General features: G+C 60.7%; 46 protein-coding genes and 1 pseudogene (2 of these 47 cut by a window edge). 15 read left to right on the top strand and 32 right to left on the bottom strand.

Going from position 1 to position 57,671, the window contains the following annotated elements:
- Positions 1–26 carry the 5' end (the start) of a bifunctional lysylphosphatidylglycerol flippase/synthetase MprF gene (gene mprF / locus C1930_RS14355; protein WP_108756843.1) on the bottom strand. 2,536 nt of this gene lie to the left of the window's left edge, so only the first 26 of its 2,562 coding nucleotides appear in the window; it begins with the start codon at positions 24–26; its stop codon lies off the left edge, out of view.
- Positions 27–216: 190 nt separating this feature from the next.
- Between mprF and C1930_RS14350 the strand changes: the two genes are divergently transcribed.
- On the top strand, positions 217–564 hold the full coding sequence (locus C1930_RS14350) for a RidA family protein (RefSeq protein WP_108750666.1): 348 nt from the start codon (positions 217–219) through the stop codon (positions 562–564).
- Positions 565–675: 111 nt separating this feature from the next.
- Here the strand turns inward: C1930_RS14350 and C1930_RS14345 are convergent, their stop codons facing one another.
- From C1930_RS14345 to C1930_RS14305, 9 genes are all read right to left on the bottom strand, one after another.
- A complete protein-coding gene (locus C1930_RS14345) occupies positions 676–1,035 on the bottom strand; it encodes a hypothetical protein (RefSeq protein WP_108772025.1) in 360 nt (119 codons plus the stop codon).
- Positions 1,036–1,524: 489 nt separating this feature from the next.
- Positions 1,525–1,938 (bottom strand): Rnf electron transport complex subunit RnfB, encoded by a 414-nt coding sequence (rnfB, locus tag C1930_RS14340; RefSeq protein ID WP_108756841.1) that lies wholly within the window; start codon positions 1,936–1,938, stop codon positions 1,525–1,527.
- A gap of 23 nt (positions 1,939–1,961) precedes the next feature.
- Positions 1,962–2,552 carry an HAD family hydrolase gene (locus C1930_RS14335; protein ID WP_108750664.1) on the bottom strand — a complete coding sequence of 197 codons (591 nt, stop codon included), beginning with the start codon at positions 2,550–2,552 and terminating at the stop codon, positions 1,962–1,964.
- 75 nt (positions 2,553–2,627) lie between these two features.
- The gene (gene metG / locus C1930_RS14330) at positions 2,628–4,709 is read right to left on the bottom strand and encodes a methionine--tRNA ligase (RefSeq protein WP_108772024.1); all 2,082 of its coding nucleotides are present in this window, start codon (positions 4,707–4,709) and stop codon (positions 2,628–2,630) included.
- Between the two features lie 102 nt (positions 4,710–4,811).
- Entirely contained in the window at positions 4,812–5,261 is a 450-nt protein-coding gene (locus C1930_RS14325) for a DUF2147 domain-containing protein (protein WP_108750662.1), read from the bottom strand.
- Between the two features lie 592 nt (positions 5,262–5,853).
- Positions 5,854–6,255, bottom strand: a complete 402-nt coding sequence (locus C1930_RS14320; RefSeq protein WP_108772607.1) for a VOC family protein — start codon at positions 6,253–6,255, stop codon at positions 5,854–5,856.
- A complete protein-coding gene (locus C1930_RS14315) occupies positions 6,252–8,159 on the bottom strand; it encodes a DUF885 family protein (RefSeq protein WP_108772023.1) in 1,908 nt (635 codons plus the stop codon). Before C1930_RS14315 ends, C1930_RS14320 begins: the two co-directional genes overlap by 4 nt.
- Before the next feature lie 94 nt (positions 8,160–8,253).
- Positions 8,254–9,051 carry a queuosine precursor transporter gene (locus C1930_RS14310; protein ID WP_108753763.1) on the bottom strand — a complete coding sequence of 266 codons (798 nt, stop codon included), beginning with the start codon at positions 9,049–9,051 and terminating at the stop codon, positions 8,254–8,256.
- Positions 9,048–9,731 carry a DUF502 domain-containing protein gene (locus C1930_RS14305; RefSeq protein ID WP_108750658.1) on the bottom strand — a complete coding sequence of 228 codons (684 nt, stop codon included), beginning with the start codon at positions 9,729–9,731 and terminating at the stop codon, positions 9,048–9,050. The genes C1930_RS14310 and C1930_RS14305 overlap by 4 nt, the downstream gene beginning before the upstream one ends.
- 74 nt (positions 9,732–9,805) lie before the next feature.
- Between C1930_RS14305 and C1930_RS14300 the strand changes: the two genes are divergently transcribed.
- Complete coding sequence (locus tag C1930_RS14300) at positions 9,806–11,083, top strand: hypothetical protein (RefSeq protein WP_108772022.1); 1,278 nt, start codon at positions 9,806–9,808, stop codon at positions 11,081–11,083.
- Between the two features lie 22 nt (positions 11,084–11,105).
- Here the strand turns inward: C1930_RS14300 and C1930_RS14295 are convergent.
- Positions 11,106–11,429: pseudogene (locus C1930_RS14295) on the bottom strand (DUF4442 domain-containing protein); the annotation flags it as partial.
- Positions 11,430–11,732: 303 nt separating this feature from the next.
- On the opposite strand from C1930_RS14295, the gene C1930_RS14290 reads away from it, so the two are divergent.
- Positions 11,733–12,794, top strand: coding sequence for a PIN domain-containing protein (locus C1930_RS14290; RefSeq protein WP_108772020.1), 1,062 nt, complete (start codon positions 11,733–11,735; stop codon positions 12,792–12,794).
- Positions 12,795–13,051: 257 nt separating this feature from the next.
- Here the strand turns inward: C1930_RS14290 and C1930_RS14285 are convergent, their stop codons facing one another.
- From C1930_RS14285 to C1930_RS14250, 9 genes are all read right to left on the bottom strand, one after another.
- Positions 13,052–13,258, bottom strand: a complete 207-nt coding sequence (locus tag C1930_RS14285; RefSeq protein ID WP_234412670.1) for a hypothetical protein — start codon at positions 13,256–13,258, stop codon at positions 13,052–13,054.
- A gap of 163 nt (positions 13,259–13,421) precedes the next feature.
- Positions 13,422–14,048, bottom strand: coding sequence for a hypothetical protein (locus C1930_RS20330; protein WP_159093618.1), 627 nt, complete (start codon positions 14,046–14,048; stop codon positions 13,422–13,424).
- A gap of 34 nt (positions 14,049–14,082) precedes the next feature.
- Positions 14,083–16,581: a fimbria/pilus outer membrane usher protein gene (locus tag C1930_RS14275; RefSeq protein WP_108772018.1), complete on the bottom strand. Its 2,499-nt coding sequence runs from the start codon at positions 16,579–16,581 to the stop codon at positions 14,083–14,085.
- A gap of 119 nt (positions 16,582–16,700) precedes the next feature.
- Complete coding sequence (locus C1930_RS14270) at positions 16,701–17,381, bottom strand: hypothetical protein (RefSeq protein WP_108772017.1); 681 nt, start codon at positions 17,379–17,381, stop codon at positions 16,701–16,703.
- A 44-nt stretch (positions 17,382–17,425) separates the two neighbouring features.
- On the bottom strand, positions 17,426–18,118 hold the full coding sequence (locus C1930_RS14265) for a DUF1120 domain-containing protein (RefSeq protein ID WP_159093617.1): 693 nt from the start codon (positions 18,116–18,118) through the stop codon (positions 17,426–17,428).
- A gap of 258 nt (positions 18,119–18,376) precedes the next feature.
- A complete protein-coding gene (locus C1930_RS14260) occupies positions 18,377–19,204 on the bottom strand; it encodes a fimbria/pilus chaperone family protein (RefSeq protein WP_199912365.1) in 828 nt (275 codons plus the stop codon).
- Between the two features lie 167 nt (positions 19,205–19,371).
- Entirely contained in the window at positions 19,372–19,512 is a 141-nt protein-coding gene (locus tag C1930_RS20325) for a hypothetical protein (protein WP_159093616.1), read from the bottom strand.
- A 1,102-nt stretch (positions 19,513–20,614) separates the two neighbouring features.
- Positions 20,615–21,169: a cyclin-dependent kinase inhibitor 3 family protein gene (locus C1930_RS14255; RefSeq protein ID WP_108772015.1), complete on the bottom strand. Its 555-nt coding sequence runs from the start codon at positions 21,167–21,169 to the stop codon at positions 20,615–20,617.
- An 80-nt stretch (positions 21,170–21,249) separates the two neighbouring features.
- Complete coding sequence (locus C1930_RS14250; RefSeq protein WP_234412669.1) at positions 21,250–21,786, bottom strand: NIF family HAD-type phosphatase; 537 nt, start codon at positions 21,784–21,786, stop codon at positions 21,250–21,252.
- A gap of 893 nt (positions 21,787–22,679) precedes the next feature.
- Between C1930_RS14250 and C1930_RS14245 the strand changes: the two genes are divergently transcribed.
- Both C1930_RS14245 and C1930_RS14240 read left to right on the top strand, forming a co-directional pair.
- Complete coding sequence (locus C1930_RS14245) at positions 22,680–22,955, top strand: helix-turn-helix transcriptional regulator (RefSeq protein ID WP_108772605.1); 276 nt, start codon at positions 22,680–22,682, stop codon at positions 22,953–22,955.
- Positions 22,956–23,068: 113 nt separating this feature from the next.
- Entirely contained in the window at positions 23,069–23,272 is a 204-nt protein-coding gene (locus C1930_RS14240) for a hypothetical protein (RefSeq protein WP_108772013.1), read from the top strand.
- 123 nt (positions 23,273–23,395) lie between these two features.
- On the opposite strand, the gene C1930_RS14235 is transcribed toward C1930_RS14240, so the two are convergent.
- The 6 genes from C1930_RS14235 to C1930_RS14210 all read right to left on the bottom strand — a co-directional run bounded on the left by C1930_RS14235 (position 23,396) and on the right by C1930_RS14210 (position 28,550).
- Positions 23,396–23,698: a hypothetical protein gene (locus C1930_RS14235; RefSeq protein ID WP_108772012.1), complete on the bottom strand. Its 303-nt coding sequence runs from the start codon at positions 23,696–23,698 to the stop codon at positions 23,396–23,398.
- A 126-nt stretch (positions 23,699–23,824) separates the two neighbouring features.
- On the bottom strand, positions 23,825–24,991 hold the full coding sequence (gene ampC, locus C1930_RS14230; RefSeq protein WP_159093615.1) for a class C beta-lactamase: 1,167 nt from the start codon (positions 24,989–24,991) through the stop codon (positions 23,825–23,827).
- Between the two features lie 416 nt (positions 24,992–25,407).
- Positions 25,408–26,193 carry a YaiO family outer membrane beta-barrel protein gene (locus C1930_RS14225; protein WP_108772010.1) on the bottom strand — a complete coding sequence of 262 codons (786 nt, stop codon included), beginning with the start codon at positions 26,191–26,193 and terminating at the stop codon, positions 25,408–25,410.
- A 17-nt stretch (positions 26,194–26,210) separates the two neighbouring features.
- The gene (locus C1930_RS14220; protein WP_108772009.1) at positions 26,211–26,807 is read right to left on the bottom strand and encodes an acetyltransferase; all 597 of its coding nucleotides are present in this window, start codon (positions 26,805–26,807) and stop codon (positions 26,211–26,213) included.
- Positions 26,794–27,933 (bottom strand): glycosyltransferase family 2 protein, encoded by a 1,140-nt coding sequence (locus C1930_RS14215; RefSeq protein ID WP_108772008.1) that lies wholly within the window; start codon positions 27,931–27,933, stop codon positions 26,794–26,796. Before C1930_RS14215 ends, C1930_RS14220 begins: the two co-directional genes overlap by 14 nt.
- On the bottom strand, positions 27,930–28,550 hold the full coding sequence (locus C1930_RS14210) for a PIG-L deacetylase family protein (RefSeq protein ID WP_108772007.1): 621 nt from the start codon (positions 28,548–28,550) through the stop codon (positions 27,930–27,932). The genes C1930_RS14215 and C1930_RS14210 overlap by 4 nt, the downstream gene beginning before the upstream one ends.
- 937 nt (positions 28,551–29,487) lie before the next feature.
- Between C1930_RS14210 and C1930_RS14205 the strand changes: the two genes are divergently transcribed.
- Positions 29,488–30,114 carry a response regulator transcription factor gene (locus C1930_RS14205; protein WP_159093614.1) on the top strand — a complete coding sequence of 209 codons (627 nt, stop codon included), beginning with the start codon at positions 29,488–29,490 and terminating at the stop codon, positions 30,112–30,114.
- A gap of 98 nt (positions 30,115–30,212) precedes the next feature.
- Here the strand turns inward: C1930_RS14205 and C1930_RS14200 are convergent, their stop codons facing one another.
- Positions 30,213–32,471: a transporter substrate-binding domain-containing protein gene (locus tag C1930_RS14200; RefSeq protein ID WP_199912364.1), complete on the bottom strand. Its 2,259-nt coding sequence runs from the start codon at positions 32,469–32,471 to the stop codon at positions 30,213–30,215.
- Between the two features lie 1,009 nt (positions 32,472–33,480).
- On the opposite strand from C1930_RS14200, the gene C1930_RS14195 reads away from it, so the two are divergent.
- Positions 33,481–35,547, top strand: a complete 2,067-nt coding sequence (locus C1930_RS14195) for a reprolysin-like metallopeptidase (protein ID WP_159093612.1) — start codon at positions 33,481–33,483, stop codon at positions 35,545–35,547.
- A 727-nt stretch (positions 35,548–36,274) separates the two neighbouring features.
- Here C1930_RS14195 and C1930_RS14190 read toward each other — a convergent pair.
- On the bottom strand, positions 36,275–37,201 hold the full coding sequence (locus C1930_RS14190; protein WP_108772003.1) for a PhzF family phenazine biosynthesis protein: 927 nt from the start codon (positions 37,199–37,201) through the stop codon (positions 36,275–36,277).
- A 601-nt stretch (positions 37,202–37,802) separates the two neighbouring features.
- On the opposite strand from C1930_RS14190, the gene C1930_RS14185 reads away from it, so the two are divergent.
- The 4 genes from C1930_RS14185 (at position 37,803) to C1930_RS14170 (ending at position 45,981) form a co-directional block, all read left to right on the top strand.
- Positions 37,803–40,898, top strand: a complete 3,096-nt coding sequence (locus tag C1930_RS14185; RefSeq protein WP_108772002.1) for an Ig-like domain-containing protein — start codon at positions 37,803–37,805, stop codon at positions 40,896–40,898.
- Between the two features lie 213 nt (positions 40,899–41,111).
- The gene (locus C1930_RS14180) at positions 41,112–43,313 is read left to right on the top strand and encodes a type I secretion system permease/ATPase (RefSeq protein ID WP_108772001.1); all 2,202 of its coding nucleotides are present in this window, start codon (positions 41,112–41,114) and stop codon (positions 43,311–43,313) included.
- A complete protein-coding gene (locus tag C1930_RS14175) occupies positions 43,310–44,557 on the top strand; it encodes an HlyD family type I secretion periplasmic adaptor subunit (RefSeq protein ID WP_108772000.1) in 1,248 nt (415 codons plus the stop codon). Before C1930_RS14180 ends, C1930_RS14175 begins: the two co-directional genes overlap by 4 nt.
- A complete protein-coding gene (locus tag C1930_RS14170; RefSeq protein ID WP_199912363.1) occupies positions 44,557–45,981 on the top strand; it encodes a TolC family protein in 1,425 nt (474 codons plus the stop codon). The genes C1930_RS14175 and C1930_RS14170 overlap by 1 nt, the downstream gene beginning before the upstream one ends.
- Before the next feature lie 703 nt (positions 45,982–46,684).
- Here the strand turns inward: C1930_RS14170 and C1930_RS14165 are convergent.
- Positions 46,685–47,368, bottom strand: coding sequence for a response regulator transcription factor (locus C1930_RS14165; protein WP_108771998.1), 684 nt, complete (start codon positions 47,366–47,368; stop codon positions 46,685–46,687).
- A gap of 273 nt (positions 47,369–47,641) precedes the next feature.
- On the opposite strand from C1930_RS14165, the gene C1930_RS14160 reads away from it, so the two are divergent.
- The 4 genes from C1930_RS14160 to C1930_RS14145 all read left to right on the top strand — a co-directional run bounded on the left by C1930_RS14160 (position 47,642) and on the right by C1930_RS14145 (position 52,952).
- The gene (locus C1930_RS14160; RefSeq protein WP_108771997.1) at positions 47,642–48,181 is read left to right on the top strand and encodes a fimbrial protein; all 540 of its coding nucleotides are present in this window, start codon (positions 47,642–47,644) and stop codon (positions 48,179–48,181) included.
- Positions 48,182–48,315: 134 nt separating this feature from the next.
- The gene (locus tag C1930_RS14155) at positions 48,316–49,068 is read left to right on the top strand and encodes a fimbria/pilus periplasmic chaperone (protein ID WP_199912362.1); all 753 of its coding nucleotides are present in this window, start codon (positions 48,316–48,318) and stop codon (positions 49,066–49,068) included.
- A 144-nt stretch (positions 49,069–49,212) separates the two neighbouring features.
- Complete coding sequence (locus tag C1930_RS14150) at positions 49,213–51,900, top strand: fimbria/pilus outer membrane usher protein (RefSeq protein ID WP_108771995.1); 2,688 nt, start codon at positions 49,213–49,215, stop codon at positions 51,898–51,900.
- A complete protein-coding gene (locus C1930_RS14145; protein WP_108771994.1) occupies positions 51,897–52,952 on the top strand; it encodes a fimbrial protein in 1,056 nt (351 codons plus the stop codon). The genes C1930_RS14150 and C1930_RS14145 overlap by 4 nt, the downstream gene beginning before the upstream one ends.
- A gap of 614 nt (positions 52,953–53,566) precedes the next feature.
- Here C1930_RS14145 and C1930_RS14140 read toward each other — a convergent pair.
- The 3 genes from C1930_RS14140 to C1930_RS20320 all read right to left on the bottom strand — a co-directional run.
- Complete coding sequence (locus tag C1930_RS14140) at positions 53,567–54,073, bottom strand: hypothetical protein (RefSeq protein ID WP_159093611.1); 507 nt, start codon at positions 54,071–54,073, stop codon at positions 53,567–53,569.
- Positions 54,066–54,836 (bottom strand): hypothetical protein, encoded by a 771-nt coding sequence (locus tag C1930_RS14135; RefSeq protein WP_159093610.1) that lies wholly within the window; start codon positions 54,834–54,836, stop codon positions 54,066–54,068. Before C1930_RS14135 ends, C1930_RS14140 begins: the two co-directional genes overlap by 8 nt.
- 1,277 nt (positions 54,837–56,113) lie before the next feature.
- Positions 56,114–57,671, bottom strand: partial view of a hypothetical protein gene (locus C1930_RS20320; RefSeq protein ID WP_159093609.1) — the 3' portion only. The gene runs 446 nt beyond the window's last position; the window shows 1,558 of its 2,004 coding nt (coding positions 447–2,004); its start codon lies beyond the right edge, outside the window; the stop codon is at positions 56,114–56,116.

The raw sequence follows: 57,671 nt of genomic DNA, 5'->3' as shown, positions 1-57,671 counted from the left end.
GGCGTGGAATCGGTGGGGGCGGTCATCGGCGCAAGGGTGCGTCAGTGGGGGCGAGGGCGGTGTCAACGCAGCGTGGCGCATCGTGCGCCTGTCGCCGCCGTTTGACCAGCGCCGGACTGTGCGCAGGCTGGCCGGATGCAGTGGCCGCGCCGGGCACACACTTCGCACGCCGGGTGGGTGAGAATGCAGGTCTGTCCACCCGCAGGAGCCACGCCCATGATGGAGCGTTACGACGTCGGACCGCGTATGTCCGAAATGACCGTGCACAACAAGGTCGCCTACCTTTCCGGCCAGATTCCGGAAGACACCAGCCAGGACATCACGGGGCAGACCCGGCAGGTGCTGGCCGAGATCGACAAGCTGCTGGCACTGGTGGCCAGCGACCGCCAGCACGTGCTGCGTGCGGAAGTGTTCCTGGCCGACATCGCCGATTTCGACGGCATGAACAAGGCGTGGGATGAGTGGGTGGTTGAAGGCGCAACCCCGGCCCGCGCCACGTTCGAGGCCAAGCTGGCGCACGCCGAGTGGAAGGTCGAGATCGTGATCACGGCGGCCGTGCCGTAACGCTGTTCAGGGTCAGCGCCCTTTTCTGCGAAAAGGGATCTGACCCCGTCCGTGCCGTAATCCTGCTGGGGTCAGATCCCTTTCCGCAGGAAAGGGCTCTGACCCCTTCAACTAGCGTGGCTGCAGCTGCGCACTGGCCTGCGCGCACAGGCCGATAGAGGCCAGCATCAGGCCTTCCATCACACGGTCGCCGACGTGTTCCTGCACCTCGCCGTTCTGGCGGGTGCGTTCGGCGGCCAGCATGATTTCCTGCACCACGCGCAGCCCGGCCAGGGCGCAGTCGGCGTCGGCCAGGGCGCGTTGCCGGCCCGGTTGTTGGGCGTGCTCGGGCCAGGGTTGGCCATCGGCGGCGCTGCCGTGGCCGATGGCGCGCAGGGTCGCCGCCAGGGTGTTGGGGTTGCAGGTGTCTGCCGCATCGCCAGGGGCGGGCGCGGTGCGCGCGTGCAGGTGGGAAATGTCGGGTGTCTTCATGGCAGTGCTCCGTGCAAGGCATTCGGTAGCCGCCACGTGAGGGTGGCGGACGGAGACGTGGCTCGAAAACCGGGACGCAAGACGAAACCGGTGGGCGCGAAGACCCCCACGCTCCGCCCGCCATAGCCGGCAGACGGATTGCCAGCCGGCGCCACGCAATGTGACGCCGGCTGGCAAGCGTGAACAACGTCTTACGTCGCGGGTTTTCGAGACCCGGCCACTCGTTATCAGTGGCACGCCATCTATAGCCGTGCTGCGGCCGAATGCCCATCAGAATCGTTGCATTCCACTTCGCAGCAGGACGCTTGCGGCAGTGTTGCATCGGGTTGATGGTTGCCATGCCGCTGCGCCGCAAGCGCCTCGACCGAGCGGGCAATCTGCGACAAGTGTCGTGCTTGCGCGGACGTGGGGCGCGGCGGTGTGGGTCGATTGCGACTAGCTTCGCGGAATGGGGTCAGAGCCCTTTTCTACGAAAAGGGATCTGACCCCTTACAAAAGCTGCAGATCGATGCAGTCCACCGGGCACGGCGGAATGCACAGCTCGCAGCCGGTGCACAGGTCGGCAATGACGGTGTGCATGTACTTGGCGCCGCCGACGATCGCATCCACCGGGCAGGCCTGGATGCATTTGGTGCAGCCGATGCAGTCCGCTTCCACGATCACCGCCACCTGCGGTGGCTTGTGCGCGCCGCGCGTGCGGTCGAACGGCACGGCAGCTACGCCCAGCACCTGTGCCAGTGCGCGCGCCCCGGCATCGCCGCCAGGCGGGCAGCGGTCCACGCCGGCGTCGCCACGGGCCATGGCCTGCGCGTACGGGCGGCAGCCATCAAAGCCGCATTGGCCACATTGGGTCTGCGGCAACAGGCGGTCCAGGCGTTCGGTCAAGGGCGGGATCAGGCTCATGCGTGGCGAAGGCTGCGCGTTGGTTATTTCAGGGGCTTGCCGCGGTACCAGCGCTCGTGGGCGAGGGCCAGCATGGGGCGGTCTTCGTAGCTGTCGCCGTAGGCGTGGATGCGCACATAGCGTGACAGGTCGAAGCGGCGGCGGATGTGGTCGACCTTGCGCGGGCCACAGTCGCCGTCGGCGTAGCGCCCGGTCAAACGGCCGTCCTGGCTTTCCAGCCGGTTGCAGATCAACTGCAGGCCCCACTGTTCGCACCACGGCCGCAGGTACAGATCCAGCGAACCGGACACCACCACCACGGTGTGCTGCTGTTCCTTGTGCCAGCGGATCTGTTCCAGCATTTCCGGCCGCATCACCTCGGGCAGCACCTCGCGGGCGAAGCCGGCGGCCAGCGTGGCGATGTCATCGGCGTGGCGTTCGCTGAAGGTCAGGCGGGTCACCCGCGCGCGGATGCGTTCGGCGGAAATGATGCGCAGGCGGTAGGCCAGCAACCATGGGCCCACCTTCCACCACGCACGCGCCAGCTGTTCGGGCGTGGCCACGCGGCGCACGAAGCGGCCATAGGTATCGCAGGTGGTGATGGTGTGGTCGAAATCGAACAGCGCCAGCTCCATCCTGCTCTCTCCCATGGCGGTGCCTTCCGTGGCGGTGTGCGGATCGGGCGCGGCGCGGGCCGCGCCCGGGGTGCCTCAGCGGACCGGCATGCCGGGCTGCGCGCCGCTGTCGGCGTCCAGCAGTGCCAGCGCGCCGCCGTCGAAACCGGCCGACAGGATCATGCCTTCGCTCAGGCCGAAGCGCATCTTGCGCGGGGCCAGGTTGGCAATGAACACCACGCTGCGGCCGACCAGCGCTTCCGGTTCGCCGTAGCTGGCGCGGATGCCGGAGAAGATCTGGCGCTTGCCCAGGTCGCCGGCGTCCAGCTCGAAGCGCAGCAGCTTGTCCGAGCCTTCCACGAATTCGCACACCAGCACCTTGCCGATGCGCAGGTCGAGCTTGGCGAAATCGTCGATGCCGATGTAGGCCGGCGCGTCGGCGCTGTTGGCTTCGTCCTTGGCCGGGGCCGGGGCGGCCGGCTTGGCGGCCTCGGGCTTGGCGGCGGGGGCGGCAGCGGCGGCCGGCTGCAGGGTGTCCTTGGAGGCGTCGATCATGGCGTCAATCTTCTTCGGGTCGATACGGGTGAACAGCGGGGTGTACTCGGCAATGCGGTGGCCCAGCAGCGGCTGTGCCAGCGCGGTCCAGTCGTTGACCGGTGCGGCCAGGAACGCTTCGGCCTGGGCGGCGGTGGTCGGCAGCACCGGCTTCAGCGCAGTCACCAGCACGCGGAACAGGTTCAGGCCCTGGCTGCAGACCGCCTGCAGCTGCGCATCGGCGCCTTCCTGCTTGGCGATCACCCAGGGCTTCACATCGTCGATGTAGCGGTTGGCTTCGTCGGCCAGGGCCATGGTCAAGCGGATGGCCGCGGCCGGATCGTTGCGCTCGTAGGCTTCGCGGATCGGTGCCAGGCCATCGACGAAACGCTGGTACTGCGCCGCGTCGGGCAGCTGGGTGGCCAGCAGGCCGTCGAAGCGCTTGCTGATGAAGCCGGCGCAGCGGCTGGCCAGGTTGACGAACTTGCCAACCAGATCGGCGTTGACGCGGGCGATGAAGTCGCCCAGGTTCAGGTCCAGGTCGTCCACGCCGCCGCTGGTCTTGGCCGCGTAGTAGTAGCGCAGCGCTTCCGGTTCCAGGCCGGCGTCCAGGAAGGTGCGCGCCATCACGAAGGTGCCGCGCGACTTGCTCATCTTGGCGCCGTCCACGGTCAGGTAACCGTTCACGTGCAGGCGGGTGGGCGCGCGGTGGCCGGTGCCATGCAGCACGGCCGGCCAGAACAGGCCGTGGAAGTTGACGATGTCCTTGCCGATGAAGTGGTGCAGTTCGGTGCTGGTGCCGGCGCGCAGGTGCGCGTCGAAGTCTTCGCCCAGCTTGCCGCACAGGGTCTGGAAGCTGGACAGGTAGCCGATCGGCGCATCCAGCCAGACGTAGAAGTATTTGCCCGGCTGGCCGGGAATCTGGAAACCGAAGTACGGCGCATCGCGCGAGATGTCCCACGCGCGCAGGCCGCCTTCGGCGTTCAGCCACTCACCCAGCTTGGCCTTCACGCCCGGCAGGGCGACGTCGCCGGCCAGCCATTCGCGCAGGAACGCATCGAAGTGGCCGACCTCGAAGAAGAAGTGTTCCGAATCGCGCATCTCCGGGGTGGCCCCGGAAATGACCGAACGCGGTTCCTTCAGGTCGGTGGGCGCGTAGGTGGCGCCGCACACTTCGCAGTTGTCGCCGTACTGGTCGGCGCTGCCGCAGTTGGGGCAGATGCCCTTCACGTAGCGGTCGGGCAGGAACATGCCCTTGGCCGGGTCGTAGAACTGCGCCACCGAGCGACGGCTGATGTGGCCGGCCGCTTCCAGCTTCAGGTAGAACTGTTCGGTCAGCGCCTTGTTGGCCGCCGAGTTGGTCGAATCGTAGTGGTCGAAGGCCACGCCGAAGGCGGCAAAGTCACGTTCGTGGCTGGCCTGGATGTTGGCGATGAAGGTTTCCGGGGTGACCCCGGCCTTCTCGGCGGCCAGCATGATCGGCGTGCCATGGGTGTCGTCGGCGCAGACGAACCAGGCCTTGCCGCCGCTCATTCGCCGCGCGCGCACCCAGATGTCAGCCTGGATGTAGCCGACCAGATGGCCCAGGTGCAGCGGGCCGTTGGCGTAGGGCAGGGCGGTGGTGACGAGCGCGGTACGGGTCATGGTCGCGGGGTGCAGCCGAGGGGAACCGCAGATTATCGCACGCCCGCAACGTCGTGACCCGGCCGGGGCCGGGTCACGGAGTGTTGCGCGGGGTGGGGCGGGTTACTCGCGCACCCAGGTCTGCGCGCGGCAGATGAATGCGATGCAGCCGGACACGTCCAGCTTGCCGCCGCCGGGCTGCAGTTCGATCTTGGACTTGTAGGTCTTGCCGTTGGCCGGGTCCAGGATGGTGCCGCCGGACCACTTGCTGTGGCTGCCCTTGTCCTGCGACAGGTTCCACAGGATGGTCATGCCCTTCACCGGCTTGTTCTTGTTGGCGCCTTCGCAGCCATCGCAGACCGGGTTCGGGCCCTTGTCCGAATGCAGGATGTCGACCACCTTGCCAGACAGCGTGCCGTTGGCGGCCTGGGTGATCTCGACGATCGACTTCACCTTGCCGGTCTTGTCGTCGATGGTCTTCCAGCGGCCGGCGGCACTGTCGGCGGCCTGCGCCGAGAGCGCGGCCAGGCACAGCGGCAGTGCCAGCAGCAGGGTCTTGAAGGTCTTGCGCATGGTCCCCTCCCAGGGTTCATTCCGGCACGATGCCGGTACAGGGCGACTGTATACCCATTCGGGTGGGTATGGGGAAGAGGGAGGGCTTTGCAGGGCTGCGCCCTGCACCCGCAGAGGCGGAAGCCGAAGGGTAGGTGTCGACCTTGGTCGACACCGGGTCGGAGCCCGTTGCTGCGCAACGGGCTCTGACCCCACCGGGCATCGCGTGGATGGGGTCAGAGCTGGGCTGCGCCCTGCACCTGCCGAAGCCGAAGCAAGGGCGGCATTCCGTGGAATGGCGGGGCGGTGTGGGCTTGCAGGACACGCCGTAAACCCGTCCATGGGGGCTCGTAGGCGCCTTGCTCGTGCGCGCTGTCCTGCGCGCACGGCAAGACCGGGGTTGGGCGTCCTGCCCAACCCGCCCGAGGCATGCCTCGGGCCCATGGCGCCTGCGGTCCTGCAAGCCCACACCGCCCCGCCTCTGACAGTTTCCCGCGGTCTGTCGGAACGACAGGGGGTCGGATCCCGTTGCTGTGCAACGGGCTCTGACCCCATTGGGGAGCGCGTGGATGGGGTCAGAGCCCTTTCCTGTGGAAAGGGATCCGACCCCGGCTCAGACGACTTCGTACAGTTCCAGCGGCAGGCCGTCGGGGTCGACGAAGAAGGTGAAGCGGGCGCCGGTGTATTCGTCCACGCGGATCGGTTCGCAGGCCACGCCGTGGTCGGCCAGGCGCTGGATGAACGGTTCCAGTGCGGCCACCCGGAAGGCCAGATGGCGCAGGCCCTGTGCTTCGGGCCGGCTGGGCCGCGGTGGCGGTGCGGGGAACGAGAACAGTTCCAGCTGTCCACCGTCGGGCAGGGCCAGGTCCAACTTCCACGAGTCGCGTGCGGGACGGTGGTTTTCGGCCAGCACGCGCAGGCCCAGCACGCGCACGTAGAACTCCTTCGAACGCGCGTAGTCGCTGCAGATCAGCGCCGCATGGTGGATGCCCAGCAGTGCGCCGGCCTCGCTCATGGCGTGGCCGCTGCGGCGGGCTGGGCCATCCAACGGTCCATCTTGCGACCCAGGACATCCAGCGGCATCGAGCCGTCCTTCAGCAGTTCGGCATGGAAGCGGCGCAGGTCGAACGCAGCGCCCTGCTGCGCGCGGGCCTTGTCGCGCAGGGCGACGATGGTGGTCAGGCCGGCCACGTTGGACAGGGCCTGGCCGGGCTGGGCCATGATCCGCTCCACTTCGGCGCTGGCATCGTCGGCGCTCATGTCTGCATTCTTCTGCAGATAGCTGACCGCCTGCTGCTTGCTCCAGCCCTGCGCGTGCACGCCGGTGTCGGCCACCACGCGGGTGGCGCGCAGCAGGCGCGAGTAGAGGTAGCCGATGCGGTCGTAGGGATCGTTGTAGGCGCCCAGCTCATCGCCCAGGGTTTCCGCATACAGGCCCCAGCCTTCAATGAAGGCCACATCGCCACCCTGGCGGCGGAAGCGCGGCAGCTTGGCCAGTTCCTGCTGCAGGCCCAGCTGCACGTGGTGGCCGGGAATGGCTTCGTGCAGGTACTGCACCGGCACGCTCCAGCGCTTGCGGCTGGGCAGGTCGCGGGTGTTCACGTAAAGCACGCCCGGCTGTCCGGCCGGCGACGGCTGGTAGGCGGCTGCGGCGGCAGCCAGGGCGCGTTCCGGATCGACCGGGCGGATCTCCAGCCCGGCCTTGGGCAGCGTATCCAGCACCTGCGGCAGGCGCGTGGACACCTGCTGCTGCACCTGGCGGTAGCGGTTCAGCAGGTCGTCGGCGTTCACGTACTGGAACTGGCGATCATTGCGCATGCTCTTCAGCAGCTTGGCCTGCGAACCACGCAGTTTGTTTTCCTTCATCACCGCGGCGATCTGCGCCTGCAGCTCCTGCACGCGCTGTTCGCCCAGCGCATGCAGCTGCGCGGCGGTCTGGTCGCTGGCGGTGGTCTGCACGATCAGGTTGGCGTACCAGGCCTGGCCATCGGGCAGCGCGCCCAGGCCGGTGCTTTCGCGGGTGGCCGGCAGGTATTCGGTGGCGATGAAACCACGCAGTGCGCGGTAGGCCGGCATGATGCGCAGTTCGATCATGCGCTTGTACTCGGCGCTGATGCGCGCCTTGTCTTCGGCGGCAATGCTGTCGGGCATGGTGCGGATGGGCGACCAGAAGATGCTTTCCTCGGCGGTCGGCTTGATCACTGCATCCAGCTGCGGCAGCACCTTTTCCATCAGGTCGCGCGGCTGCACCACGCCGGCCTTCATGCCCTGGCGCATGTTGTCGATGGCCTGGTCGAACAGCGGGGGAATGCCCAGCGAACGGCGCGACCAGGTGTCGTAGTCCTGCACGGTGTTGAAGGGCTGGGCGCCGGCACCGGCACCGAGGATCGCCATGATGCTGCCGATGTTGTAGTACTGGCTGATCGGCATCATCCAGCTGGGGTAGCGTTCTGCGTCCAGCGTGGCGCGCGCGTCGCGCACGAAGATCTGGTAGCTGAGCAGGTCCTGGCCCTGCAGGCCGTCACTGCCGACCTTTTCAACTTTGCCCAGCCATTCCACGGTGAAATCGTGCGATTGCTGGCGCCAGGCGGCCGACAGGATGTTGGGCAGCTGGTCGTTGTAGCGGGTTTCGCCCTGGAAAGTGGCCTGCAGCGGGTTCAACCGCATCGAGGCATCCCAGTATTCGTCGTACAGGCGCTCCAGCTGCACGGCGCGCGGCACGGCGCGGGCCGGGGCGGTGGGGCGCGGCGCAGCGCGGCGTGGGGCGGCGCGCGGCTTGGCCTTGGGTTTGGCGGCCTGGCGACTCTGCGCGGCGGCGGGGCGGCTGGCCTTCTTCTTCGCTGCTTCGGCCGACGGTACGGCACTGAACAGGAACAACGCAGCGATGGCGGCGGCCAGGACGCGGGGGGAATACGGCATCAGGAGCTTCCGTGGAACACAGACCGTGGAGCTTGCACGATCCGCGCGCGTACGGCCAGCGTGCAGCCGCAGTCAGTTTGCCGGCGCTGGGTATTCAGTCAGCCGCGGCGGCGGCACGCAGATCGGCCGCGCGTTGCGGCCCCAGGTAGCGGGTAATGGCGCGGCGCATCAGGTACAGCAGGGGAATGAGGGCAATCGCAAAGCCCATCTTGTAGACGTAGTTGACGCTGCTGACCGCCAGGAACAACGACGTGGGCCAATGCTGCGGGCCCAGCACGAAGGCGATCCAGATGACCACGAAGCTGTCCACCAGCTGCGACACCGCCGTGGAGCCGGTGGCGCGCAGCCACACATGGCGTTCGCCGGTGGCCCGGCGGATGCGGTGGAACACGGCCACGTCGATCAGCTGGCCAACCAGGAAGGCCACCAGCGAACCAGCAATGGTCCACATGCCCTGGCCGAACACCGCCGCGAAGGCGGCCTGGTAGTCCGGCACGCCGTGGGCGTTCATCGAGGTGACCCACCAGCTGGCCGGGGCCAGCGAGATGGCGGCAAAGGCAAACAGGAAGCCGTAGGCGATCAGCACCACCGCCAGCCACGAGATGAAGCGCACGCCGCGCTTGCCGAAGAACTCGTTGATGGTGTCGGTCATGATGAACACCACCGGCCACAGCAGCGTACCGGCGGTGAAACTGAGCGAGCCGGTCTGGCCGAACAGGTTCCAGTTCAGCGGGTTGATGCCCAGCGTGTCTTCCAGCGCGAAGATCTTCACCCCGATCAGTTCGGCCAGCACCGCGTTGCCGCAGAAGAACGTGGCCAGCACGATGAACAGCAGGACCGCGCGGTCCTGCAGCGGCCGTGCATGCGGGGTGGGCTGCGCCGGCTCGCTCACTCGGCGCGTTCGCCGGCACGGGTGAACGGCACGCTGGCCGGGGCCACGGCACCGCCGGAGATGATGAAGCTCATCGCCTGGTCCACGGTCCAGTCGGTCGGGGTCAGCAGTTCCACCGGCACGATTTCCAGATAGCCCGAGGTCGGGTTCGGCGTGGTCGGCACGTATACCGCGGCCAGTTCGCGGTCGCTGCCCTGTTCCTTGATGACACGGGTGACCAGGCCGACCGATTTCATGTCACGGTGCGGGAAGTCGATCAGCACCACGCGCTGGGTGCTGCCCGGTTCGGTCTGCAGCATGTCCAGCAGCTTCTTGGCACTGTCGTAGATGATGCTGGCCAGCGGAATGCGCTTGATCACCGCGCCCACCCAGCGCAGCAGGCGCTGGCCGACCACGCGCCGGCTGGCCACGCCCACCGCCAGGATCACCAGCAGGGTGGCCAGCAGGGCGATGGTGTTCTGAATCCATTCGGCGCGTACCCAGCCCAGGTAGTGCGGAAAGTTGGTGGCGATCTGTTCGGACAGCGGCACCACCAGCGGGCTGGAAATGCCCGACAGCAGCACGAACACGAACTTCACCACGACCCAGGTCAGCCAGATCGGCAACAGGGTCAGCAGGCCGGTCAGGAACAGGCGCTGCAGGGAGGGGCGGGGAACCAGGGCGGGGGCTTCGAGCGACATGCGCGCATTGTAGCGGTCGCAGCCTGTCGATTACGCTGCCCGATCACGACGGCGGGCTACAGGGCAGGGATGCTGTGTTGAGGATTCTGCGCGGAATCGGTTGGAGCCTGCTGGCCCTGCTGGGGCTGGTGGTGGCGGTGTGGCTGGCGGCGCGGTTCTGGCCGCTGTCGGCCGAGCAGCGCGCGCAGGTGCGCCTGCTGGAAGATGTGCAGCCCCTGCCCGGGCGCAACGGCTTTGCCCTGCTGTGGACGCTGCCGTTCGACGATCTGGATGCTGCGCAGCGCGAGCAGGCCTTGCTGAAGGACGTAGCGCGGTGGCGGGCCGGGCGGGAGCCGGGCATGAACGATTCCCTGTTGGAAGGCACCCAGCCGCAGGTGAAGGCGCAGGTGGGAGTTACCTGTGGGTCGCGCGTACCGGATTGCCTGGCGCGCGTGCGCGCAGATCCGCAGCGCTTCATCGACGGCCATGCCGGCCATGCTGGTCTGCATGGCCGGCAGCAACAGCTGGCCGACTTCGATCGTTTCGATTCCCCGTTCCAGGGGCTGGGTGACCCGCTGATGATGCCGGTGCCGCGCTATCAGCTGCTGATGGAGGGCACCAGCGCACATGCGCTGGCCTTCGTGCAGGGCGATACGGCGGCAGCGCTGGCCGGCAGTTGCCGTTCCCTGCAGCTGGGCAGGCGCCTGATGCACCGTGGTGGCACGCTGCTGGACAGCATGATCGGCGCCGCAAGCGTGCAGGCGAACGCACAGTTGCTGGCCGACATGCTGGTGGAACTGCCGGCCGACCACGTGCTGCCAGCGGTCTGCGAAACGGCACTTCAACCCCTGGCGAGCGAGGAACAGAGCCTGTGCCGCGCGATGCAGGGCGAGTTCGCACTGAGCGAACAGGCCATCGATGCATCGCTGCGGCAGGGCACCAATGTGCTGATGCTGGACCGCAGCCAGACCCGCGCGCGCATCGCGCAGAATTTCGCCTGGGCCTGCGGTGCTGCTGCCGAACGCAGGCTGGCTGAGGACGCGCCGGCGCAGCGCAGCTGGGAACAGCCGTGGGACGTCCGCTGCGTGGCCAATTGGATCGGCTGCACGCTGGCCAGCATCAGCGGCCCGGTGTACCAGGATTACGCCGCGCGCAGCCAGGACAGCGCGGCGCTGGTGCGCCTGCTGGGGGCCCAGCGATGGCTGCGGCAGCAGCCCGATGCCCCGGCACAGGCGCTGGCGCGGCTGCCGGCGCAATGGCGTTCGCCCAGCCGGGTGCCCACGCTGTCGGCCGATGGCCGCCACCTGCAGGTGCCGCGCCGCCAGCGCGACGCGACCGACCAGCTGACGACCATGCTGTCGGTGCCGCTGTAGCTGCCGGCGTGGTGTTGCCGTTTCAGCCGCCGCGTGCCTGCGGCTTCAGGCGCACGTAGACCTGCTTGCGCACGCGCGCGACGACCTCGCCCGATGCATCGACCACGTCGTTGCTGAACCAGCGCAGCACTTTCTCGCCGCCGGCCGCCTCGGCGCGCAGTTCGTCCAGCACCGCGTCATCGATGTGGAAGTGAGTGCGCACGGTGCCGCGACCGGGCTTGAGGAATTCGATGGCACCGGCACGGTCCCAGACGTAGTAGTCGCGGCCCAGCGTATGCAGCAGGCCCAGCATCCAGAACGGGTCGGTCATGGCGAACAGGCTGCCGCCGAAGTGGGTGCCTTGAAAAAAACATGGCTAATGAGCTTCCACATACTTTTTACAAGGGAATACATGTCACAACCCGTGTAAATGAGTTCCTACATAGGTTTCGGTCGTTCCCGTCAAGACCAGCCGGGCCCGGTCTCCTTGGAGAAGAGACAAGGCCTGATTGGATACCCAGCGGCTGGCGGGATGCATACTGTGTCCCCCAACCCTTGCCGATCACCTCGTTGATTTGTTGACTTAGCCCTCGATGCGGCTTCTGGCGGCAGGACAGTGGTGCCGTCTCATGGAAGCGGGCGATCAGGGCACATACTGGGACTTCATCAGATGGCAGTCGCAAATGCTCGTCGTCTATTCGTAGATGCCAATATCTGGATCGCTTGGGGCCAAGGTTTCGCGAAGGCGGAAGCGACGACGCTGACTGAGCTGATCAATCACGGCTTGGTCAAGCTGGTGTCCACCGACCTGACCCTGATGGAGATCGCCAAGCGCTTCAGAAACAACGATATCGCCGCTTTGGACCCACTGATCAAAGCCGACCTCAAGCATGCCGCCCGTCAGTACCTCCAGCTAGAAATCCCTGGCTTTGATCGCGACAAACTGAGGGTTCAGATCTTTAATCACCATCTGCAAAAAGTGAAGTTGGCAATGTTCTCTCAGTTCCAAGCTGAGGTGCGAAGCATCGACAACGTGAAGCCGTCTCACGTTCTTGAGCAATACACCCATGGGACAGGTCTCTTCGGCCCATCTGGCAAGAAAGACCAGTTCCCAGATGCGTTCATCTTTGCTGCAGTCTCCGGCGATGTGAGCGCTGAAAAGCCCCTAATCGTATGGTCTCAGGATGGAGACTTTGCCATCGCCTGTGAGGAGTCCGGGCACATCACACGCGTTACATCCATGCCTCAGCTATTGGATGCCCTAGGTATCAAGCGTGAGGATGACGCCATCCAAGAGCTATTTGATAGCCAGCCAGAACTGTTCCTGACTGCATTGCAAGAAGAACTAATGGGCTACTCCATTGATGCCGATGACGTCCCAGACGCAAATGTCGAGCTGCTAGAGGTTTTGGACGTGATAAGCATCAACGTCACCTCGGTCTATCGAGCGGGTGAAGGAGAAGGCAAGTACATTGGGTTCGGCAAGTGCGAAGTGCGCGCTCAAGTGGAATTTAACCATCCCGACTGGGATTCGGCGATCTATGACAGCGAGGACAAGGTGCTCATCCCCTTGCACTCAGTCGAAGGCGAAACTGAGCTTGACCTTGGGCCCTACAGCTTCACCTTCCTGGCCGACATCGTCGACGGTCAGGTTGCTCAGATCCACGAGTGCGATATGAAAGAGCGCTGGGGCTTGCGTGGATCCTTGCTTCAGGATCGAGGCTACTTCTAAAGAGCAGCTGAGAGGCTCACGCACCAGCCCCTTTGCTCTGAAGACTGATGCAACTGCCTGACTTCGGCCAAGTCGCGATTGTCCGTATCTGAGCCTGACCTACCCCCGAAAAACCGGGCCAGCGTAATGGATAGAATTCCCCCGGTGGAGTCCTGGCAGGGGGTTCCAATCGGCCCGCCGTTGGTACCATCCTGTGTCTGGATCATCGAAGCACTTGGGTCAGCAGCTGTCAGCTGACCGGATCGCGGGCGGCACCATCAGGCCTGGCTCGCGAACTCAGTACGGGCCGCCTGCAGCACGCGGACTGGATCTGTGGCCAGCACATCGGCCGGGGCGGCATCGTCGAGCAGCACGTTCGATGAGAGGAACCACTCAGCTTCGCCCCAACCAGTGGTGCGACGCAGACCATCCACCTCGCGCTCGAAAGGCCCGTGATCCCGCAGTACCTGCAGGATCTCAGTCAAGTGAGAAGAATCGGCACGTGGACGAGGCATCGTCATTGCCGCAAGTTGGCTTAGCCTCGACGTCATTGCCTTTTCCGTTGATAGAACTTTTCGGACGAAACCATCGCATGCCGCTGCTAGCAGTGATTGCGCGTTGAACCGCGTTGCGCAAGCCGCGGCAGAATCACAACGACAACGGCTGCACCTCGAAACTGCCCTCGCTGTCGAACGGCTGGTCCTGCCGTAGGCGGTCTGTACGGATCAGCACTCTGGCCTCAATCTCCACTTGCAGGGTCAGCTGGGTGACCGGGCCGACCTGACCTTGGGTGACCACCTGAAGTACGTGGTTGGGCTTCCATTCCATCGCATCTATTGGTTGCACCGGTATCGTTACCGGAGACGGGTTAGAGGTGAGTAGGGCAGGGATGCCATCGGCTTGTGCCCGTGCTATTGATACCAGTACCACGCCCGCATCGCCCAAGGGATAGCCCTGTCCACTGCTGTGGGCAGGGGCACGGAAGCGCAGCGCGAAACGTGTGGGCAGCATGCATTGCACCTGCAACGTACGTAGTTGTCGGCCAACCGATGGCGGCCTTTGCGACGTATAGGCGACGGTGTTGGGGAGGTCGTAGGGGTTGATCCGTCCAAAGGCGATGTCCGGATTGTCCAGGCTGATCTGGCATGGCGGCGTGGGTGGCGGGTCGGAGTCGGTCGTAGCGGAGGATTCAAAGGCGGTCAAACCGGCCGCCCCAGCCAGTGCTACCCCCCACTTGCGCAGCCGATATGAAAAGTTGGGAGCTTGCGTGGGCATGCTTGCGGTGTCCGGGTCAGGGGGATAGTTGGCATCACTGGCAGGTGATGTCGGCGGTGTCGTAGAAGGCCTCCGGATCGATTTTTTCCGGAAACTGATATTGGAAGTGGCACTGACGGCCGTTGACATCGCTAGCCAGCAGGGGTGCCTGTAGTTGCACCTCGTTGAGAAAGACCCCGCCGTCGGTGCCGACCGAGCTGATCCATTCGCCGCGCGAGTCGAAGATGGCAGTGCCTTTCTCCAGCGCCTGTCCGTTGCCATCGAGCAGGCGCAGCAGCGCCCGCCGTTTATGCACGACATCGAAGGTGACCTTGGCGACCGCGCCGCGGCCGAGGCGCAACGACTGGATGCCATTGCCGATGTCCACCGTACGCGGCAGGCTGCGCGTGCTCAGCGACAGTCGACCCTTAGCATAGGCCGGCAGACTTGGTGCGATTGCACGGCCGGCCGCGTCGGTCCAGGCAGGGCCATAGGGAGTATCGATGCGGGCATTGCGGATACCCGGCACCGAGATTACGGCGAAGGTGTCCTGCAATGGGTAGGGAGTAAATGTGATCCCCTGGCCATGTAGCACTACACCGCCGGCGAGGCTGCTGCTGAACGAGGAGGCACCCTTCTGTCGGCTGCCATTGAGGTTGATCCGGGTGAACCATGGCAATAGATTAAGTCCAGCTGATGCGCTGCCGCCGCGCCCGCTGTCGGCCGTGGCTGTCAGGTTGTAGGCGACGAGCTCGTTGACCCGCTCGCTGATGTTGGCGCGGGTGCGCAGGCGATCGCCCTGTCGGGCCACGGTGGTATTGACGCTGCGGCTCCCCAGTGGCAGGTTCATCGAAAGGTAGATCGTGCGGTCCTTGTTGCTTCCAATGCGTCGTTCAGAGCTGAGCATGATGCTGGCTCTGCCGATGGTGCGCGACCAGCTGGCGAGTACATTGCCGGAGCTGCGATCGTCGAAACCGAGATAGCGCGAGTACCCCAGCCCGAACGCCCCCAACGCCCGGGCCTGATAAGACAGGTTCAACGACTGCTGCAAGCGTGGACCGTTGCCCGAGTTCTCGCCGCTGCTGACGCGCCACGGCTCTGCCCACGGCACGTCGCTGGCCTGGCGGAAGTGTTGCGTCTGCTGCTGCACCGAGGCTGCCAGTGAAAGCCGGTCGAGCAGCTGCAGGCTGCCGCTGAGCTGCAGCTGGGTACCAAGCTGGCCACCTTTGGGGCGGCGCGAGACAACTTGGCGCAGGTAGACATTGGTGTTGCGTGTGGGCGCTGCGTTGAGACCGGCGGCCACCGCGTGGTAGTTGTTTGTGATGACGGCGCCAGCGGATAGCCCTACCCATTCGCGCAGCGGCACGTTGCCGTGAACGGCGGCCAGCCAGGCATCCTGCGGACGGCTGCCATCGGGGGCGCGCAGGTCCTGGCGGTCGGGCCGGCCAATGGCGAAAGACAGGGAGCGTTCGGGTTGGCTGAAGCCAACATTGAAGCTTCCCGAAGGTACTCCGAAGCTGCGTTGGGAGCTGTCCGCCTCGATTACCGTTACCAGCAGGTCGGCGTTGCTGTCGATGATTGGCAGCTGAGTCAGGGCGAACGGGCCAGGAGGTACCAGCGTGGAAAGAATCAGCCTACCTTTCTGTCGGACCTCCACGCGAGCCTCTGTTTGGGCGATCCCGCTGGCGCTGGCGCCGCCACTCAACGGCTGTTGCAGGGCGGCTTCCGGCAGCAACTGCGCGCCTAACAGGGCAGGCAGCGAGAACAGCTGGCTTGCTGGGTTGATCTGGCCCGCCTGCAGCAGCACGTGCTGCGCAGCGAAGGTTTTCTGCGCGTAGGCGTCAAGATTGCGGAAACGCCGTTGCCCATTGTAATCGCTGTAACTCTGCCGGCTACGCAGGATCCAGCCGTGTGTGTTCAGTCCAGTTTCGGTGAGCACTTGCATGCTACGTGACTGGCCGCCTGCATAATCGCTGCGCGAATTGACCAGGTTGTAGTTGAAGACCGCTGCGGTTCCTCCCGGGCTGTCAGCCAGCGAGCGGTCGGCCGCCATGGGCGCACGCAGCGCGTCGGTGGGCACGATCAATTCCAGCTGATCATTGTCGGGCCGCAGCTTAACCACCGCCTGCGGGTAGTAATCGGCAAGGTTGATGCACCGCGGCGTGGTGCCGCTTTCGGCAGCGGCTGCTTGCGGCCATTGGTCCGCGCCTTTCCCGGGCGGCCCGATCTGCGCCAAGCGCAGCAGCGCGGGCGTTGCGCACAGCTGTCCGTCGCCGTCAAACAGTGCGTTGGTCGTGCCGATGGACGCGCCATTTACCTGCAACGTGACGTAATTGGTGCCCGCGGTGAAGCGCTTTGCCGATGCGAAGTACTTGGCCACATCGGCAGGCAGACCGCGTGATTTGAGAATGTTGGTATTAAAGGTGGCGTTGCCGGAAGCCAGATCCGTTCCTGATAAGGCTGTGCGTCCGGCTTCGGTCGGCGCGGCATCATCGGCGTAAACGCTGGCGCTGCAGGCGGCCGAGACCAGGCTTGCGAGTATTTTCAGCTTCATTGGAAGGGAGGGCCAAACGGAGGGAGCAGGACGCAGTACAGGGGTATGCTGGCGATAAGCGCCGCTGCGTGATCGCAGCGGCGCCCCGGGCACAGCGTGCCAGCCGTGGAGCTCAGTGGTTAAAGCGATACGATCTCGAAGGTCGCACTACCGCTGATGTCGACATTGCCGGTCGTGGGCAGATCGCTGCCTTTGAACAGGGTCGGGTAGACGCGGAAGCCATAAAGGGTACCGGCGCTGTTCGTGGTCGCCACAGTAGTGGTGCCCTGGACCGCCGAGGCCAGGTACGGCTTGCCGTTGTCTAGGTAGCCATTGGTGCCGACGGCCCAGCCGTTCTCGCCATCGGCGCTGAGGATGGCGTCCTGTGCGCTGATGCCCGCTTGAGTGCTGCTGAACTTCATGGTGTAGCCGCCGATGGCATTGCCGGTGCTGGCGTCGATCAGTGCGTAGTAGTTCGCCGGTCCCAAGTTGGTGCCGCGGAAGGGCATGGTGTCGGCGCCCTTCTTGCCGCTGAAGGAGTCGCTCATCTTGACCACTACCTGGGTCGGCGCGCCGCAGGTCACGGTCAGACTGGACAGGATGCTGGTGCCGCCAAAGCTGGCTTCGTTGTAGCTGTCCTGGCTGACCTCACCAAGGTTGATGTCATCGATGGTCATATCAAAACCGCTCACTGCGCTGATATCGCACGGTGCGGTGAGAATCTTGCCGGTGACGCTCATGGTCGCGCTGGTATCGGCAAATGCAGGCGTGATAGCCAGCAATAGGGCAGTTGCCAGGGCGAGTTTGGCATGCAGGTTCATTGTGTTCTCCTTGAATCGAGCGGATGGATGCAGTCGATCCGTGGTTAAAGATATTTCACTTCAATCGTGGTGCTGCCATTCAAGTCAATCTCTTCGGCAGGCAGGTTGTCGGTGGCCGAGATGTTGCCGGCCACGGTCAGCGGGAAGTTGAAGCTGTTTCCTGACATCGAGTTTCCGGTGGCGTCGGCCGCACTGATCACCGGCTTGGTGGCGTCCAGGTATACCGTGCCACTCACTTCGGTCAGGCTGGTGGTATCGACTCCACTCAACATCTTCACTGCGTCACTGGAACCCCCGGCTACCGTGCCGACCGTGACTGTGCCTACCCTGACCGCATAGGCACCAATGGCCGCGTTGTTGCTGGCCCTGCCCAGGCCGGCGTACTGTGCGGTGGGCAGGGTGACCGGGCCGTTACCGAAGTCGAACGAACGGATGTCGGTCGGCTTGCTCGCTTCACTGTTGTCCACCGTGCTGATTGCGATAGCGGTGTTGCCAACGCAGGCGACACTGGCATTCAGCGTTTTTGCTTTGCTGGCCGGCAGCGCGGTAGCACTGGTGTTGCCGAGAGAGCCGCGTGCGATGTCGCCAAAATCCACGGTCGCGTCGGACAGGGCGATGTTGCAGCTTGGGGCAACCAGCGTGCCGCCAACTTTCATGGTGACGCTGTCGGCTGCAAATGCGGGGCTCAATGCACAGCTCAATGCCGATGCAGCGAGGATCCGGGTGGGACGGTTCATCATTGATCTCCAGGTACTAGTAAAAAACGTCAAAGCTGACGTATAGCGCTGTCAGCGGTGCTGACAGCATTGAACGCAACGCCGTGGCATCGCGCCCGCCACGAAACCGTGGTGGTGGGCGCGATCCTTGGGCGGTGCGCTCAAATCCATTTACGCCCGAGCAGAGTCGAACGCGGGCCGAGCGCCTGCAGCGCCGTGGCGGTTGGCGGACACGGTCTGATAATGAGCAGCGGTTGGGTGGGGCCGGGACTACCGGTGTTATTGTGCTGCCGGCGCGAGGTCCACGCGCGGTGGTCCGGCCTGCACGTCGGCGTCGACCGGGTCGGCGAAGTAGCCGTTGAGCGTTGCTGGTGTGTAGCGCACGCCGCGCGCCGCACGCAGGTCGCTGCTGCTGGACAGGGCTACCGATTCCCCCGGGAGGATATAGGTGCGAGGCAGTTTGGCGGGTATTTCACCGGGTTGGAGGGTCAACTCTTGCGACATCCTCACTACGTAGGGCCCGGTATTGCGCACCGCGATCCCGTCCGCGGTGTGGGTCCATTGCAGCAGCTTCCACGGCTGGCCGTTTCTGGCCAGCCCGGCCGGGCGGATGATCACAGGAATGTTCTGGCGGATGTTGACCTGCACCTTGTTCGGGGCGGTCTGCGGAATGCCTTCGAAGGTGGCGCGCTTGAGTCGCTCGGTGGTCAGTGTCTGGTTGGGCTTCAGCAAGAACCGCACCATCTGCGTATTGCCGGCATCCACACGGGTGATCGGCGGTGTCACCAGCAGCAGCGGCGAGGTGTCTTCGGGTACATTGACCACCTCTGAATGCAGCAGCACGGCCTTGCTATCGGTATTTTTCACCGCGATGACGCCTTCACCGTCCTGCGCTTCCACCACGATCACCGAGGTTTCCAGGCGCAGTCCATTGGCGTGGACGGCAGGGCAGGCCAGGGTACACAGGCCGAGCACGAGCGCGCCCAGCCTAGTCGGCACAGTGGACAGAGTAGGGCGTATGTTCTTGCGGGAGGAGGGCATCATAGGGCTGATCAAGGTAATGGCGGCGTCTGCATGTTGCTTGACGCCCAGTGTCGGCTGGCTCATGCTGGTCGGCAGTGGGGTGCCGTGTCAGTGACGCGGGGCGGGTAGCTGCGGCCGTATGATGCCGTGGTGTTGGGTAGCGTTACATAGTGATAGTACGAAAGTTGGTCATATTGAGCGGCCGACTCGATCCAGCAGGCCGGTAGTGCGCATGGCTGCAGCCGGCTGATTTAGAAGCGCAGAAAGATGGTGCCAGAAGTGGAAATCACCTGCTGCATCGGCAGGGGAGAGATCACGTCGGCGCTAACTAGATCAAATTTCATAACACGCTCCAGCGCAAATTTTTCCTGTCTTCTGAGGCGTCCCTTCATTGAGGGCTGCAACTGCAATGACCAGCACTACGCAGGAAGAGGCCGTAGGCGCGCCGCGGCCCAGGTAGGCTTCGACGGAGATCCGCGGCGCCGCGGCCGGCACGCCTACCTGAAGCGCCGCCACACTTTCCTAAACTGTGGGTTGATGAACAGGTAGGGCGTGCGCTCGTAGAGACAGGCAGTGGCATCGGCGGTAATGGGCGGCCATCGGGGTTGTTATAGCTGCCATGCCGCTATGGGAAGCTGAGCTGTTGGCAGTTCGTCTCGAGCTGGTGGAAAAAGCGGCTCAAGCTCAAGAAACCGATAGGCTTCGGATGGCGCCGGCACGTGCGGAGGAGACGCTCAGGCTACAGCGGGCGAAGCTGGTCAATCGTTTGTCGGCTTTGGAGCGTGGCGGGCGGCCAAGGCGATTCGGAGCGGCGTTCTATCAGACGGGAGATCGCAGCCCGGAGGCGCTGACTTGGCTCGAGTGGACGCATCGGCAGGTCCAATGGCTGGATCCCATCTGTTCGAGCCCAAGGTAATCGCCGCCCCCAGAGTTCGTCTGTGCGACTATTTCACTGGCCGGGGATCATGGGAGAGAGATCCGAACGATTGGTGGTACATCGACCCGAAGGAGCAGCCTTCGGAGAGTCAATAGATGAGTTTGAGTATGAGTTTGAAGGGAGGGCCGCTGCGGCAGAAGCCGCAACGCATCTCGATGACAGTGTGACTAAACCGGCACGGTACTCCAGTCAGTGGTACACGCGACTGCATCAAAAAGGCTTTGGCAACGTGGCCCTATCTCTTATGACTCTCCCCTTCAGGCGAAGAGGGAACAGGCAGCTGGGCTGGATGTGGCCGCGCTGAGCTATTGGGTTCCATCCCGCCCAATGTCTGCGGTAGTGGCCACACATGCGCGTTTGACTAGAAGCGTCGTAATGCCCTTCATCTTGCTGGACGACAAGCTATGGAAGGTGCGCCGGCTTGCATAAGCCTTTGGCGGACATTTTATGCTTGTGCGAAAACGTGCAGCCGTGGGCTCCTAGGTCTGCAGAGGGCGGGGCTGCATTTGCATGTGGATCAGTGTCCTCATGTGCAAAATTTCTACTTGGGACGGGCATCAAAATTTGGTTCCCCAGTTGAGAACGAAGTTCTCCTGCTCTAGGGTCTCTAGTGCTCCGGGGCGGACGCGGCGTACTTCGCGTATGACATCGTTTTGAGTGGTAATGGCCCCGCTGTCAATGAGCAGCATGCAGGCGACCGTGCCGGCTCTACCTAGCCCGCCTTTGCAATGAATGACCACCTTTTTCCCACCTAGTAGGGCCTTTGACAGCGAGGGGCCTAGGGTCGACCATGCGAGAAGAAAGCCCGCATCGGGCGCCGCGCCGTCCGCAATTGGGAGACCATGCCATTGAAGGCCGAAGAGAGTGGCGCGATTTGGTAGCTCTGAGATCTGCAACTCCTCGAACTCCCAAGGCTCAATCAGTGACACAAGATGGCTCGCTCCCCAAGAGCAAATTGTCGCTAGATCGGTATCAATGTCTCGGTTCCAAGAACCGGTCCTGGCGTTCGCTTGTTGTTTTCCGGGCGCGAATGTGATGCCCACGGCGCCACCATTGTTCCCTATCGGAAGTTCGGCGATCTGCAGAGGGTGCGATTGACTGGTCTTGATCATGCCTGCGTCCAGCGGAAGATGGGTTGAGACAATAAAGTGATACGTCGGCCCACCTGTCCGGCAACGGCGAGCTCGCACAGCTAGCGCTCGAGGACGCGGCCTTCAGATAGCATCGATACTTTCCTTCGAATTCGTGTCAGGGCAACTTCAAGCCCATCGTCGTGGGGAGAGTAGGGGGACGCGAACAGAGGCGCCTTGATCCAGAACTTCTCCTGCCCGGGATGAATATAGGATTGGTGGTCATCCAAAAGAAGTGCTGTGCCGAGGAGGGGGGAAACCAAGAGGAGATCCTTCGTGCTCCCCAAGCACTGGATGTAATTGGAGTACTTGAACCAGTCCGGTATTTCCCCTTCTTCCGCAAGGAGCGAGAGAATATTCCTGACTTGTGGCTCCGGCACGGTTGTGAACAATACCAACTGGCTAAAAATATCCTTGATCTCACCCAGGAACCGAAGAAGGCCAGGTCTAGGTATCTGACTTACGGCGTTGGATATCAGTGTCCCCTCGAGATCAAGTGCAAGTATGGAAGGCTGAAGCCGTTGAGAGAGTTGGGGCATGAGTTCGTTGCTCCTAAAGATCCATCTGCTGTACTGATCAACTGGAGCCTTAAAGTTCACTCGCAAAGCTGCGGAAGTTGAGCAAGCCAGTAGTCAGGGCCTATTGGTAGGATGCTCTCCAGGGTGATTTCGAGCATTAGTGGACGACGCCAATTGCTGTCAGGCATGAAGCAGAAGTCTGTCTTCTGTAGCGCCCCTGCAGTTTCCTTTAAGGCGAGCCAGTGCGTTCTTTTACGCATTTCTGCGGACATGACTCGGATCGCGGCTTCTTCGTCTCCGCCCGAGGCTAAGTAATGGCTTGCCGCGCCTCGGACGGATGACCAGGCGACATATCGCTTTCGCCCAAGGCTGAGATGAGGCCAATGCTCCTTCTGCTGGGCAATGATCTGATCGACCCATCGAACACTGATCCGATGTCTGCGGAGCAATGAGGTGAGGTAGGCGCAGAGCTCTCGATCAGACAGCTGCCGCCACAGCCAGAGGCGCGCGTGCGCCTCAAGTGTAGAGCGGCCCGAAACCAGCGTTTGGCACAGTGCGGCCTCCAGGTTACCTCGAGCGTGCCAATCGTCAGCATAGGACCAACTGAACGAATCATAGAGCGAGCGCCTGACCCGATCACTTCGAGGAATGGACTGTGCAAGTACACCAGCGCTACCAAGGAAGGTCAGTAGATCCCGAACGACTGACGGGTCTGGCGAGATCTGAGCGCTAACCCTCGTTGAACGCTCAAGCGCACACCATGCGCATGTATAGAAGGGGCCCAGCGATACGACTAAGGCGTCGAGCTCGGGCCACGGGGTAGGGAGGGTCTGTTGGCTATGCCCATAGATCACTCGATCCTCGGCGAATTGGCCAGCCTGGATGCTAGCAAGACAGAGTCGTGGCGTCTACATGATTTTCTTGTATGAGTGCTGTCGGCCATAGATTGCCTTCCGCTCCCAGAGGCGGAACGGATGGCTACCAAGACGATCTACCAGAACGCGTACCTCCGCTTGGTTGGTAAGCTTCGTGAGCGCCGCATGTCGTTGGGGTTTAGCCAGTTGAGGCTGGCAGCTCACCTGGGATGGCCTCAGCAGAAGATCTCGTCCATCGAGAACGGCTCCAGGCGCATGGATGTATTGGAGTTCTGCCTCATTACTTCCGCTCTTGGCTTCTCAAATGAAGAGATTTCCGAACTTGTAGTGGGAGCAAGAAGGGCAGCGCGGAGTAGCCCAATCAAGGTCGATTGACTCAACTGAGGTCGATTGTCGATTGGCAATCGTTGAGTAGACAGCTCGGCCAGCCGTCGGTGTAACCCCTCTGCGAGAGTAGGGGGCACCAGTGAGTCATTTGCGCAGATCACTTGGCGGCAATCCAGTTCGACGGGGGCGTGCTTCTCCCGACTATTGGCGCCATCGCGATGTTTGGCGACGACCTGCTGATTGAGGGCATGCTGCAGCTGATGAACAATGTCGAAGGCGATGTTGTCAGCGTGGATAGCGAGTCGCCGTCATCTATCGACGACCTGATTCGTCTGGGGCCAGCACGCTACCGTCCGAGCCGATAGCCCTAGTGGTGCACCAAAAGCAGGAATGGAATCTTCTGTGGCACCTGGTTTGGTGAGCTGTAATGACACCCTAAGTTCGCTGAATGTTGAGTGGCTCATGCACTCGCGCTGGACTTGTGTGAATCATTCCTCTCGAGCGTGGAGCTGACAGCTGATCCGATTCGTGCATTGATCAAAGCCCAGCTTGAAAGCGTTCGGAAAGTGATTGGGGTCTGCCGAGTGTCCATTGGTCAGATCTTCAACCACGCAGCGCCAAGCGTCTTGGAGGACTTCTCGCTCAGGGGAGGCTGCGATCAAGAGACGGACAGCGTGATCCAGGGCGGTGATGTGGCCGCGCATCGCATGCAGGAGGATATCGCTGTCGACCGACTGTATGCCTGCCGGCGTGTCGACACGTTGCTTGCTTCTGGCGGTCTTGCTATCCATTGTAGTTCCTCCAAGTACGGTAATTTGCGGTGCCTGAATGTGAGGGTTTGGCGCTCCAATGGTGCGCATCAATTGCGCGTTTGCGGAATACAACAGGTTGCATAGTTGCATCCGAGTTGGATGAGGTCAGGGAGGAGGTAAGCGGTCCAAAAGCTGGAGTAGCGCGTAGGCCAAACGAACGCGCCCCTCATTCGGATGGGATTTGTTCGTCAATATGACGATCCCTAGCTGCCGTGATGGAACGAATAGAACGTAGCTTGAGAATCCTGATGTGCCGCCTGTTTTATTCAGTAGCCACTCCCCCTGCGAAACGTCGGTTGTGATGGGGATAGTGGGATTGACGTTGTAGACCATGTCATCGGAGTTGCCCTTCACCAGAGCCTCAACAGCGATGGGGTAGGGGTACTGCTCCCAGATTAGATCCTGGAACATGGGGCCCACCTTGAATCGTGCGACTTGGGCTTTGAGCAAAGCACGGTCAAGCAGAGGATCATCGGTACCTGGGCTGATGTTCAGTTCAACGAATCGCAGAAGGTCGCGTGCGGTAGATCGAATGCCGTAGGCTTGATCACTTAAGGGCCCTTTGCTCAGTCTGACCGGGATGCCGGCAGGGTTGTAACCCTGGGCATAGAACTTGCGGCCTTCCATGGGCACGCGAAGCCAAGTGTCCGTCAGGCCCAGCTTCGGAAAGAGGACGCCCTCCATGGCGTGCTCGAAGCTCAGCCCCAAGGACTCCGCTGTTATCACTCCAAGCAGGGCAATCGACGGATTCGCGTAGCTTCGACGTACACCACCCGGATAGGAGGGATTCCAATCCAGGTAGTAGCGCATGGCATCGCGCTCGCTCCGGACCCCATTAGGAAACTGCAATGGGAAGCCGCCGCCACTATGAGTGGCCAGCTGCCACAGTGGGATCTGCCCAATCGGGCGACCGCTCAGCGCCGGCAGGTGTTTGCCGACGGTGCCGTCCATCGAGAGCTTCCCGCGCGCCTCGGAGTACGTCGCTAGAGTGACGGTGAAGGTCTTGCTGATGGATCCCAGTTCGAAGAGCGTATCGGGCGTCACGGGAGCTCCGGACTCCTTCGACGCGACGCCATAGCTGAATATTCTTCGTTGCCCGCGTTTGACCACGGCAATTGCCATTCCGGGTACCGCATACCGGTCCATGAACGTCGCTGCCACAGAATCGACATATGGGGCGATTTCGAACAACTGATCGGCCTCAATTGGTTCGATCGGTGTCAGAGAAGCTGGAGCGAGTAGCGTGGAGAGGAGTAGAGCCGTGGTTCGCATTGCAGCATCCTCGTGTTCAGAGGGGTGGCCGGGAAGTAAGCGCCCACTAGCCATGCTGCGGTCGACGAGCTCTCCAGGAACGGGTTGGCGGTAGATCAAATTTGCTCCGCCGTTGGCACCGGAGTGAGCCGCTATACAAAGCAGCAGAGGAGATCAAGCCGCCGCTCAGAAGACGTTGGCAAGCCGTCGAGATGCAAAGACGTGGCATCAGAGTACGGTCCTGAGTGAGTTCACGGTTAAGCTAAGACATCTTCAGCGGCTGGCGCTAGGGCGCCAGCCTGGGTCGGCAATTCCTTGCTGGCGAAGAAGGAAGACTCATGAATGCATCGCTCCCAAGACGGAATGATGCAGCATCGTGCGGCTGAGAATTCATTGCCCGTAGCTAGATCACCGGTGGATTGATCCGCAACCTGCACTTACCAGCGGTAGTTGAAGCCGATCCTTGCGGTGCCGCTGCGGTATCCGCCGTTGGCATCGTCGAACCATGCACGTCCGATCGTCAGGTCAGCGCTCAAGCGCGAAGTGATCGGCTGCGAACGCCGAATGCTGATGCTGGTTGAACTGCTCCCATCCATCCCCGGCATGGCTTCATAGAGTGCCGCCGACCTCCCGTGGCCAAGCCAGAGCTGTGTGCTTCCATGGCCATCGCTGTCACGTCGGCGCAAGGAAGCCAAATGGCTTCCCCCGCTGTCGCGGTTCGATAGATCATGATACGTGTAGCGGTAGCTGCCAACCCACTGCCCGGCATAGTATGACGCTCCACCAGACCAAGCACGGGAGCGGACGTTTCCGAAGTACTCCGTATAGCGGCCGCTGGCATGAAGGAGGACCTTGCTGCCGACCTTCAGGTTGAGCGATTGACCAAAGATGCGGTTGGCAAACACGGGATCATCGGTGGAGATGGAAATCTGGGAGCGACCGCTCCACCTAGTGGACCACTGCTGATACAGGTACGCATCGAACTTGGTGCCATTGTAGGTCGAGTCGGCATATTCCCGGCGCCCGTGCGAAAGATCCACGACAACTCGGTGTCCGGCAACGTCACCGACCACAGCCTGAGTTACCACGTCTCGTTTTCCACGGCCGTCCGAGTAATCGGTGTGCTCGATGTGGGTATTGGCAGAAACCAACTCGGTGCCGGCTTGGGCGCTGAATGATGCGGCGATCAGGACGGCTGCGCCGTGCAGTTTGAAATAGGGCATGAAGGGCTCAGCTTTGGTTAGTATGATTCGATGCGCTGGGTGAGCTGGTAGCGTCCAGGCGGCAGGTTGCGCTGGACAGTAATCCGTGGCCCAAGGATGGTTCGAGGTGCTACCTCCCGGCCGGGCAGAGTCACGACTTGGACGCCGAGGGATGCATGATTCCCAATCTTGGCGCCAAGTTTCTCCATGCCCGTGTCAACGAGCTCGTCGCCGACCATCACCGACACTCGTTTGCCATCCAATCGGTGGTTGCTCGTGCGGACCATAGCGCCAAGATATGAGCCGCGGCAGACGACTGAGTCTGCGATGAAACACTGCGGGCCGATCTTGCAGTCCGACTCGATGATTGCGTTCTTCACTTCGCTGGAGAAGCCGATTTGGCAGTCGTTACCCAGAACTGCAGGGCCGCGAATGAGGGAGTTATTGCCGATGACGGTGTCTTTCCCAATCTTCACCGGACCGAGAATGTAAGCGCCGTGACAGATCCTCGCGCCGTCTGCAATCTCGACTTCGCCAACGATCGTGGCGGTGGGAGCTACGCTTGCGCTTGGCGCTATGTCGCTTCTAAGTCCAAGCAGTGTGTTGCCAATGTTCTGAACATCATTCCACCACATTGCGATACCTCGTCGGCTTATCGCGAAGCGGTTCGCGACCTGAGAACAGGCCTCTGAGCCCGTGGGTGAGCCAGATCGTGTAGGCCAATAGCACGTAGAGCACGGCGATTGAGGACGTCAGCACTAGCATCGGCCGTCGGTGGTGGATGGCGCTCAGCACTCCAAGCCCCATCGCGATCCCAACCCAGAGCGGCGGAAGAAGTGCGGTGAGCACGCCTAAGGGGCCATGGGCCTGGAGGGCACCACTCCACGTAAAGGCCATGGCCACCACCCCTGCAACAACCACGAGCGCCATTGGGAGGATGCTGAAGAGGCCGAATCGGGTGAGCAACAGCCTCCGGTGCAGGCGCATGCAGACTGCGTAGCCCACGATCCATCGCCGCCATCGCCGCCATTCTTCCCCGATGGAGTTACACTCTTGTGGATAGACTACGCATCGGTTGGACTGCCGAACGCGGTATCCCTTCGCAACGAGGGACCACGACAGATCGAGATCCTCAACGTTTGTGCGGTCACTGAAGCCCACTGAGCGCAGCACCTCGGTCCGAAACATGCCGCAAGCCCCGGAAATGATAAAGGGCGCACCGCCTAGCAGTTGTTGGAGTGAGCGCTTTAGCACGATCATGGGCAGCTTTAGGCTCGCCCGGATGTGAGGAAGTACACCTGCGCGCCGCAGATTGGAGGAGGGAATGCCACCGACCGCGTCCGCGCCGGCTTCAATTTCGGCCAGCAGGTAGCCTAGGTCGTCCCCGTCGGGGAGAACCAACGTGTCGGCATCTGTCAGGAATACCTGCTCTACGCGTGCATACTTAAGGCCATGCATGAGTGCGCCGCCTTTGCCGGTATTGCTCTGATGGACGGCTATGAGTCGGTCGGGGAACTCGGCCGCAAGCCGATCCAAGACCTCTCCTGTGTCATCGCTGGAGCCGTCGTTGACGCAGATGACCGAGCGTACGTAGCGATTACTGAGCAAATTCCTCAACGAGTCGGACAGGCACGGCCCTTCGTTGTAGGCCGCAACAATGGCGTCCACGCTGTGAAGATGCGGGCTGGGCCTCTGGCGTCGGCGCTTGATCAGGACGATCCCGATCAGCACGCACATGGCGAAGAAGAAGACGGTCTTCATTCGAATACCATCCGGTATGGAATGAAACCCTCGCTGGGGCCGCAGCCCACTTGCTGCCCCCTAAACGCTGCGGCGCAGCGGATCTGATCCTTCTGCATATAACTTTTGTCGCACTGACTCCGGTGCAGGCGCAGCGCGTCGATCTTAGGCTCAAGTTGGGGGCCAATATCCTCATAGATCGTCGGACTGAAGTTTGGCCACGAGCTGGGCGTTTCGTAGCACAGCACCTGCCGGACATTTCGAGATGCGACAATGCTTGCTTCGAAGGTCGTCCGATGATCCTGGTGCCGATCACCCTGGAACATCGTATAGACCCGATCCGGCTGAATCGCGCGGACGGCTTCCTCGATTTCCTTGATGATGCTTGCAAGGTCCTGATGTAGCGACGTATCGCGGAAGTCGCACTGCCGGACTTGCTTGACGCCAAGCGCAACTAGGGCGCGATGCGATTCTTGTGCACGGTCGAACGATCCTGTGGCGCCTTCGCGGCCCATGGAGAGAATCAACGCGTGAACGTCAACTCCAGAACTAGCGAGCTTGGCGATGCTTCCGCCGCAGCCTAGTTCAATATCGTCTGGGTGAGCGCCGATGGCCAGTGCGCGTTTCATGGTGAGCATGTGGTTTCGTTGGGGTGCAGAACGGTAGGGGGAGGGCAGAGCGTTATTGTTCTGCAGGACTGGTTGAGATTTTTAGGGGTTCAAAGTGGCGGGGCAATGAATAAAGTTGCAAAGTTCCCTGGACGTGGCCCGGAAGGCTGGCAGCCGATGTGATTGGTCGAAGAACGAGCGTTGATCCGATTCCACATCCTCCGAGCGGATAGACTTTGCAATTAGTTGCGTAGCCAAGCGCATCCTTGATCGGAGATCATCGGTAGCAGCTCGATCACGATCCGCAGTAGAGGGGGCAAGGCTGGACGCAGCTTTCAGAACAAGGGCATTTGGGCGGTCCCGTTGCATGCGGGTGATGATGGTCGCCCGCAGTATGCGAAGATTGCCCTTCTATCGGCCTTCAGCAGGGTCGCGCTGCCCAGCGGCGCACGAGGCGTCAGCCTCTGGGATTGGACGTTCGCCGTGATGGATTGGGTGCTTTCGTGCATTGGATGCCCAGTGTGCTAGTACTGCGATCCAAGTCATTGGTCGTGCCGTGAACGGTAGGGGCAGCTGCTGTAAGTGCGCCTGATGGCTTTGCTCATTCTGAGCGGCGAATGGCATATGCACGGGTGGATTGTTCGCGGTGGCATTGCTATCCAACGCGTGTTACCCAGGGTCTTAATTTTGCCGTTTGTGAGTACTAGGGGGCGCTCAGTAACTCGTTCCCATACCGCATAGGAACCGCAGCAGTGCTTGGTTTCAAGCGCTGCAGTGCATTCCGTCAACTGCAGTTACAGTCCGTCACCGGAATTGCCCAGCTGATTGGGGGTCATGGCTAAGCATGCTAAGCGAGTCGAACTTTTTCAGGCCCGCTCAGCCCTCATCTGTTCCGTACACAGCCGGGTGCCTGTGATATATAACAATTCTTGTAGTGAGGACCATGGTGGAACCAGTGAGTACGCGCGTGATCATCGCCGATGACCACCCTGTTGTCCGCGCAGGAGCGCGAGAGATCATCAATCGCGACGTAACGGCCATCGTTGTTGGTGAAGCTGCAACGCCAGAGGAGATGATCGGGATGCTGGGGCGCGAACAGTGCGATGTCCTGGTCACCGATCTGACCATGCCAGGTCAACAACCTGATGGCCTAGCAATGCTGGATGCGGTTCACCGAAAGTATCCGTCAGTTGGCATCGTTCTATTGACTGTAAGTGCCAACTCGAGATTGCTGCAGCTGGTCGTTGCTTCTGGTGCCAGGTGCATTGTGAACAAGAATGCAGGGATGGATGAGTTGTCTCACGCTATCAATGCGGCAGCTCGCGGCAAGTCCTATATAGGCCAATCGCTCAAGTCAGTGCTTGCAGCTAGCCCGGCGGGCAAGCGTGTCAAAGGGGTTAGTCAACTTTCCCCCCGTGAGATTGATGTGCTTCGGCAGATTGCGGCGCATCGTACGGTTGGCGAGATCGCCGTACAGCAGATGCGAAGCGTGGCCACCATAAGCCATCAGAAAATTAGTGGAATGCGTAAGCTAGGTCTCAAGACGGACGCAGAGTTGCATGTGTTTCTCAGCAATGGCGAGCTTACGCTGTAGTCAGGTCCATTGTTCAAGCATTCGGTGGGTAAGGATAGAGGTTGGTGACTGAGGTCGCGTCGTCAATCCGCTTCCGCTCAAGTACGTGTGGATGATGGTCATTCAAGGTCCTTAAGCAATGCAGAAAGTTTCTCGATAGCGCCACTGCGATTGCTCATGGGGTCTCGCTCAATTTCTGCGGCCACCGCCGCCAGGGCGTGCTTGCCGATCAATCCAGCCGCGCCATGCAGGCGGTGGGCATAAAGCTCTATTTGCCGCCGATCAGCTTCTTGTAGGTGGGTGAGTAGCTCGGCTACATCGCGGGCCAGCAGCTGGTACAGATCAACGCCCATTTCCTCTTGCACCTGGCGCTGCAGTGCGTCACTCGCGGCGTCGTTCCCTGGTTCCACTGCACCTGCACTCCAGAGTGCCAGCATGCCTCGCAACTCAACCAAACGAATCGGCTTCTTCAGCACGCCGTTCATGCCGCTATCTTGGCAGTGCTTCAAGTGAGTGGCGTCGGTGGCAGCTGATATGGCAATTACTGGCAGCCTATCGGTACCGGCGATTCCGGAGCGACGGATCAGCCGGCAAGCCTCGTAGCCATCGATTTCAGGCATGAAGCAGTCCATCAGAACTATGTCGGGAAGCGCCCTGTCTTCGTGCAGTCGTGCGAGCGCGGCCTGTGCGCTATCTGACACCTCAGCGTCAATCCCCAGTCGCGCTAGCTGCTCGCTAAGCACCAAGCGATTGGGAGCGTGGTCATCTACGATCAGCACGCTCAGGCGGGGAATGCCGGAAATGGCATTGGTCGCGGCGTTCGTCGGCGCTTCCTCCGCCGGCTCTGCCGGAATCTGGAAGCAGACTGTGGTGCCTTCACCTTCTTCGCTAAATAGCTCGATGCGGCCTCCCATCAGCACTACCAATTCCTTGCTGATTGCCAGCCCAAGTCCGGTTCCCCCGTACCGCCGTGAAACGCTGCCATCTGCCTGGGTATACGGATCAAAGATGTGGGACTGCAGCGCTGCGGGAATGCCGCACCCGGTGTCGCTAACCACGCAATGCAGCCAGGTCTTAGTCCCTTCAAGCGCTACGCTGATCGCCAATGTGATGCTGCCGCGCTCTGTAAACTTGCGAGCGTTGCCGAGTAGATTCAGCAGCACCTGGCGTAGCCGGGTAGGATCCAGCATCAGCCAGGTAGCGTGTTCGGGCAGATCGACATCCAGTTCGATACCGCGCTTCCGTAGCTCCCCGCCAAAGATCGAAGCCACGTTTCGGCCCAACCCGCAGATCTCAACTGGAACTTTCTCCAGCTGCATTTTGCCCTCGTCCAGTTTGGAGAGGTCTAGGACATTATCCAGTAGGCCGATCAACGCTTCGGCCGCTTGCTCTGCGGTCGCTGCGAGTTCTTGCTGACGCCCTTGCGTGGCTTGATCTGCAAGCACCTCGATGGCCCCTAACACGGCATTAATTGGAGTGCGGATCTCATGGCTCATAGTTGCCAAGAAGCGGGCCTTGACGCGCTCGCCCTCAATTGCCGTGCGTCTCGCCTGCATCGCCCACCGAGTAGCGATCGCCAACATGATGATCAACAGGACAACGGCGACAACCCATGGCCAGTTGTACTGGAGGACCGTCTTCAATGTCGGGGCGCCGAAATCCTCGCTCCGAAGCCAATGCTCGCGCAACTCTGACTCCTCCTTTGTGGAGATGGAGGACATTGCCTTCTCAATAATTGAGTGCAGCTGTGGCCAGTCCTTGCGGGTGGCGAAGTGCGCGGTCATCGCCATCGTGATGCGTGGGTGTGATATGTACAAATCACTGTCATCTCGACGGGCGATGAACGGTGCGAAAGTCATTGCCGTTCCCATGGCCGCATCCACCTTTCCATCCATAACCATCCGGAATGCATCCAGCGGCGTGCGTACCGGCACAACCTTGATAGAAGGATAGTTTCTCTGCAGCACGTCCGAGTACTGACCTTGGTCTCGGGCTGCCACCCGCTTGCCGGCCAAGTCGTCCATGGTCCAGACACTGGGATGGTCCTGTTTGGTGAAGACCACGCTGTATGCAGTCAGATAAGGGCGCGACAGCTGAACGGCTTCTACGGTGGCTGGGGAGAGGCGCTCCTCCATTGCATTCACCAGCATGTCGGCCTGGCCTGAAGTAACCGCGCTTTGTGCCGAGTTCCAGTCGCTGGCGTGCGTGAACTGGAAGTGCAGCCCGGTGCGTTCACCGATTAGGTTTAGATAATCAGAAGAAAGTCCTCCAAGCTGGTTGTCCCGCACGTACTCCAGTGGTGCAAGTTGTGCATCGGAGGTTACTCGGATCACTGGGTGTGCCTCTATCCAGTCCCGTTCCGCCTGGGTCAGCTGCACTGGCGAAGCAACTCCGAACATAGGTGCGCATCCCAACAGCAGTGCCGCCACCCTCAACGAGCTTAGATGACGTAGCGTCGCCGCTGTAGTGCGACCCAGGAAGGGCCATGCCACGGAACTAGGGTCGGGGAGCGTCATCGTTATTGTCCATTTGTGGCGGGCAAACAGCGTTCATGGCAGTCGCGCTGCCGAGCGACACATTAACGCGAAAGGCACGCTCAGGATAGAATTCGTGGCCTTTGTTGCTGTAGGAGGCGCGTGACGCCGTTCTTGCAGGCGCTGTGCAATGCTATCGAGGATTGCCGCGCGTTGCGGGAGCGCGCATTGCGGGCATACCGACAACTCCGCGCGAGACTCGATTCAGCCCTTCCTTACAGCGAATTGGAATCGCAACTTCTGCACTGCCTTGGTTTCGTTCGATGGCAGAGCAACGAGTGGAGCCGTAACCTGCAACCATTGTCAGCCTGAATCGGTGCCCAGTTGCACGTGTGCTGTAGCTGGTCGGGCTTGGGGCATGTGACCATACAGAGGGGTAAGGATGGTTGCAGTACTGGTATTGGTGGCAGTTGCAGCAGTAGCGGCGGCGTCAGTACGAGCGATAAAGCCCTTCGGTGCAGATCAAAATGCACCGTGCGAGCGGCGCTTTGATCGTCAAAAAGTGCCACATCTGTATCTCGATGGATCTACGGTCAGCGACTGGAGACGGCATCAGTACATCGACTTTTCCAGCTTCGGTCGAGCTTCCGTTGAAAGGTTGAGTCGCTTGGATATGGGAACGAGGTAATCGGGATGGCGCGTCGTTTTCGGCACGTAAATCGAACTTGTTCATCGAGGTCTGTGTCGCGTGCAAGGTTCAAATGCGACATTCCGTGTCATTTCCAAGCGCCTCTGCCAACTTTTGCGCAGAAAGCGCGTGAATGACTGTCGGTAGTCGTCGCGTGATGCCATGGGCAGGCTAGCATCATTGTTACTGGGACGTACATCGTTCCGACACGTGCTGGATGTCCTGATGAAGGCATTGAAGATAATAGATGGGGCGGGAAGGGCTAGGTCGCGGGCGTTCGCGATTCCCAGCATACTGCTACTGTTGGCTGCATCTGGCCGTGTCGCCGGCACGACGCCGATGGCGGCTGAGATGAAGGAGATTTGGCGGCCACAGCCCAGTATGCGGCGGGTGTACGGCGAGCCGCTGGTCTACCGCTTAGATATTGGGCGGTTGCATGCACTTCTTGAGGTTGTCCCAGGGCCTGATGGGATGATTTCGGCAGATGTGTCGCTGCCCTTGCCGCTGCCCGAGGGCGGCTGGAGCCAGTTCCGGTTACAGGACGCGGGCACGTTGCCGCCTGGGCTGGCGCGCCGGTATCCGCATCTGCGCAGTTTGCGCGGTGAAGATGCCTCCGGGCGCCAGGTCCGGCTGGATCTGTCCAGTGACCAGTTTACTGCCAAGGTTTGGGACGACGGTTATTCCTGGTCGATCCAAGCTGATCCTCGGACATCGTCATCCTCGCTGTACAGCGTGTCACGCCGGCCGATGGCGGCATCATCAATGCTGACGCAGCAGCGCCCACTGCTGGAACTGCTGGGCACTGGAGGCGGCAGTCACCTCGGCGAGAAGCCCGCTCCTTCTTCTGCCGCCCGCCTGCGTCATGATTTCCGCATTGCGGTGGTTGCTGGCAGCGCCTACACCGCCTTGTTCGGAGGCAATGCCGAGGATGGTCTATTCGGGGTGATGCGCACTGTCAACCAGATCAATCAGATTTATGAGACCGATCTCGGTGTCCATTTCACGCTGGTTGAGGCCAGTGACCGGTTGGTCTTGACTGACCCGAGCAGCGATCCTTTCGAGAAGATTCTCGATCAGTTTCCGCCCGACTTCGACCAGGCTTTCTTCCGTGCCAATGTCGAACTTCTGCGCCGCGAGCTTGGTGAGGAAGGCTACGATGTGGGGCATCTACTGCTTGCCGCCGATTGGGCTGAGGGAGGCATCGGAGGTAGCGGGGTGACTGGCAATAGCTGTGTGGTCGCCGCTGCGGGTGAGTCCATAGGCACGGACAAGGGAGCGGCGTGGTCGATTCATCCGGATCCAGTAAACGACCCTGTGGCCATATTGATCGTTGCGCATGAGCTTGGTCACCAGTTTGGTGCTTGGCATACCGCCAACGGATGTGGGCGGGAAGACAATCCTGCTGCTCGTGAGGAGTTTGCCTTTGAGCCGGGCAGTGGCTCGACGGTGATGGGCTATGCCACGACGCTGTGCCGTGATCCAAGCCATCAATTGCAGAGCCTCAGCGACGCCTATTTCCATGCGGGTAACCTGGCGCAGATCAACAGCTGGCTGGGATCCCGCGGGGGGCATTGTGCGGTCAGGCGCATCGATCCAGGCCCGGCTCCGTGGATCGATCCCACCTCAGTTCCGTCAGTGCCTACGATTCCTGCGCGTACGCCATTCCAGCTAGATGCAAAGGTTCCGCATGCCGCACCAAGTACAAAGCTGCGCTACGCCTGGGAGCAGATGGACGCCGGTAGCGTGCAGTTTGGGGAGCTGCAGGATGACGGACTGCGGCCGATCTTCCGCAGCTATCCACCGCAGTCGAGCAGTCATCGCAGCTTTCCACGATTGGCCGCGATCCTCGGCGAGCAGTCACTGGGACCAGGTGAGGCATATCCACAGACCAGTCGTGACTTGCATTTCCGCCTAACTGTTCGTGACCAGCAGGGCCGCACCGACAGCGCTGATGCAACTGTTCGGGTGGTCGATACCGGTCAGCCATTCTCCGTGCTACAACCGCTGGCCGATGTAGGCTGGACGCAGGGCGAGTTGCAATGGGTACGTTGGCAAGTAGCTGGGACGGCGGCCGCACCGATAAACTGCAGTACGGTCAGTCTTGATTTATCCGTGGATGGTGGCTATCACTATCTCCCTGCGCCATTAGCCGTGGCTGTGCCAAACATCGGCGAGGCTGTTGTAGTGGTGCCGGCCCTGGTGGCGGCCACTGCGCGCGCACGGGTTCGCGCACGATGCGACGGCAACGTTTTCTATGCAATCTCTCCCGGAGATTTCAAGATCATACCCTGATCAAAAGGTTGCATCTTCGCACACCGGAAAGCTATTGAAGCGTCCCCACTATTTGAGTCCTTAGAAGCAGAGGTGAGTGGGTCGTGCCATTGCGGAGTTGGTGGCAGTTCGGTCAGCCAGCGGTGTGATCAGACTTCGTTACGGAGTGAGGCCAGTCGTGATCAGATCGTCCCGAGCAGATGACGCCAGCCGACGGCTGGCATACGTCCTGCCCTTTTCATCGCCTCTTTCTGGATCTGCTCCTGGATCCCTATGGTCGATGCTTGTGAATCAATCCTAGCCATGCGTCACCATCTAGAAGGCTCCTCCAGGGCGTAATAGTTTATGTAAAGTATTTCCTCATCATGTTATCGAGGGCGCCGACGTCGCAAAGCCCTTCATTCCTGTGCTAGATTGAAAGCTGTATTGAATGAATGGGGCGCTAGCGCATCTTCGGATTTTCCCCTCGCATTATGCTCAGGAGTAGGGGGTGCCCCGAATTGCGGCCGGGGTGCGATTGCTTAAAGTTGCGCTGTCAGCCATGGTTTGTGCCGACAGCGCTGACTTTTCCTATCCGCCCGGCCCAGCGCGAAATGGGCAAGGGCGGAGATACGTTTTAATCTTTTGAGGATCTCTTTATCGAAAGTTCTGCTATCGAAGATCCTCTCGTTTGCGCCTAACTCGCAGTGTTTCACTCCGGTCGCGGACTAGTCAATTTGCTGCGGGCAATTTTGAAAATCAGCAAGAATTAAGGGTGGCGTTCATCGCTGCTCGTGTCAAAGGAGATAGTCCCATCAATGCAAGTTGTGGCACTGCCTCCAACCCACACTTCATCATGCTCGCGCTGGACGGTGATCCTCCCTGCGCGACCCAGACATGTTCCTTGTTGGACCGTGTATGTATCAGCGCCCACGCCCAGCCGTGCAAACCAACTTCCTATACCCGCCTGTAGGCTTCCGGTTGCGGGATCCTCTGGAACGGCATCGCCGGCAATGAAGGCGCGTGATTCAAACAATGTTTCGTTCGCGATTTCCTGATTGTGCACGGGACCAATAATTCCTATCGCCAAGCCATGCAGTTTGGAGTATTCCGGAACAACAGCCAGTACGTGCTTATGGCTGGGAAGCCGGAGGGCCAGCCAACCTGCACCATTGTCTACCCAAGCTGCGTCTAAGACGTCACTTGGCTTCAGTCCCAGTCCATCGCAGACACGGGTCAGCAATTCGGGCTCCAGCGGTCCGTTCTTCAGAAGCGGGGGGGCCTTGAAGGCCAGTGACATTGAGGCTGCTTGTCTTGCCGGCTCGGATGAGCATCCCGCCTGTTCGGCGAATGGACGGGAGCCGCGGCGAATCTCGACGAGGCCAGCGCCGCACTGCTGCAGAACGGAGGCTCCACGTGGCAGGCCGCCAGATTGAATCCATGCACGGCACGCTCCCAGGGTGGGATGGCCAGCGAACGGGAGTTCTCCCAGAGTTGACCAAATGCGTACCCGGTAATCCGCTGCGGGATTGGTGGGTGGCAGCAGGAACACTGTCTCACTGAGTCCAAGCCATTGAGCAACTTCAAGCATGCGTTGGTCCGTAGGTGGGGTGTTGCAATGGACTATCGCCACGGGGTTGCCGCGCATGGGCGCTTCTCCGAATACGTCAACTTGGGTGTAGCGCAATGTGTCCATGAGAGAGGTAGACCTGGGGAAAGAGGGAGGGGGAGCCAAGTTGAAGTGGGGGCTGGCCTTTCTGGCATCGATCAGATCAATCGCCTTTCGGTTGAAGCTTCATCGAGGCGATTAAGGTAGCGAAGGGGGCCTGTGATCGCCATGCAAACTGTTGCAACTTGTGCCCTCTGCGGAGGAGCCGCATCGGCAGGGCGGTCCACCCATCGCTTGTGCTTTGACGCCGCAGCGATCATGCGCGCCGCCGTCGCAAGGGAAGGGCGTGACGCAATCCACGCCAGAGCGGTCTCCGGCTGCACTGAAGGGCAGCACAGACGTTGCCTCGCCGTTTTGTCGCAAATGGGTCTATCGCAGCGTTTTCGTACGATATCTAAAGCCATGGGGCGGGACGAGAGGCTACATTCCGCCCGCCGAAGCAACGGTGGTATTCGGCTGTCCTGTACAGAATCAGTTCGGGGCGCGAACTATTTTTCCGGCGACCGAACCCATCTGATTGCTTGGGTACTCCATGCAAGCGGGAAGCCGTTTGCCCGGAACCCCAACAGTGGGGCATCACCTTCGTCCTTCGTTGTGATCCCACGTACCCATTGAGCTCAGGAGTTGTATGACCACCAGCAAGAAAGAACCCGGCGTGTCCGGATTCGAACTCAGCAATGCTGCGATGCAGGCCACCATTGGCCAGAACGACAATCCTTCCACCGAAATTTCTGGTTTGGCCACGCCGCACATCGACATGGCCATCGACGATGTCGGCGCTCAGCAGGGTTCGATCGGCAACGGTGGCAGCAGCGACGACCGAGCCCCGCGCCTTAGTGGCAGCGGACAGCCCGGTAGTATCGTGAGCATCTACGACAACGGGGTGAAGATTGGCAGTGCTCGGGTCGACGCTTCCGGTGGTTGGATCTTCCAGGTCAAGCAGCCGCTGAGCCTAGGCGAACATGAGCTGCTGGTGAGCGGGCTGGGCCAGTCCTCCGATCCGTTCGTGCTCGACATCACCGGTTCCAGCGTGGCTCCGCCGAACATCCTGTCGGCGTTTGACAATGCGGGGGGGCACTGGGGCCGGGTCAATGATGGCGGTAGCACTGATGATGCGACTCCTGAGCTGAGCGGCGTTGGCCAGCCTGGCAGCATGGTCGACATCTACGATAATGGCGTGAAGATCGGCAGCGCCGCGGTCACTGCCAACGGTACCTGGAGCTGGATGGTCACCCCGGCGCTGAGCCTAGGTGAGCACCGCTTCACGACCAACGGCGGTGGCGTATCGTCCAATCCCTTCGTACTCAATATCAGTGCGCCCGATGCTCCCACGGCGAACCCTGCGCCGGGTACTGACCCGCCGCCGCTGGAGCAGGAAGAGCAGCCCGGGCAGACTGAGGTCAACCTGGCCGCGCCGCACATCGACATGGCCTTCGACGATGTTGGTGCACTGCAGGGCCCGGTCGGCAACGGTGGCAGCACCGATGACCGCACCCCGCTGTTGAGCGGTACCGGCCAGCCGGGCAGCATCGTCAGCATCTTCGACAACGGGGTCAGGATCGGAAGCGCGAGGGTCGACGCTTCCGGTGCTTGGACCTTCCCGGTCCGTCAGCCGCTGGGCGAAGGTGAGCACGCATTCCTGGTGACCGGTCTGGGCCAGAGTTCCGATCCGTTTGTACTGGAGATCACCGGTACCGCTGCTGCCCCGCCGAGCATCGAGTCGGCTTTCGACAATGCCGGCCAGCAATGGGGACGCATCGGCAGCGGTGATAGCACCGATGACGCCACCCCTCAGCTGAGCGGTACTGGCGAGCCGGGCAGCACGGTGACCATCTTCGATAACGGTCAGCCGATCGGCACCGTGCTGGTCAATCTAGATGGCAGCTGGAGCTGGACGGTTGCGCAGCCGTTGGGCGCGGGCGAGCACCAACTGGTGGTCAACAGCGGGGGCGCTGACTCCAATCCGTTCGTGCTGAACGTCACCGGGCCGGGTCCGATAGCGCCGAGCATCGTGTCTGCCTTCGACGATGTCGGGCAGCAGCAAGGGCCGGTTGGCAGCGGTGCCCGCATCGATGATGCCACCCCGCGGCTGGGTGGCAGCGGCCAGCCGGGTGGCACTGTGGATATCTACGACAACGGCCAGAAGATCGGCAGTGTGCCGGTCGACCAGAATGGCACCTGGTCGTGGACGGTGACCCCGGCGCTGACGGTGGGCATGCATCAACTGGTGGCCATCAGTGATGCTGGCAGCTCCGGGCCGTTCGTGCTAGACATCACGTCGCAAGCGCCTGCACCAGTGAAGCCGGACATCCTTTTCGCCTTCGATGACGCCGGCCCGCAGGGCGGCGAGGTGCGCAGCGGTGGCAGCACCGACGACACCACCCCGCGTCTGAACGGTACCGCCCAGCCGGGTACGTTGGTCAGCATCTACGATAACGGTCAAAGGATTGCGACTGTTCCGGTAAGTCCAGATGGCAGCTGGGCATGGACCGTGATGCCGGCACTGGGGCCAGGCGCGCACCAGTTTGTAGTCAGCGGCGGCGGAGCTCTTTCGGGTCCGTTCGTGCTTGAGATCACACCGCCGGCAGCGTCCAAACCGAGCATCCTGTCCGCCTTCGATGACGCCGGCCAGCAGTGGGGAGAGGTGCGCAGTGGTGGCAACAGCGATGACACCACGCCGCGCCTGAACGGCACCGGTAAGCCGGGCAGCGTCGTGGATATCTTCGACAACGGAGAGAAGATCGGTAGCGTGCAGGTCGGCCCTTACGGCACCTGGGCATGGACGGTTGCTCCGGCACTGGACGCCGGCTCGCACCAGCTGATGGCCAAGGGCGGCGGCGTTTCGTCCGATCCGTTCGTGCTGGAGATCACCCCGCCCGTCCCAGTCAAGCCGGATATTGTGTCCGCCTACGATGATGTCGGCTACCAGCAAGGCGTAGTTGCCGACGGTGGCAGTATCGACGACACCACTCCGCGTCTGAGTGGTACCGGCAAGCCGGGCAGCATAGTCGACATCCATGACAACGGAGAGAAGATCGGCAGCGTGCCGGTGGATGGGAGTGGCCACTGGGCGTGGACGGTGACGCCGGCGCTTGAAGCCGGTGCGCACCAGCTGGTGGCCAGCAGCGGTGGCGTTTCTTCCGATCCGTACGTGCTGGACATCCGCGGTGTGCCGGTTGCCGAGAAGCCGGTGATTGTCGGCATCGAGGATCGGGTGGGGCCCGATACCGGCAACATCGAGAATGGTGGCGGCACCGACGATACCCATCCGATCCTGCGTGGCACCGGTGTGCCAAACAGCGCTATGGAGATCCTTTTGACCGATGCCGATGGCATCGGTGGCCTACACCTGGGCTATGCCACCGTCGACGGCGATGGGAACTGGGAGTATCAAGTGTCCGAGGAGTGGGCGCTGGGTGGTTTGGAGCACTTCATGGCCAGCGGCGAAGGCGGTACGTCCGATGTCTACGTGATCGACATCCAGCTTCCCAACAGCGATCAACCCGTTGCGATGCCCTCGCAGACCGATGACGGTCTTGCCGGGCTGGCCCTGGAGGATCTGCTGCAGCCCGGTGTTGAGCTATTTGCCGAGGCGGCGGGCATCGACGCAGTGCAGGATGTCGAGCTGCTGCTGGATACCTCGCCGACGGCCGAAACCTGCGACGGTGCGTATGTGGCAGTGCAGCCGACCCCGATGCAGCCTTGGGAAGTGCAGGCCAGCTGAGTTGGCGTGATGGGTTGACGGCCTGCTTTTCAACTCAGGCCGGCGGTCTCCGATTGGGGATCGTCGGCCGCTGCACGCAGGGTCCGTAGCGGGCCGAGGCCAGACCGGCCGCAGGCTCCCCGCATCCGCACGCAGGCGCTCTCACTACTGCGTCGATTCACCCCTGCGGGTGTGCAATGGCAGTGCGTTACGGGTACATCCGAGGTAGATCCAATGAATGTCTCCAACTCGGCCCCTGCGTCCAGCGAATACGTGGAGGCCATCCAAGGCGCTGATCGCATCGACGATACGCTGCTCGACAGCGTGTCTTGGATCTGCAGCCATCATGGCCAGCATCGCTCCGCCGAAGCCTTGCTGGCGGGCCTACCCAAGGCAGGGCGGCTAACGCCCTCGTTGGCACTCGCAGCGCTTGAGCAGGCCGGTCTGATCGGCGGCATCATACAACGTCCACTGGCCAGGCTGTTTGATTCGCTGGCACCGTTCATCCTGCTGCGCAAGGATCATGGAGGCATGGTCTATCTCGGCCGCCAGGGCCAGGATGAACAGCTGCGCTATCGCGTGGTGCTGCCGGACAGCGGTTGCCAGGCCGTGGAGCTGGACGCCGCGGAGATGGCCAGCCTCTATTCGGGCTATGCAATCTTGGTCAAGCCCCGGGCCAGGGTTGATGCACGCGCCGGAGCGGAAGCGCCGCAGGCAAGCGGGCATTGGCTGCGTTCTACGTTGTGGCACTACCGGCGTTACTACCTCAGCGCCGCGCTCGGTGCGTTGCTGATCAACGTGCTTGCGCTGGCGACCATCTTCTTCACCATGAACGTCTACGACCGCGTGGTGCCCAATCTGGCGTATGTCACCTTGTGGTCGCTGGCCATCGGCGTATCGGTTGCGCTCGTGTTTGAAGCGATCGCACGGTATGCACGCGCGCACCTGCTCGACATGGCCGGCAAGAAAGCCGATCTGGTCATGGGCAGCATCCTGTTCCGCCAGGCGATGTCGATCCGCATGGAACATAAGCCTGCATCGGCAGGATCGTTCGCCAACCAGCTGCGCGAGTTCGAGTCGGTCAGGGACTTCGTAACCTCGGCGACGCTGAGTGTGATTTCAGACTTGCCGTTCGTCATCCTATTCGCCGCTCTCATCTTCGCCATCGGCGGCCCACTGGGCTGGATCCCGTTGCTGGTAATTCCGCTGATTCTGCTGGTCAGCATCGTGGCGCAATGGCCCCTAGCCAGGACCATGCAGGAAAACCTGCGTGAAGCGTCGCTCAAGCAGGGGGTGTTGATTGAATCCGTGGAAGGTCTGGAAACCCTCAAGGCCGTCGCCGGTGAAGGCTTCATGCAGCGCCGTTGGGAGCGCTTCAGTGGCATGGCCGCAGATACATCGATGAAGTCGCGGCAGCTGTCCACGCTGGCGATCAACCTGGTCACCTCGCTGCAGCAGCTGCAGACCGTAGCCCTAGTGGTGTACGGGGTCTATCTCATCGGCGAGGGGCTGATTACCCAGGGCAGCCTGATCGCTGCGGTAATGCTGGCCGGCCGGGTCACCGCGCCGCTGGGCCAGGTAACCGGGCTGGCTGTGCGTTTCCAGCAGACCAAGGCCGCGCTGGTTTCGTTGAACAAGCTGATGGAGATGCCGACCGATCGCGGCAGTGCTCAAGATTACATCGCGTGCCCGCAGCTAAGCGGCCAGCTGACTTTACGTGGCATCGGCTTCAGCTATCCGCAGCAGGGCATGCAATCCAGTCCTTTGGTGCTGCAGGGCATCGACATCAACATCGGGGCCGGCGAGAAGCTGGCCATCCTCGGTCGCATCGGCAGTGGCAAATCGACCCTGCTGCGGATCATGGCACGGCTCTTCCAGCCGGTGCAGGGACAGCTGCTCAGCGACGGCATCGATGTAACCCAGATCGATCCTGCCGACTGGCGCCGTGCTGTGGGTTATGTCGGCCAGGATGCACGCCTATTCTATGGTTCGCTGCGCGAGAACGTGATGATCGGGCGGCCGGACGCGAGCCCGGAGCAGCTGCTGCGGGTGCTCCGCCTGTGCGGCCTTGACGTGGTGGCCAGCCGTCATCCCATGGGCATCAACCTGCCGATCGGCGAGGGCGGGCAGGGCCTGTCCGGCGGCCAAAGGCAACTGGTGGCGCTGGCCAGGACCTTGTTGTCGCGACCGCGCCTTCTGCTCCTGGATGAACCCACCAGCGCAATGGATGCGCAGACCGAGGCGCGGTTTCTGCAGCACCTGCACCGTGCGGTACAGGGGCAGACGCTGGTGGTGGTGACCCACCGGCCCTCGCTGTTGAAGCTGGTCGACCGCGTGGTCATCGTCGAAGACGGCAGCGTTGCCGCCGACGGTCGAAAGGAAACGATCCTGGCCCGGTTTCGCGGCAAGCACGGCTCGCTGGAGGATACGGCATGACTTGGCTGAAAAAAAAGGTCCGCCTCCGTACGCAGCCGACCCTGTCCGCCGCTGATGCTGCCTTCATGGACGATGTCCGGCAGTCGCTACTGAGCCAGTCGCCCCCTAGTTCTAGGCGCATGCTGTATCTGATCCTTGCGGTGCTGCTGGCGGCGATATGCTGGGCTTGGTTTGCCCGCGTCGAGGAGATCACCCGTGGCGAGGCGACCATCATTCCGCAGAGTCGTGAACAGGTCATCCAGAGTCTGGAGGGTGGCATCCTGGTCGAGATGAACGTCCGCGAGGGCGATATTGTCGACAAAGGCCAGGTGCTGCTGAAGATCGATCCGACCCGGGCCAAGGCCAGTTACAGTGAGGCGTACTCCAAGGCGCTGGGCCTGAAGGCCTCGATTGCCCGCCTGCGTGCTGAAGCCTACCAGGCGCCGTTGGAATTCCCCGAGGACGTACTGGAAGATGTCGCCATCACGGGCAAGGAAGCGCAGGCGTACCAGGCTCGCAAGCGCGCGCTAGAGCAATCGGTCGCCGCATCGCATCGCAGCCATACGTTGGCCATGAAGGAGATAGATCTGGCTAGGCCGCTGGTTGCGCGCGGCCTGATGTCGGAGGTCGAACTACTGCGGATGCAGCGCCAAGCCAATGACTTGCAGATCCAGGTAGTCGAGCATCGCAACAAGTTCCGTGCCGAAGCCAGCGCCGAGCTTGCGCGCTCGGAACTGGAACTGTCGCAGACCATCGCAAACCTGGTCGGACGCGCCGACATCGTTGATCGCACTACGCTCAACGCACCGTTGTACGGAACGGTGAAGAACATTCGGGTGCATACCATCGGTGGAGTGATCCAGCCGGGCGAGCACATTCTAGAAATTGTCCCGCTGCAGGACCAACTGCTGGTGGAGGCGAAGATCAAGCCCGCAGACGTCGCGTTCTTGCGACCCGGGTTGCCGGCCACGGTGAAACTCTCTGCCTACGACTACGGTGTCTATGGTGGCCTGCTGGGGCGCCTGCAGCTGGTCAGTGCCGACACCCTGAAGGACGAGGCCAACGCGGCCAGCGGGCGCCCGGATGACAGCTACTACCGGGTGCTGGTACTGACTGACAGCAACGCGCTGCAGGTTGCTGGAAGGAGGCTGCCGATCATTCCAGGCATGACAGCCACGGTTGAGATCCGCACCGGCGAAAAGACCGTGCTGGACTATCTGTTGAAGCCGGTATTCAAGGCGAAAGAAGCCTTCAGGGAGCGTTGATGAAGAAGATGCCCACGGCACCTCACAGACTGTCGGCATGGATAGCGCCGATCATGCTGTCGTGGCTGGGGCTGGCGGGCGCCGCTCTGGGCGGTGCGGCTGCCGCCGATGAGGTGCCGCCGGACGCCGCTGCGACAGTGTTTGCGCAGTGGCTGGATGACCGTTCCGATCAAACCGGAAACGCCGTTGACCCAGTTCCGTTGAGCGAAGACGAGCTGCGCACGCTGCTGTCCGCTGCGGTACGGAACGCGATGCTGCGCAGCCCCGCAGTGGGTGAATCGGAAGCTTTGTGGGGCGCGGCGTTGTCCGACGTCGACCAGGTCAAAGGGTGGCGCTGGCCGCAGGTGGAGATAGGCTCGCAATCCCAAGCCTTGACCGTGGACAGTGGGCGTGGCACCAGCAACAGCAACAGCATGGATGTGGCGCTGAGCCTCAAGGTGGTGACCCCGCTCTACGATTTTGGGCGCACCCGCGGCACCCTCAAGAGCCGCGAGCAGTCCGCCCTGGCCGCCGCCGAGCAGTACGCCGCGCAGCAGCAGAACAATGCCGCGCAGGTCACCGTGTACATCGTCGAGTTGTCCAAACAGCGACTGCTGGCAGAAGTGGGGCAGAGTTACATCCACCGCCTGCGTTCGCTGGTGGCGATGCTTGCCGAGATCGTCAAGGTCGACCCGGGCCGCGCCAGCGAGTTGACCCAAGCCAAGGCGCGGTTACTTCAGGCCCAGACCAGTCTGGATATGACGCTTTCGCGCTGCCGCGATGCCGAACTGGCATTGCAAAAGCTGCTGGGCGACGAACTGCCGGTACTACCATTGAAACGCAGCTGGGCGCTGCAACCGGTCGGGCTGGAGCAATTGCTGGACCAGATGCCGGCGCATCCGCTGCTGCTTCAGGCCAAGGCCGAAAGCCAGGCGGCGCAGTGGCAAACAGAAGCGATCCGTTCTTCGGCGTGGCCACAGCTGGATTGGGTCATCAACAAGACCATGGGCCGCGGCGAGACCGGCACGCAGCAGCCCTGGGAAACGCGTCTCGCGCTGAGCTGGAAGGTGTTCCAAGGGGGCGCACAACGTGCTGCCCGCGCGGCGTCCGCGCAACGCACTGCAGCCAGCAAGCTGCGCGAGGAGCAGATCCGCCTGGATCTGGAATATGAGTTGCGCAGCGCCACCCAGGATGCCCAGACGCTATACCAGCGGGCTGATGCATATCGTGAGCTGGTGGCCGAATCAGAACTGATCCGCAAGGCATTCTTCGAGCAGTGGTACCACTTGGGGCGGCGCACTCTGCTCGATGTGCTGAGTGCGGAAAGCGATTACTACAGCAACCAGGTTAATGAAGTGAGCAGTCGTTTCGATGGCTACAATGCGGTGCTGCGGGGGCGCAGCGGTGCTGGTGGCCTGTTGCAGTGGCTGCACGTAAAAGGTTGATGCGCTACCGGCCCGCCGGTGCTTACGTGTGAACCGCGCATCGACGAATGTGTGTGAAAGTGTTTTCACATTCGCAAGCTATTGACCGAACGGTCTCGGACCCGACATTGCATGTTGCTAGAGCCGGCCTGAGAGATTTCTGAGCGCGATGTGAAGCGCGGGAGAATACGCTGAAGAACTTTGCGCTACATCGGACGGTAGCGGCGGCCGCTGGCCCGTAAGCTTGAGGGTCAGCCGGATTGCGCATGACTCGACCGTAGCCGCTCGTCACGTAGTTCTTTCTTAGATATATGGTGCGGGGATTTGGCTCTCTACGGCATCTGCACGCCAGCCTTCGACAGGGCATGGGCTGCTCGTTGAAGTTGGACTCGGCCCATTAAAGTAGGGTGCCTACCTTTGCGCTAAAGCTCTGCAAGGGGGCCATACGTGGAGGGCACAGGATGGCCCTCCGCTCCCGAGACTTAGCAAGAAAGCCTTGTGATTTTCAGTGCGGATGTCTCATCTACAAAGAATGGTGACGCCAAATGCTCTGAGTGTGAGCTCCCGCAGCAGGTGCATCGCGCCTGCTCTAAATGGCTTTCTGCAGCCAAAGTCACTCGTGACTAAGGAGTCGTTCGCCGTGCGAAGGGTTGGGCGGCTGCCGACAAGTACACAAGTAGCGCCGCGTTCTTCTTCATAGACCGTGGCCCACACCCCGAGTAGTTCAGCGCCCCAGACCTATAAGGTCCTTGATCCTGAACAACTCGCCAATGCTCCTGATCTCGAGTTTGGTGAAGGCAGTTCGCTTCTGAGAGCTGATGGTGGACTGACCTCGACCGTGCTTCAGCGCAATCTCGTTGATCGTCAAGCCGCGAATCAAGTCATCGAGAATCTCTCGCTCACGCGAGGAAAGCCTTGCGCCGAGCTCGCCAGGTTTTGCCGAGGTTGAGTTCTTCTCGGCACTCGAAGTCCTCAGCAGTGGTGACTCCGCGCCCAGGCTGGGAGGGAGGGTGCGCCGCCCCTTGGCCGCTTGACGGACAGCCAGCACCAGCTCGGAAGCTGCTGCATTCTTATTTACGAACGCTGTGCCCCCGAGTTGCAGTGCTCTAGCGACATTGGCAGGAACATCGTCAACCGACAGTACCAAGATCCGGCAGCCCGGATGGCGTTGGACGACTTGTGAAATCAAGGCCATGCCGTCGATGTCGCCTTCGCCAAGGCGCAGGTCAACAAGCAGTACGTCCGGTACTCGGATCTCTAGCGCATTCAGAAGCTCAGTTGACGTAGCGAAGCTTCCGACCAGCTCGAGATCGCATTCGCGAGACAGCAGTGTGCCTAGACCAAACCGCACGATGTCGTGATCGTCGACCAGCGCGACACTGATGGCGTGAGCAGTAGAAAGCGTCACTGGCGTACCTCATTGGCGGTGGGCGGGACAAGAGTAGCCGTTAAGGCGGTGCGGGATCCGGTTCTAGGGCGGGATGAACGATTCATTCAGCTTTCTTGGTCGGATGTGCCGTGGGGGCTTTCAAACAATATCTATGTTTCGGGAACTTTGCCAACAGTATCGTTTGCCACCTCGCTTGAGCCAATTGCGACGCCCACCGACCTCCTCAACGGCGGCAAAACGGCAACAAAGTGAGTCTCAAGTTGCTCTTCCCTGAAACCATAGGAAATACAAATGAAACTCTCCGCAATTGCTGCGTCAGTCGCTCTGCTGGCTCTGGGTACCTCTTCGGCGATGGCCGCTGATGGCACCATCACCATCGATGGTGCGATTACCACCACCACTTGCGTCATCGAGTCCGGTTCCTCCGGCACCCCGGACGCCACGGTCAAGCTTCCGACCGTTTCGAATGCATCCCTGGCGGCAAGTGGTGATACCGCCGGTGAAGTTAACTTCTTCTTCAACCTGAGCGGCCCGAGCTGTGCCGGTACTGCCAAGATGCACTTCGAGTCGGCAAGCTCGCCGGTCAATCTCGTCACCGGCCGTCTGACCAATGAAGCCGCCACCAATCCCGCTACCAACGTTGAAGTTGCAATTCTCAACGCCGACGGTAGCAAGATTGACCTGGCCACCAGCAGCAACTCCCAGGCCGTGCCGATCGTTGCCGCGCCGGGTAAAACGCGCCTTGACTACTTCGCTCGCTACGAGGCTACCGGTGCCGCCACCGCCGGCCCGGTGGAGACCCACGTCGACTACACGATGAGCTACAACTGAGCCACTGCTTAAACGGTAGCTGGATGGCGCGACCGGATAGAACCGGTCGCGTCGGCCCTCTGGACGCGCGTGCCTTCACTGGACGCGCTGCCAGGCTGATGCAGTTGATTTGTTGCTTCCTGCAGGAGAACCGCATGCGTTCGATATTTACCGCCGCGTTGGCACTGGGCTTGGCGTCCACTTTTGTTCTCGCTCCCTCGGCACACGCAGGGGTGGTTATCGAAGCCACTCGTGTGGTGTATCCGGCCCAAGAGCGCGAAGTCACGATCAAGTTGAACAATCGTGGCGAGAGGCCAGTGCTGGTCCAGACGTGGCTTGACAATGGGGACGCTTCGGCGTCGCCGGAGAGTATCCGGGTCCCCTTCAACCTTACCCCGCCGATGGCGCGAATGGACCCTAAGGCCGCTCAGGTCCTTCGATTGATGCACACGGGCGAGGCGATGCCATCGGATCGCGAGACTCTGTACTGGCTGAATGTATACGAGATTCCGTCTCGCAAGGTCGGCGATGAACAAAATATGCTTCAGATTGCGCTGCGCACCCGTATCAAAGTGTTCTATCGCCCAGCCAAACTTGCAGGCGATACGACGCAGGCAATTGAATCGCTGAAGTGGTCCCTGGTTGACGACCCCGATGGTGGTGGTAAGGCCCTGCAGGTGGAAAATCCCTCTCCTTACCACGTTAATTTCTTCGAGCTGGGATTGCGGGTCGGTGAGAAAACATACGGGCAGCCGAAGACCCGGCGCGGTGGCATGGTGGCACCCTTTGCTTCAACTGTGTTCGCGCTCGATGGCGTGGGCTCCATCTCTGGCAAGGTCGAGGTGGTGGGCAAAACTATCAATGATTTCGGTGGCAACGTCGTGCTCGCACGGACTCTGTCCCCCTAAATATCCTGCTGTCTGAGCTGGGCAGGCCGGTGTTCGCGCCCGCCGCTTCGACAGATTCACTCTGACGCTAGCCAACCAGGCGCGCTGCACTCTGCGCGCGCCGGTTTCTGCTGCGTCACGACTTCTCACTTATGGTAGGCCGCAATGCTCAAGTCATCGCCAAACGCCGCACGGCAAAGTTTAAGGCAATCTCGAACCGTCCTGAGCCACGCCGTTGCACTGGTGTTGGGAGGGTTCAGTGCTGTGGCTGTGGCCGAGCCGAACTCAACCAATGCAGGTGCGATGCTGGCTGTCGCGGATGTTGAATTCAACACAGCGTTCTTCAGCAGCCGTGGCATTGAGGTAGATGTCTCACGCTTCGAGCGTGGCGCCGGCGTATTGCCTGGCGAGTACAGCGTGGATATCGCTCTCAACGGTTCCTGGCAGGGGCGTCAGCAACTGCGCTTCCGAGAAGTGGAAGATGGCAGCGTGCGGGCCTGCTTGAGCCGTCAGATGCTGGAGGATTGGGGAGTGGACTTGGGCGCTCTTGAGGCCTCCGCTGATAAGCCCGAGGAGCTCCTCCCTCTCCCCGAAGGCGACTTCTGTGCAGATCTCGCAAGCTTCATCCCTAACTCCTCCCTCTACTTCGACAGCAGCGCGATGCAGGTCAACGTCAGCGTGCCGCAGGCATTCACTCGGCGCACGGCGCGCGGTTGGGTCGATCCTTCGCGCTGGGACGCGGGCGTGTCCGCAGCAAGCATTGCCTACGACTCCAGCATCCACCGCAACTTTACTCAAGGGCGAAGCAACACCAGCGGCTACCTGGGGGTTCGATCTAAGCTGAACGCCGGGGGCTGGCAACTGCGCCACGATGGATCCTATCTGTTCGGAACTGGACGGCAGGGCACGTATCGGGCTTCGCAGAGCTATGCTCAGCGCGACCTGCCTTCTCTACGTTCGCAGTTGATTCTTGGCCAAACTAGCACTGCTGGAACTCTCTTCAATAGCATTGGCTTTACGGGCGCACGCCTGTACAGCGACGATCGCATGCTCCCTGATTCCCAGCGCGGCTACGCGCCTACTATTCGGGGCAATGCAGCCACCAATGCAAAGGTGTCCGTGTACCAGCGCGGCTACTTGCTGCATGAGATCACTGTGGCTCCAGGTCTCTTCGTCATTGATGATTTGTACCCTACGGGCTTTGGCGGTGACTTGGATGTCGTGGTCACTGAGGCCGATGGACGCGAGCAGCGCTTCAGCGTTCCGTTTGCCGCAGTCCCGCAGCTTCTTCGACCGGGCACGCACCGCTTCAGCGTCTCGGCGGGACGAGTGCGCGACCTGCAGCTTCGCAGAGATCCTCACCTTGTTGAGGGTACTTGGCAGCAGGGCGTCACCAACACCTTGACCACCTACGGAGGCATCTTGTCTTCGCAGGGCTACGGAGCTGTGCAGGTGGGCGCTGCGTTCAACACGCCGTGGGGCGCATTTGCCGGCGATATCACCAACTCTCGAACGGAGCTTCCACTGCAGACGTCGGAGTCGGGTCGTCAGATGATTGGCCAATCGCTGCGCTTCAGCTACAGCAAGATTCTTGCTGACACCGGCACCAACTTCTCGCTTGCAGCCTATCGTTACTCTACCGACGGCTACCTCGATCTAGTGGACGCGTTGCGCATGCGCCAACAGCTTAGCGAAGGGCAAGACTTTCAGAAGATCGCGCGCCAACGCCATCGCTTCGATGTTAACGTGAGTCAAGACCTAGGCGAGGGCAACGGGCGTTTGTGGTTGACCGGGAGCGCAACCAGCTACTGGAACCGAAATGAGAGTCAGCGCACCTACAGCGCAGGCTACAGCAACACTTGGCGCACCGTGAGCTACAGCATTTTTGCTCAGCGCAACAGAATCAGTGAGTTCAATAGTGGTATTGAGCGCACGGACACCCAATACAACATCAGCTTCACGGTACCGCTGGGACGTGCGCCCAGGCAGCCGCTGCTGACCGCTCGCTATCGCCAAGCACCGGGCGGTAGTGCAGGAGGCGGGATTGGCGTTACTGGGACTTCCAGCCACGACATAAACTACGGTGCGAGCTTGGATCACAATGAGCGTGGTGACGGCACGACGTTCAATACCAACGCAAGCTATCGCGGGTCGAATGCTTCGGTAAGTGCTAACTACACCGACGGAGACGGCTACCGCCAGCTTGGCGCGGGCCTGCGCGGCGGCGTCGTTATCCATCCCGGAGGCGTCACCCTTGCGCAGGATGTCGGGGAGACCATTGGCATTGTGCACGCCCCAGGTGCGGCTGGCGCATCGGTCAGCAGTGCCGGTGGCGTTCGTGTCGATAAACGAGGCTATGCGGTAGTTCCGTACCTCACTCCTTATCGGATGAACGACGTAAATCTTGACCCGAAGGGATTGCCGCTTGATGTGGAACTCGAGACAACTCTAGCTCGTAGTGCACCACGCGCAGGTGCTGTTGTGTCACTTCCATTTGTGGCACGCAGTGGTGGACGCTCCGTTCTCATTCATGCGACGCAGGCTGACGGCAGCTCAATTCCATTCGGCGCGGATGTTCTGGATTCCGAAGGCAATGCGGTAGGGGTGGTCGGACAAGCGAGCCGACTTTGGATGCGCGGCGTAGCAGACCGAGGCGATCTCTTCGTGAAGTGGGGTGAGTCTCCAGACCAACAGTGTCGGGTTTCTTATTCGCTGCCGGCATCACCTGCCGATGGGCTTCCGATTCAAATGAAGAAACTCTGCCGACCTGGGGTGGGGGAGCAAGCCCAGCCCGTCACTGAAAGCATGCAGTTGAGCGAGACGCTCGAGAACCACACTGGAGGCGCCCAATGAGCAGTCATAACGTTTTTCCTCTAAACGGATCAGTCGAGTCTAAATCTGTCCGGTCGCGGCGTCGCATGCTGGCCTGTGGAGGTCCTCTTTCGATCATGATGGCGTTCTATCTAGCGGGCTCATCGATCGCCTATGCATCTTGCCAGACCTCACTCCCAGGGGGCGGGCCGGCAGATTATTTGTTCAATTCGCCCGACATTCAAATTGATCCCAGTGCCCCGGTGGGGGCTGTGCTTCACTCTGCCACAACTACCATGAGCAATTCCGGTCCATACAACATCATCTGTACCGCAGATATCGGTGTGATGAATTTTGTGGGGGCGCCGGGCACGCCTAATGGTAAGGTCTATGCTTCTTCAATACCTGGTGTCGGATATCGACTGCGGTATAGCTCTAACCCAGAGTGGATGCCTTGGTCATTTAGGTATACTGGCAGTAGCCTGCCAGTGGCGATCAATAATACAATCACATTTGAGCTCATAAAGACTGGTAACATTTCTTCAGGAGGCGCGATCACTGGAGTCATCGGCCTTGCGCAGGTCGTATCCCATGGCTTTACTGCATGGAGAATCAGCGTCAATGGATCTATCATCGTCACTCCCACTATTCCGACATGTTCTGTTCAAGCGCCAAATGTCCCTCTAAGTCTAGGTACCGTGGCATCTGATGTTTTCACTGGCGTCGGTGCGGAGGCTGCACTGGGTCCTGCATCAAACATCACGCTAACCTGCGCTGGCGGCCAAGGGGGGAGTGTGGGCGTGAATATGGTGATGACGGATGCTGTAGATCCAACAAATCGAAGTGACTTGCTGCCACTGTCGGCGGGCTCATCCGCTAAAGGCGTTTCCGTTCGTTTGCGACGCCAAGGTGGGGAGGTCATTTCGTATGGGCCTGATTCAGCGGATGCTAGCGCACAGAACCGTTTCTTCATTCAAGACATGGGTAATGGCACACTCGACATTCCAATTCGCGGACAAATGGTGCAGACCGGGGCGTCCGTAGCCGGAGGCTCCGTGCAGGCGGCTGCCACGTTCACTATGAGTTACGACTGATCAATTGTCGGGATAAGCTAAAATCTTGGTTTCTGCCAAAAGAATAATTTTTATCATGGCTGGGTTGAATTGTTGCTTTTTCAATGGCGAATTCTGGGGCCAGGATTCTCGCGGATGTACCTGAGTGCCGCTGATGTTTAGCTTGGCATGTAAGGCAATTGCGCCGCCACTGCTACAAGTGAGCTTCGGCGTCGCATGGGGGCGGGGGGGCAGCTTGTCGGCGTTGCCCCTAAAGTGATTAATGTGCTGGTGGCTTGGAGGGAGGGCGCCACAAGGTATCTTGTGGCGCGATGATGGTGCTCTGGTATCTCGGAGAGCACAATTGGATGAATGGTTCTCGTGTGCGCTAGTATCTTTCTAACTCAGCGCAGGGCTTAGGTATGGACGGTGGTTGAGATAGGGGAGCTCTAACTCTGCGTCATGAGCCGTTCGATACACAGCAAGTCAACCTCTCTGCGCAATGCAAATATTGGATATAGCCCCGAAGTGCGAATTCGGCGCGATCAACGGTCCAGTGCCGCTTGTGGCTTCGATTCGCCGACAATTACAACAACTTCACTCGCATATGCCCAGAGGGCAGAGCTGTGTTTCTGGTGCCTATGTTTTCGCCGGCGCTAATCTAGTCGACTCTGAGAGATGCTTACCACTTTCCCTGCGGAGGCTGCCTGCAGGAGTCCTTTGACTTGTAGCTCAAGCTCCGCGATTTGCTGCTGTGCTGTCGAAAGCAAGTGTTGTTGGGCAATGGCTTCGATTCTGTACAGGTCGGTCTGGCGGACTGCCTGAAGATAGAGCTCCCTCCAGTTGTCTGCGCGCAAGGTAACCGCTTTGCGCACCGACTTCCTGCCAACGAGCATCTTGTCTCGCAGACCCTTGAGCCAGGCATCGATGCGTTTGCTGGTAGTCGCTCTATGAGCAAAACCTTGAAGTGTAACTTTGCTTACGCCGGCGCGACGACACACCTCAGCCTTTGACGCCCGTCCCCCATTGAATGGATAGATGCCTTCGTTAGCGTCGATGTCACGCTCCATCGCTGACATTGCTGCTTCCAGCTTCTTCACTACATTCTGAGTCCGAGAGCGTGCCTGGATCCTAAGCTGTTCCGGAAGGCTGTTCTTACTCATTCGAGGACCTTCCTGGTTGAGCCTTCCCGTAGGCAGCGATCAATGGGTGGTCTACCCAAGCTTCGAAGACGCTGTTCCATCGATAGAGCCAGTTATTAAGCTGGCCAGCCCAAAGCGCAACCATCTGTACTGCCTCCTCATCGATCGCCTTCTGCAGTTGCTCAACAATGTAGCGAACCATGTCGTCGCACTCTGATCTGTTGTATGCCAAAAGAAGCTGGTTGCTGCAACCAGGCTGACAGTTGGCAGGGTTTCGGCCCCCCTGGTGAGATGCGCAGGGACCCGTGAAGCCAACTGGAAGAGTGCATATCACGCCGGGCATAACTGCAACCCAGTCTCTCCCCTGCATGGTAAGGGCCTCTGCAAGCTCGTACACATCCTGCGGATCCAGTGAGCTCTTGCGATGCACGCGCAAGTACTTTTCCCTTGCATCGCGAATGCCTTGCCCCATGGCGCCCCCCAAGTCTTCCGCAGACCCAATTGCCTCCTTCGCCATAAGGATCACAAGTTCCCGCTGTACTCGCTCAACGTCGGCCACAATCGCGGGGTCGCTGAGGATGTAGCGCCGTAGCGTCATCTCTGGATCGTCATGTCCGAAGCAGTCCATGAGGATCATCTGCGCGTTGGTAAGAGTGAGTGCAACGATCCGTGCGAGGGTCTTTCGGAAGCGATGAGAGTGAACTCTGGGGTTGGCTGAATCCAGAAGATGCCTTAGACCGAATACGCGAACCAATGCCTCTAGGGGATCGTTGATATGCTTCATAGGGGCTCCGACTCCCCCTTTTTTCTGGTGAGTACGGTGCGTCTGCACCCACAGATGATTTCCAACTGCCTCTGGCGAAGCCCTGTTGCTCGATTTTATCAGTTCCGCAAGGCGCATCTGCTGTTCGATGGTCTTTATCACAATCGGAGGCGCAGGCCAGTCACGATTGCGCCCGGTTCTTTGTTCCGCTGTCTTGTAGAGCCTAGCCTCCAATCGAAGGCCATCCGAAGATCGCACGAGGCAATTTGTATCGTAGCCGAGTACTGTCGAAGCTCTCGGGCCAGAGGCGAGCAGCAGTAACCATAGATGGCAAGACTGCAACGTGGACACCAACTGAGTAACCTCTCCCAGGGTGTTTGGCGGCCACGTGAAGTTTTCATACGCTGGGAGTTGAGCATCCTTCGCCGCGGTGGAGTGCCGGACCTTTCTCTTCATGTGTAGAGAGAAGGGCACTGAGGATATTGCTGCTCCGTTCGGATCCGACCACGTCCATTCACGAATCAACTTAACGATCTTTGCGTTCCTACTTGAAAGCGACTTGCCCGCGCTATCAGATGACACAAGTTCGCGATCTGTTTGAAGGACCGCATCAAAGAGGGCCAGCAGAGTAGGGCCAAGTGTTGTGAGAATCCAAAGTGCTCTTTGCCCACATTGGCCTGTGAACTCATCTGGCAGCGGAAGCCATTGTTTGCCGCCCTTTGCATGGTTTTTTGGTGGAGGCTCGTTCTTTCGGTTGCGTTCGTACTTGCCATCTAGGGGCCGTGATGCTGGGCAGTCCCATATATAACCTTGACGATGCAGATAGCCCAGGCTGAGGAAAAGAGTCTTCCCGCGTACGCCCTTCCGTCGCACGAGCTCGTCTTCAGACGTAAGACTCCACCATCTGGCTGGCTCCGGTTTGAGGTCGATCATTGTGCTGGCCACTTGAGTCGCCGTCCTTACCTCATTCCTCACAGTTAAAGGCTTTGGAACTCCATAGCGTTGTCCGGGAACCAATGATCGCACGAGTGCGAATCGCAGTATCTCTGTCCAAGCAACGTCAGCCTCTGGGCGGTCATCAATCAGGCGAACAATTCGATGTCCCATGGACGCATGCGATGGAGGTGCCCATGCCTTGGGTACTTCCCAGATTCGCCACTGATCACCATAGCCTAGGCGCTTCTGCAGTTCTGATAGCTGCTCGCGACTCATGGACTTTATGGCGCGAGGATCAAGCTCGCTTAGGATTTTAGCCTGCGTCTCGGCTATCGTATTTCGATTTGATTTAGGCGTGATCATTAATTTCCACCGAACCGAAGTACTCGGTGATGCCCTTTGGCGATCTTCTCCTCCCAATGCCTGACTTGCGAAGCAACATCGTCCGCTGGCCACTGTGTCAATTCGGCTAGAAGGGAGTCCAAGTCGCATGCATAGTGAGACTCGTGCCAGATAACGTCATTAACGTTTTCTTTGAGCCATTTGAGCTCAGCAACTCTCTTGCACATCAAGAAGCTGTCTACCGCGAGCCCCTGAGGGCAGCTGGTGCAGCGTTCGCCTCGTTTGCATCGCTCCAAGCCGCTGAGTGAGTTGGTCGGGTCAATTTGTCGAGGAGGAGTGAATGGAGAAGTGCAGAAATGACCGGTGTAGCTTAAGTCGCGTTCTGTCAGTGCTAAGCGGTAAAGATCGAGCCTATCCAGTGCGGCCTTGTCGACCTTCTGTCCCAATTCGACCTCTGCGCGTATCACCGCAAAGTCGATTCTTGCGTTTACCTCAATGCCGTTGATCATAGTGGTCACGAGGTGGGATAGCTTCTTCTCGCTGGATTGACGCCACAGGCGTGATCGAAGGTAGTGTCGCGTTGTGCGCAAGTGTTTGTGGCCGAGAGCCCACTGGACCATGATCCACGAATATCTGGAGTCGCGGAAAACGAAGTCCGCGTATATGTCTCTCCAGTCTGATGGTGTCATCGATTCGGGAATTTTTGGTCGATGCGGCGGAGCAGATGCATTGTGCTCTTTTACTAGATTCTTCCAGTGAGCGGCCGGTCGATTCCCGTGTTCGCTTGTTTGGACGAACACCTGCGAGGATCTCGAGCTAGACCCTGCCGCCAGCCAAGGCGACCTCGCGGCAATGGATGGGTGACTCGAACGTTCGGGAGAGGTGAGTACTAAGTTCCTAAGCTCGTGCGTTCGGTCAAGAAGTGTTCTTATGATCTGATAAGCGCCTGTCGTGGTACGCTCTTGGGAAAGCGTCCACTGCCAAGAGTTCGCGCGCGCCTTCATTGATTCAATGCGCCACAAGCCTGAACTGGTATCCCCGTGCAGCTGTGCCCAGCTTCCATCTGAAATGTCCAGGGCAACTGCCGTGCTCGCGTTCCAGCCGGTTCTAGCAATGAATAGGAGGAGGAGCGTCTGGATGTCTTCGATCGACGGATAGAGTCCAGCAATCAATTCGTCGATCTGGATTCGCTCTCCGCGCTTGACATGGCCGAGAGGATGGACGGGCCACCATCCGGGGATGTTGCGCTGTCCTTCGGCATGTCCTAGCGCGGCCGTAACGCGATAGACACTAGGAATCGCGTCGCCACTTCTCTTTATTATTTCGCGATATGTCGTATGCAGATCGGCCTCTGACACCTCAAAGTCGAAAGCCCCGCTTCTTCCCTTTCCTTGCCTTATATCGAGTAAGTTTCGTCCCTGGCTTGCCAGTTCATCTGCACGCTTCCAGCGGGCGAATATAACTCGAGCTCTGCCTTTCAGTAAGGCGAGTGCCTCTCTTGTCTCAGACTCGGATGGAATCTCTTTCGTATTTATTGGGTTGCGTTTATGAAAGGGGTGCCAGTCAAATGTATCCTGC

The organism is Stenotrophomonas sp. SAU14A_NAIMI4_8 (assembly GCF_003086695.1).
Classification (GTDB): Bacteria; Pseudomonadota; Gammaproteobacteria; order Xanthomonadales; family Xanthomonadaceae; genus Stenotrophomonas.
This window is presented reverse-complemented; position numbering and strand designations above follow the sequence as displayed.

Excerpts from the sequence above, each read along its gene's own strand:
- C1930_RS14350 (WP_108750666.1), top strand. The coding sequence starts at position 217 with ATGATGGAGCGTTACGACGTCGGACCGCGTATGTCCGAAATGACCGTG.
- C1930_RS14345 (WP_108772025.1), bottom strand. The coding sequence starts at position 1,035 with ATGAAGACACCCGACATTTCCCACCTGCACGCGCGCACCGCGCCCGCC.
- rnfB (WP_108756841.1), bottom strand. The coding sequence starts at position 1,938 with ATGAGCCTGATCCCGCCCTTGACCGAACGCCTGGACCGCCTGTTGCCG.
- C1930_RS14335 (WP_108750664.1), bottom strand. The coding sequence starts at position 2,552 with ATGGAGCTGGCGCTGTTCGATTTCGACCACACCATCACCACCTGCGAT.
- metG (WP_108772024.1), bottom strand. The coding sequence starts at position 4,709 with ATGACCCGTACCGCGCTCGTCACCACCGCCCTGCCCTACGCCAACGGC.
- C1930_RS14325 (WP_108750662.1), bottom strand. The coding sequence starts at position 5,261 with ATGCGCAAGACCTTCAAGACCCTGCTGCTGGCACTGCCGCTGTGCCTG.
- C1930_RS14320 (WP_108772607.1), bottom strand. The coding sequence starts at position 6,255 with ATGAGCGAGGCCGGCGCACTGCTGGGCATCCACCATGCGGCGCTGATC.
- C1930_RS14315 (WP_108772023.1), bottom strand. The coding sequence starts at position 8,159 with ATGCCGTATTCCCCCCGCGTCCTGGCCGCCGCCATCGCTGCGTTGTTC.
- C1930_RS14305 (WP_108750658.1), bottom strand. The coding sequence starts at position 9,731 with ATGTCGCTCGAAGCCCCCGCCCTGGTTCCCCGCCCCTCCCTGCAGCGC.
- C1930_RS14290 (WP_108772020.1), top strand. The coding sequence starts at position 11,733 with ATGGCAGTCGCAAATGCTCGTCGTCTATTCGTAGATGCCAATATCTGG.
- C1930_RS20330 (WP_159093618.1), bottom strand. The coding sequence starts at position 14,048 with ATGCCCACGCAAGCTCCCAACTTTTCATATCGGCTGCGCAAGTGGGGG.
- C1930_RS14275 (WP_108772018.1), bottom strand. The coding sequence starts at position 16,581 with ATGAAGCTGAAAATACTCGCAAGCCTGGTCTCGGCCGCCTGCAGCGCC.
- C1930_RS14270 (WP_108772017.1), bottom strand. The coding sequence starts at position 17,381 with ATGAACCTGCATGCCAAACTCGCCCTGGCAACTGCCCTATTGCTGGCT.
- C1930_RS14265 (WP_159093617.1), bottom strand. The coding sequence starts at position 18,118 with ATGAACCGTCCCACCCGGATCCTCGCTGCATCGGCATTGAGCTGTGCA.
- C1930_RS14260 (WP_199912365.1), bottom strand. The coding sequence starts at position 19,204 with ATGAGCCAGCCGACACTGGGCGTCAAGCAACATGCAGACGCCGCCATT.
- C1930_RS20325 (WP_159093616.1), bottom strand. The coding sequence starts at position 19,512 with ATGAAGGGACGCCTCAGAAGACAGGAAAAATTTGCGCTGGAGCGTGTT.
- C1930_RS14255 (WP_108772015.1), bottom strand. The coding sequence starts at position 21,169 with ATGATCAAGACCAGTCAATCGCACCCTCTGCAGATCGCCGAACTTCCG.
- C1930_RS14245 (WP_108772605.1), top strand. The coding sequence starts at position 22,680 with ATGGCTACCAAGACGATCTACCAGAACGCGTACCTCCGCTTGGTTGGT.
- C1930_RS14235 (WP_108772012.1), bottom strand. The coding sequence starts at position 23,698 with ATGGATAGCAAGACCGCCAGAAGCAAGCAACGTGTCGACACGCCGGCA.
- ampC (WP_159093615.1), bottom strand. The coding sequence starts at position 24,991 with ATGCGAACCACGGCTCTACTCCTCTCCACGCTACTCGCTCCAGCTTCT.
- C1930_RS14225 (WP_108772010.1), bottom strand. The coding sequence starts at position 26,193 with ATGCCCTATTTCAAACTGCACGGCGCAGCCGTCCTGATCGCCGCATCA.
- C1930_RS14220 (WP_108772009.1), bottom strand. The coding sequence starts at position 26,807 with ATGTGGTGGAATGATGTTCAGAACATTGGCAACACACTGCTTGGACTT.
- C1930_RS14215 (WP_108772008.1), bottom strand. The coding sequence starts at position 27,933 with ATGAAGACCGTCTTCTTCTTCGCCATGTGCGTGCTGATCGGGATCGTC.
- C1930_RS14210 (WP_108772007.1), bottom strand. The coding sequence starts at position 28,550 with ATGCTCACCATGAAACGCGCACTGGCCATCGGCGCTCACCCAGACGAT.
- C1930_RS14195 (WP_159093612.1), top strand. The coding sequence starts at position 33,481 with ATGAAGGCATTGAAGATAATAGATGGGGCGGGAAGGGCTAGGTCGCGG.
- C1930_RS14190 (WP_108772003.1), bottom strand. The coding sequence starts at position 37,201 with ATGGACACATTGCGCTACACCCAAGTTGACGTATTCGGAGAAGCGCCC.
- C1930_RS14185 (WP_108772002.1), top strand. The coding sequence starts at position 37,803 with ATGACCACCAGCAAGAAAGAACCCGGCGTGTCCGGATTCGAACTCAGC.
- C1930_RS14180 (WP_108772001.1), top strand. The coding sequence starts at position 41,112 with ATGAATGTCTCCAACTCGGCCCCTGCGTCCAGCGAATACGTGGAGGCC.
- C1930_RS14175 (WP_108772000.1), top strand. The coding sequence starts at position 43,310 with ATGACTTGGCTGAAAAAAAAGGTCCGCCTCCGTACGCAGCCGACCCTG.
- C1930_RS14170 (WP_199912363.1), top strand. The coding sequence starts at position 44,557 with ATGAAGAAGATGCCCACGGCACCTCACAGACTGTCGGCATGGATAGCG.
- C1930_RS14160 (WP_108771997.1), top strand. The coding sequence starts at position 47,642 with ATGAAACTCTCCGCAATTGCTGCGTCAGTCGCTCTGCTGGCTCTGGGT.
- C1930_RS14155 (WP_199912362.1), top strand. The coding sequence starts at position 48,316 with ATGCGTTCGATATTTACCGCCGCGTTGGCACTGGGCTTGGCGTCCACT.
- C1930_RS14150 (WP_108771995.1), top strand. The coding sequence starts at position 49,213 with ATGCTCAAGTCATCGCCAAACGCCGCACGGCAAAGTTTAAGGCAATCT.
- C1930_RS14145 (WP_108771994.1), top strand. The coding sequence starts at position 51,897 with ATGAGCAGTCATAACGTTTTTCCTCTAAACGGATCAGTCGAGTCTAAA.
- C1930_RS14140 (WP_159093611.1), bottom strand. The coding sequence starts at position 54,073 with ATGAGTAAGAACAGCCTTCCGGAACAGCTTAGGATCCAGGCACGCTCT.
- C1930_RS14135 (WP_159093610.1), bottom strand. The coding sequence starts at position 54,836 with ATGAAGCATATCAACGATCCCCTAGAGGCATTGGTTCGCGTATTCGGT.